At 63.5% G+C, this 57,671-nt stretch carries 45 protein-coding genes and 1 tRNA gene (1 of these 46 running past the window's edge); 24 read left to right on the top strand and 22 right to left on the bottom strand.

Annotation, left to right across the window (positions count from 1 at the left end; translation table 11 throughout):
• Positions 1 to 1,016 carry the 5' portion of an inorganic phosphate transporter gene (locus tag IAE39_RS04085; protein WP_201199638.1) on the bottom strand. The gene continues 598 nt to the left of window position 1, outside the view, so the window shows 1,016 of its 1,614 coding nt (coding positions 1-1,016); it begins with the start codon at positions 1,014 to 1,016; its stop codon lies off the left edge, out of view.
• A gap of 128 nt (positions 1,017 to 1,144) precedes the next feature.
• Between IAE39_RS04085 and IAE39_RS04080 the strand changes: the two genes are divergently transcribed.
• The 11 genes from IAE39_RS04080 to IAE39_RS04030 all read left to right on the top strand — a co-directional run bounded on the left by IAE39_RS04080 (position 1,145) and on the right by IAE39_RS04030 (position 9,760).
• Entirely contained in the window at positions 1,145 to 1,537 is a 393-nt protein-coding gene (locus tag IAE39_RS04080) for a DUF488 domain-containing protein (RefSeq protein WP_201199636.1), read from the top strand.
• 172 nt (positions 1,538 to 1,709) lie between these two features.
• The gene (locus IAE39_RS04075; RefSeq protein WP_201199634.1) at positions 1,710 to 2,141 is read left to right on the top strand and encodes a GNAT family N-acetyltransferase; all 432 of its coding nucleotides are present in this window, start codon (positions 1,710 to 1,712) and stop codon (positions 2,139 to 2,141) included.
• 108 nt (positions 2,142 to 2,249) lie between these two features.
• Positions 2,250 to 2,639: a helix-turn-helix domain-containing protein gene (locus IAE39_RS04070; protein WP_201199632.1), complete on the top strand. Its 390-nt coding sequence runs from the start codon at positions 2,250 to 2,252 to the stop codon at positions 2,637 to 2,639.
• A gap of 63 nt (positions 2,640 to 2,702) precedes the next feature.
• A complete protein-coding gene (gacA, locus tag IAE39_RS04065; RefSeq protein ID WP_003251380.1) occupies positions 2,703 to 3,341 on the top strand; it encodes a response regulator transcription factor GacA in 639 nt (212 codons plus the stop codon).
• 6 nt (positions 3,342 to 3,347) lie between these two features.
• Positions 3,348 to 5,171 (top strand): excinuclease ABC subunit UvrC, encoded by a 1,824-nt coding sequence (uvrC, locus tag IAE39_RS04060; RefSeq protein WP_201199630.1) that lies wholly within the window; start codon positions 3,348 to 3,350, stop codon positions 5,169 to 5,171.
• A 33-nt stretch (positions 5,172 to 5,204) separates the two neighbouring features.
• Positions 5,205 to 5,765, top strand: coding sequence for a CDP-diacylglycerol--glycerol-3-phosphate 3-phosphatidyltransferase (gene pgsA / locus IAE39_RS04055; protein ID WP_201199628.1), 561 nt, complete (start codon positions 5,205 to 5,207; stop codon positions 5,763 to 5,765).
• 64 nt (positions 5,766 to 5,829) lie between these two features.
• Positions 5,830 to 5,905 (top strand) — tRNA-Gly (locus IAE39_RS04050).
• A 286-nt stretch (positions 5,906 to 6,191) separates the two neighbouring features.
• On the top strand, positions 6,192 to 7,115 hold the full coding sequence (locus IAE39_RS04045; RefSeq protein ID WP_201199626.1) for a metal ABC transporter substrate-binding protein: 924 nt from the start codon (positions 6,192 to 6,194) through the stop codon (positions 7,113 to 7,115).
• Positions 7,112 to 8,029 (top strand): manganese/iron ABC transporter ATP-binding protein, encoded by a 918-nt coding sequence (locus tag IAE39_RS04040; RefSeq protein WP_328825483.1) that lies wholly within the window; start codon positions 7,112 to 7,114, stop codon positions 8,027 to 8,029. The genes IAE39_RS04045 and IAE39_RS04040 overlap by 4 nt, the downstream gene beginning before the upstream one ends.
• Entirely contained in the window at positions 8,022 to 8,882 is an 861-nt protein-coding gene (locus tag IAE39_RS04035) for a metal ABC transporter permease (protein ID WP_328825482.1), read from the top strand. The genes IAE39_RS04040 and IAE39_RS04035 overlap by 8 nt, the downstream gene beginning before the upstream one ends.
• Entirely contained in the window at positions 8,879 to 9,760 is an 882-nt protein-coding gene (locus tag IAE39_RS04030; protein WP_201199624.1) for a metal ABC transporter permease, read from the top strand. Before IAE39_RS04035 ends, IAE39_RS04030 begins: the two co-directional genes overlap by 4 nt.
• Before the next feature lie 141 nt (positions 9,761 to 9,901).
• On the opposite strand, the gene IAE39_RS04025 is transcribed toward IAE39_RS04030, so the two are convergent.
• Together IAE39_RS04025 and IAE39_RS04020 are read right to left on the bottom strand one after the other, a co-directional pair.
• Positions 9,902 to 10,417, bottom strand: a complete 516-nt coding sequence (locus IAE39_RS04025; RefSeq protein ID WP_201199622.1) for a DUF4880 domain-containing protein — start codon at positions 10,415 to 10,417, stop codon at positions 9,902 to 9,904.
• Positions 10,418 to 10,867: 450 nt separating this feature from the next.
• Positions 10,868 to 11,167: a DUF6124 family protein gene (locus tag IAE39_RS04020; protein WP_201199621.1), complete on the bottom strand. Its 300-nt coding sequence runs from the start codon at positions 11,165 to 11,167 to the stop codon at positions 10,868 to 10,870.
• Between the two features lie 131 nt (positions 11,168 to 11,298).
• On the opposite strand from IAE39_RS04020, the gene IAE39_RS04015 reads away from it, so the two are divergent.
• Positions 11,299 to 11,964 carry a LexA family transcriptional regulator gene (locus IAE39_RS04015; protein ID WP_201199619.1) on the top strand — a complete coding sequence of 222 codons (666 nt, stop codon included), beginning with the start codon at positions 11,299 to 11,301 and terminating at the stop codon, positions 11,962 to 11,964.
• Positions 11,965 to 12,051: 87 nt separating this feature from the next.
• The gene (locus IAE39_RS04010; protein ID WP_201199617.1) at positions 12,052 to 12,666 is read left to right on the top strand and encodes a LexA family protein; all 615 of its coding nucleotides are present in this window, start codon (positions 12,052 to 12,054) and stop codon (positions 12,664 to 12,666) included.
• A 193-nt stretch (positions 12,667 to 12,859) separates the two neighbouring features.
• Here the strand turns inward: IAE39_RS04010 and IAE39_RS04005 are convergent, their stop codons facing one another.
• Genes IAE39_RS04005 through IAE39_RS03990 form a run of 4 tightly spaced genes read right to left on the bottom strand, consistent with a single transcriptional unit; the run spans position 12,860 to position 18,418 of the window.
• Positions 12,860 to 14,812: an acetyl/propionyl/methylcrotonyl-CoA carboxylase subunit alpha gene (locus tag IAE39_RS04005; RefSeq protein ID WP_201199616.1), complete on the bottom strand. Its 1,953-nt coding sequence runs from the start codon at positions 14,810 to 14,812 to the stop codon at positions 12,860 to 12,862.
• A complete protein-coding gene (locus IAE39_RS04000) occupies positions 14,809 to 15,624 on the bottom strand; it encodes a gamma-carboxygeranoyl-CoA hydratase (RefSeq protein ID WP_201199614.1) in 816 nt (271 codons plus the stop codon). The genes IAE39_RS04005 and IAE39_RS04000 overlap by 4 nt, the downstream gene beginning before the upstream one ends.
• A 2-nt stretch (positions 15,625 to 15,626) precedes the next feature.
• Positions 15,627 to 17,234 (bottom strand): carboxyl transferase domain-containing protein, encoded by a 1,608-nt coding sequence (locus IAE39_RS03995; protein ID WP_201199612.1) that lies wholly within the window; start codon positions 17,232 to 17,234, stop codon positions 15,627 to 15,629.
• 20 nt (positions 17,235 to 17,254) lie between these two features.
• The gene (locus IAE39_RS03990; protein ID WP_201199610.1) at positions 17,255 to 18,418 is read right to left on the bottom strand and encodes an isovaleryl-CoA dehydrogenase; all 1,164 of its coding nucleotides are present in this window, start codon (positions 18,416 to 18,418) and stop codon (positions 17,255 to 17,257) included.
• A gap of 322 nt (positions 18,419 to 18,740) precedes the next feature.
• Between IAE39_RS03990 and IAE39_RS03985 the strand changes: the two genes are divergently transcribed.
• On the top strand, positions 18,741 to 20,423 hold the full coding sequence (locus tag IAE39_RS03985) for an AMP-binding protein (protein WP_201199608.1): 1,683 nt from the start codon (positions 18,741 to 18,743) through the stop codon (positions 20,421 to 20,423).
• A gap of 117 nt (positions 20,424 to 20,540) precedes the next feature.
• On the opposite strand, the gene IAE39_RS03980 is transcribed toward IAE39_RS03985, so the two are convergent.
• The 3 genes from IAE39_RS03980 to IAE39_RS03970 all read right to left on the bottom strand — a co-directional run bounded on the left by IAE39_RS03980 (position 20,541) and on the right by IAE39_RS03970 (position 22,256).
• A complete protein-coding gene (locus tag IAE39_RS03980; RefSeq protein ID WP_201199606.1) occupies positions 20,541 to 20,792 on the bottom strand; it encodes a hypothetical protein in 252 nt (83 codons plus the stop codon).
• Between the two features lie 208 nt (positions 20,793 to 21,000).
• On the bottom strand, positions 21,001 to 21,918 hold the full coding sequence (locus tag IAE39_RS03975; RefSeq protein WP_236548398.1) for an RHS repeat-associated core domain-containing protein: 918 nt from the start codon (positions 21,916 to 21,918) through the stop codon (positions 21,001 to 21,003).
• A 176-nt stretch (positions 21,919 to 22,094) separates the two neighbouring features.
• Positions 22,095 to 22,256 carry a hypothetical protein gene (locus tag IAE39_RS03970; RefSeq protein ID WP_003251307.1) on the bottom strand — a complete coding sequence of 54 codons (162 nt, stop codon included), beginning with the start codon at positions 22,254 to 22,256 and terminating at the stop codon, positions 22,095 to 22,097.
• A gap of 140 nt (positions 22,257 to 22,396) precedes the next feature.
• On the opposite strand from IAE39_RS03970, the gene IAE39_RS03965 reads away from it, so the two are divergent.
• The 3 genes from IAE39_RS03965 (at position 22,397) to glgB (ending at position 30,133) form a co-directional block, all read left to right on the top strand.
• The gene (locus tag IAE39_RS03965; RefSeq protein WP_201199604.1) at positions 22,397 to 24,415 is read left to right on the top strand and encodes an alpha-1,4-glucan--maltose-1-phosphate maltosyltransferase; all 2,019 of its coding nucleotides are present in this window, start codon (positions 22,397 to 22,399) and stop codon (positions 24,413 to 24,415) included.
• Positions 24,416 to 24,604: 189 nt separating this feature from the next.
• On the top strand, positions 24,605 to 27,922 hold the full coding sequence (gene treS, locus IAE39_RS03960; protein ID WP_201199603.1) for a maltose alpha-D-glucosyltransferase: 3,318 nt from the start codon (positions 24,605 to 24,607) through the stop codon (positions 27,920 to 27,922).
• Complete coding sequence (glgB, locus tag IAE39_RS03955) at positions 27,923 to 30,133, top strand: 1,4-alpha-glucan branching protein GlgB (RefSeq protein ID WP_201199602.1); 2,211 nt, start codon at positions 27,923 to 27,925, stop codon at positions 30,131 to 30,133.
• Between the two features lie 117 nt (positions 30,134 to 30,250).
• On the opposite strand, the gene IAE39_RS03950 is transcribed toward glgB, so the two are convergent.
• The 9 genes from IAE39_RS03950 to IAE39_RS03910 form a co-directional block, all read right to left on the bottom strand.
• The gene (locus IAE39_RS03950) at positions 30,251 to 31,327 is read right to left on the bottom strand and encodes an autotransporter domain-containing protein (RefSeq protein WP_201199601.1); all 1,077 of its coding nucleotides are present in this window, start codon (positions 31,325 to 31,327) and stop codon (positions 30,251 to 30,253) included.
• 303 nt (positions 31,328 to 31,630) lie between these two features.
• A complete protein-coding gene (locus IAE39_RS03945) occupies positions 31,631 to 32,455 on the bottom strand; it encodes an endonuclease/exonuclease/phosphatase family protein (protein ID WP_201199600.1) in 825 nt (274 codons plus the stop codon).
• A 193-nt stretch (positions 32,456 to 32,648) separates the two neighbouring features.
• Complete coding sequence (gene glgX / locus IAE39_RS03940; RefSeq protein WP_201199599.1) at positions 32,649 to 34,802, bottom strand: glycogen debranching protein GlgX; 2,154 nt, start codon at positions 34,800 to 34,802, stop codon at positions 32,649 to 32,651.
• A gap of 157 nt (positions 34,803 to 34,959) precedes the next feature.
• The gene (locus IAE39_RS03935) at positions 34,960 to 35,244 is read right to left on the bottom strand and encodes a DUF2934 domain-containing protein (protein WP_201199598.1); all 285 of its coding nucleotides are present in this window, start codon (positions 35,242 to 35,244) and stop codon (positions 34,960 to 34,962) included.
• 14 nt (positions 35,245 to 35,258) lie between these two features.
• Entirely contained in the window at positions 35,259 to 38,033 is a 2,775-nt protein-coding gene (locus IAE39_RS03930; RefSeq protein ID WP_201199596.1) for a malto-oligosyltrehalose synthase, read from the bottom strand.
• A complete protein-coding gene (gene malQ / locus IAE39_RS03925; protein WP_201199595.1) occupies positions 38,030 to 40,111 on the bottom strand; it encodes a 4-alpha-glucanotransferase in 2,082 nt (693 codons plus the stop codon). Before malQ ends, IAE39_RS03930 begins: the two co-directional genes overlap by 4 nt.
• On the bottom strand, positions 40,108 to 41,850 hold the full coding sequence (gene treZ / locus IAE39_RS03920) for a malto-oligosyltrehalose trehalohydrolase (RefSeq protein ID WP_201199594.1): 1,743 nt from the start codon (positions 41,848 to 41,850) through the stop codon (positions 40,108 to 40,110). Before treZ ends, malQ begins: the two co-directional genes overlap by 4 nt.
• A gap of 14 nt (positions 41,851 to 41,864) precedes the next feature.
• Positions 41,865 to 43,424 carry a glycogen synthase GlgA gene (gene glgA / locus IAE39_RS03915; RefSeq protein WP_201199593.1) on the bottom strand — a complete coding sequence of 520 codons (1,560 nt, stop codon included), beginning with the start codon at positions 43,422 to 43,424 and terminating at the stop codon, positions 41,865 to 41,867.
• Positions 43,425 to 44,058: 634 nt separating this feature from the next.
• Positions 44,059 to 44,226, bottom strand: a complete 168-nt coding sequence (locus IAE39_RS03910; protein ID WP_236548396.1) for a DUF6026 family protein — start codon at positions 44,224 to 44,226, stop codon at positions 44,059 to 44,061.
• A 180-nt stretch (positions 44,227 to 44,406) separates the two neighbouring features.
• On the opposite strand from IAE39_RS03910, the gene gnd reads away from it, so the two are divergent.
• The 5 genes from gnd (at position 44,407) to IAE39_RS03885 (ending at position 50,030) form a co-directional block, all read left to right on the top strand.
• Positions 44,407 to 45,414, top strand: coding sequence for a phosphogluconate dehydrogenase (NAD(+)-dependent, decarboxylating) (gnd, locus tag IAE39_RS03905; RefSeq protein WP_328825491.1), 1,008 nt, complete (start codon positions 44,407 to 44,409; stop codon positions 45,412 to 45,414).
• Complete coding sequence (gene zwf, locus IAE39_RS03900; protein ID WP_201199590.1) at positions 45,411 to 46,916, top strand: glucose-6-phosphate dehydrogenase; 1,506 nt, start codon at positions 45,411 to 45,413, stop codon at positions 46,914 to 46,916. Before gnd ends, zwf begins: the two co-directional genes overlap by 4 nt.
• 143 nt (positions 46,917 to 47,059) lie before the next feature.
• Positions 47,060 to 48,856 carry a glycoside hydrolase family 15 protein gene (locus IAE39_RS03895; protein WP_201199588.1) on the top strand — a complete coding sequence of 599 codons (1,797 nt, stop codon included), beginning with the start codon at positions 47,060 to 47,062 and terminating at the stop codon, positions 48,854 to 48,856.
• Positions 48,857 to 49,053: 197 nt separating this feature from the next.
• A complete protein-coding gene (locus IAE39_RS03890; protein ID WP_201199587.1) occupies positions 49,054 to 49,410 on the top strand; it encodes a VOC family protein in 357 nt (118 codons plus the stop codon).
• Positions 49,410 to 50,030 (top strand): TetR/AcrR family transcriptional regulator, encoded by a 621-nt coding sequence (locus IAE39_RS03885; protein WP_201199586.1) that lies wholly within the window; start codon positions 49,410 to 49,412, stop codon positions 50,028 to 50,030. Before IAE39_RS03890 ends, IAE39_RS03885 begins: the two co-directional genes overlap by 1 nt.
• A gap of 148 nt (positions 50,031 to 50,178) precedes the next feature.
• On the opposite strand, the gene preA is transcribed toward IAE39_RS03885, so the two are convergent.
• The 3 genes from preA to hydA form a co-directional block, all read right to left on the bottom strand.
• The gene (preA, locus tag IAE39_RS03880; RefSeq protein ID WP_201199585.1) at positions 50,179 to 51,453 is read right to left on the bottom strand and encodes an NAD-dependent dihydropyrimidine dehydrogenase subunit PreA; all 1,275 of its coding nucleotides are present in this window, start codon (positions 51,451 to 51,453) and stop codon (positions 50,179 to 50,181) included.
• Positions 51,454 to 52,821 (bottom strand): NAD(P)-dependent oxidoreductase, encoded by a 1,368-nt coding sequence (locus IAE39_RS03875; RefSeq protein WP_201199584.1) that lies wholly within the window; start codon positions 52,819 to 52,821, stop codon positions 51,454 to 51,456.
• 80 nt (positions 52,822 to 52,901) lie between these two features.
• Positions 52,902 to 54,341, bottom strand: coding sequence for a dihydropyrimidinase (hydA, locus tag IAE39_RS03870; protein ID WP_201199583.1), 1,440 nt, complete (start codon positions 54,339 to 54,341; stop codon positions 52,902 to 52,904).
• A 345-nt stretch (positions 54,342 to 54,686) separates the two neighbouring features.
• Between hydA and IAE39_RS03865 the strand changes: the two genes are divergently transcribed.
• Positions 54,687 to 56,177 (top strand): NCS1 family nucleobase:cation symporter-1, encoded by a 1,491-nt coding sequence (locus IAE39_RS03865; RefSeq protein ID WP_201199582.1) that lies wholly within the window; start codon positions 54,687 to 54,689, stop codon positions 56,175 to 56,177.
• Between the two features lie 142 nt (positions 56,178 to 56,319).
• On the top strand, positions 56,320 to 57,603 hold the full coding sequence (locus IAE39_RS03860) for a Zn-dependent hydrolase (protein WP_201199575.1): 1,284 nt from the start codon (positions 56,320 to 56,322) through the stop codon (positions 57,601 to 57,603).
• The last annotated feature ends 68 nt before the right edge of the window (positions 57,604 to 57,671 follow it).

The following is a 57,671-nucleotide window of genomic DNA, read 5'->3' as shown; positions in this document are numbered from 1 at the left end:
TTGGGGTCGGCGATGAACAGCGCCAGCACCTGGCGCGGGTCGGCCGGGGCCGCCTGCGGGTTGCTACGTACCAACGCCTGTCGGGTCACCTCGGCCACGGCGGAAAACTGCAAGGCCTGCTCGTTCGGCATGGTTTTGTTCAGCGCATACGCCATCGGCAAGGTGCCGACCAGTATCAGCATGATCAGGCCCATGCCTTTCTGACCATCATTGGAACCATGGGCAAACGACACCCCGGTGCAGGTCAGGATCAGCACGCCGCGGATCCACCACGGCGGTGGCGTATGGCCTGCCGGTGCCTGGTACAACGCTTTGTGCTTGACCAGTGCGCGCAGCGCCAGCAACAACAGTGCGGCGCAGGCAAAACCGATCAACGGCGAAAACAGCAGGGCATAGCCGACCTTGCTGGCCTGGGCCCAGTCCACGCCGCTGGTGCCGTCACGCCCGTGCATCAGCGCATTGGCCACACCCACGCCGATGATCGAGCCAATCAGGGTGTGCGAGGACGACGCTGGCAAGCCCAGCCACCAGGTGCCGAGGTTCCAGATGATGGCTGCCGACAGCAGGGCGAAGACCATGGCGAAACCGGCCGAGGAGCCGACCTGCAGGATCAGTTCGACCGGCAGCAGGGCGATGATGCCGAACGCTACCGCGCCGCTGGAAAGCAGTACCCCAAGGAAGTTGCAAAGCCCGGACCAGACCACCGCCACGGGCGCTGGCAACGCGTGGGTATAGATCACCGTGGCGACCGCGTTGGCGGTGTCGTGGAAGCCGTTGACGAATTCGAAGCCCAGGGCAATCAGCAGCGCCAGGCCCAGCAGCAGGAACGGCGTGACCGTAGTGATTACCGTGCCGCTGGCGGTTACGTCCTGCTTGAGGCTCCAGGCGGTGTAGGCGAGGCCGGTCAGTAGCAGGCCAAAGAAAAGCAGCAACGTCGCGCGCCCGGGCTTTTGCCCAAGTTGCGGGCGGGAATCACGTTGGGCCAGTTGCTGGCTGGCCAGTGACGGGGTTGCCATGGGGGCTCCGGTTGGCATTGGGCGAAGGTGCCGAAGGCCTTGAGCATAGAAACAATTGGTAACCCGACCGTGACCTCGATCAATGAATTAACTAGGCTCAAGACGGACGGTAATGGCAGGAGGCAGCCATGATTTGCTGCAAGCGCGTCTATGATGCGGCGGCGAAGGGGGATGGCCAGCGCGTGCTGGTCGACCGCCTGTGGCCGCGCAACAAGCGCAAGGAAGACCTGCACGGGCAGTGGTTGCGCGATGTGGCACCTTCGGCTGAATTGCGTAAGGCGTTTCACCAGGGTGAGGTCGATTTTGCCGGTTTTACCCAGCACTACCGAAAGGAGCTGGCTGCACATCCGGAGCATTGGTACCCGCTGCTGGACATGGCGGGGAAGGGGACGCTGACCCTGCTTTATGCGGGCAAGGATACCGAGCACAACAATGCCCGGGTGCTGGCTGACTGGCTGGAAGATGAGCTGGACAGGCGTGGGCCTGGGAGTTCGCCGGTGTGTTATGCCAAAGAGCCATAATGGCCTTATCTAGCCGTACTGGCCCATGTAGGAGCGGCCTTGTGTCGCGATCGGGCCGCAACGCGGCCCCGCGATATCAGCGCCGACTCATGTATTGATAGGGCCGCGTTGCGGCCCGATCGCGACACAAGGCCGCTCCTACAAAAAACTGCGTCAGAGAGCTCAATTTGTCATGCCCCTGCAGCTAACCCCCGCCACCGCCAGCCACTGCACCTTCGCCCGCGACCTCACCCGCCGGGCCATGCTGCCGTACTACCGCGAATTCGACCTGCTGTGGATCGAGGAGGCCTTCGACGAGGCCTGGGGCTGGCGCGAGCAGTGGCTGGTGACTGAGGGCGACACCGTGCTGGGCTTCTGTAGCCTCAGCCAGGACCGCCAGGCATTGTTCATCCGCGAGTTGCACCTGTTACCCGAGCACCGTGGGCGCGGGGTTGGCGGCTGGGTGCTGGAACAGTTGGCGCTGTGGGCCAGGGAGAGGCGCCTGCCGTTGTTGCGCCTGATGGTGTTCCGCAGCAATCCGGCCCGCTTGCTGTACCAGCGCCATGGTTTCGTCGAGATGGGCGAAGACGATTGCTTCGTGCGTATGCAGCGAGCAATCAGCTAATAGCTAAATGATGGCTTGTCGCGACCGAAGCGCATGGGCATAGTGGATCCATACGTTTACGACCCTTGGTGGTCGTGCATGGCAGATCTCAGGGAAGAGGAGCACCCCATGAATGGAATCGGTCCGCGACTGCGGGAAGAACGTGAGCGGTTGGGCATGACCCAGCGCGTGTTTGGTGATATCGGCGGGGTCGAACCCAACGCCCAGGGCAAGTACGAAAGCGGCGAACGTACGCCGCGGATCGATTACCTGGCAGCGTTGGCGGCCAGAGGCGTCGATGCGCTGTACGTGCTCAGTGGCATTCGCACGCCGGCACCGCTCGAAGGCTTGAGCACGGACGAGTCCGGTTTGCTGGTGGCTTTTCGGCAGTTGTCGTTCGACGATCAGGCGGCGCTCTGGCACCTGCTCGGGCGCCTGGTTGGCCAGGATAAAGCCCGACAAACAGTGCGGCCTCTCACAGTTGAGCGTAAGACGCTTCTTACAGAAGTAATGCGTTAGGCCCACCGTGAAAAATTTTGTTAAGGTGGCGGGATCCAATCGCCCTGCTGACGAGGTGTGTGCTTGATTAGGGTCTTAGTGGTCGATGATCACGATCTGGTACGAACCGGTATTACACGCATGCTGGCCGACATCGATGGCCTGCAGGTGGTGGGTGAGGGGGATTCGGGTGAGTCGGCGCTCAAGCTGGCCCGTGAGCTGAAACCTGACGTGGTGCTGATGGATGTGAAAATGCCCGGCATCGGCGGCCTGGAGGCTACCCGCAAACTGCTGCGCAGCCACCCGGACATCAAGGTGGTTGCAGTGACCGTGTGCGAGGAAGACCCGTTCCCCACGCGCTTGTTGCAGGCCGGCGCTGCCGGCTACCTGACCAAGGGCGCGGGCCTCGATGAAATGGTTCAGGCCATACGCCTGGCGTTTGCCGGCCAGCGCTACATCAGCCCGCAGATTGCCCAGCAGCTGGCACTGAAGCCGTTTCAGCCGCAAGGGTCGCCGTTCGACGCGTTGTCCGAGCGTGAAATCCAGATTGCCCTGATGATTGTCGGCTGCCAGAAAGTGCAGATCATCTCCGACAAGTTGTGCCTCTCGCCCAAGACCGTCAATACTTACCGTTATCGGATCTTTGAAAAACTCTCGGTCACCAGCGACGTCGAACTGACCTTGCTGGCCGTTCGCCACGGTATGGTTGACGCAAGCCTGTAAAACCTCATGTCCCAAGTGTTTGATGCCAGCGCATTCCTGGCGACCTGCAGCGGTCGCCCGGGCGTTTACCGGATGTTCGACGGCGAAGCCCGGCTGCTTTACGTGGGCAAGGCCAAGAACCTGAAGAAGCGCCTGGCCAGCTATTTCCGCAAGACCGGCCTGGCACCCAAGACTGCCGCGCTGGTGGCGCGCATCGCCCAGGTCGAAACCACCATCACCGCCAACGAGACCGAGGCGTTGCTGCTGGAGCAGAACCTGATCAAGGAATGGCGGCCGCCGTACAACATTCTGTTGCGCGACGATAAGTCCTACCCTTACGTGTTCTTGTCCGACGGTGAGTTCCCGCGCCTGGGCATCCACCGGGGGGCGAAAAAGGCCAAGGGCCGTTATTTCGGACCATATCCCAGCGCCGGGGCCATTCGCGAAAGCCTCAGCCTGCTGCAAAAGGCTTTTTCCGTGCGCCAGTGCGAGGACAGCTACTACGCCAACCGAACCCGGCCGTGCCTGCAGTACCAGATAAAACGTTGCAAAGGGCCCTGCACCGACCTGGTCACTGCCGAGGAATACGCCGAGGATGTACGCCATTCGGTCATGTTCCTGGAAGGGCGCAGCCAGCAGTTGGGCAACGAGCTGAATGCTGAAATGGAAAAGGCCGCCATGGCCCTCAATTTCGAAAAGGCTGCCGAGCTGCGCGACCAGATTGCCCTGCTGCGCCGTGTGCAGGACCAGCAGTACATCGAAGGTGGCAGCGGTGATGTCGACGTCATTGCGGCTTTCGTCAACCCGGGCGGCGCCTGCGTGCACCTGATCAGCGTGCGTGGTGGGCGGGTGCTGGGCAGCAAGAACTTCTTCCCGCAGGTAGGCATCGAGGAGGAGGTGGCCGAGGTGATGGCCGCGTTCCTCTCGCAGTACTACCTGGGCAACGCCGAGCGTGAACTGCCTGGCGAGTTGATCGTCAACGTGGTTCACGAAGACTTTGACGCCATTACCGAGGCACTGCACACCCTGCGTGGTCGCGAACTGACTATCAGCCACCGGGTACGCGGCACCCGCGCCCGCTGGCAGCAGCTGGCAGTGACCAACGCCGAGCAGGCGCTGAATGCGCGCCTGGCCAACCGCCAGCACATGGCTGCACGTTTCGAGGCGCTGGCCGAAGTGCTGGGGCTGGACGAAGTACCCCAGCGCCTGGAGTGCTACGACATCAGCCATTCCAGCGGCGAAGCCACCGTGGCCAGCTGCGTGGTGTTCGGCCCCGAAGGCCCGCTGAAGTCCGATTACCGGCGCTTCAACATCGAAGGCGTCACTGCCGGTGACGACTATGCCGCCATGCACCAGGCGCTGACCCGCCGTTACGGGCGCATCAAGGACGGTGAAGGCAAACTGCCCGACGTGCTGCTGGTGGACGGTGGCAAGGGCCAGCTGAACATGGCCCGCGACGTGATGCAGGAGCTGGGTTTCACCGACCTCACGCTGCTCGGCGTGGCCAAGGGCGTCACGCGCAAGGCCGGTTTCGAAACCCTGTACCTGAACGACGTGCACCACGAATTTACCCTCAAGGGCGATTCTGCGGCTTTGCACCTGATCCAGCAGATCCGCGACGAGGCCCACCGCTTTGCCATCACCGGCCACCGTGCCCGCCGTGGCAAGGCCCGTCGGGTGTCGAGCCTGGAAGATGTGGCCGGGGTAGGGCCGAAGCGCCGCCGTGACCTGCTGAAACATTTCGGCGGCTTGCAGGAGCTCAACCGCGCCAGTATCGATGAGATCGCCAAAGCGCCCGGCATCAGTAAAAAGCTTGCCGAATCAATTTATGCCAGCCTGCATAGCGAGTAGAATGCCGGGCTCAACTTGCGGCCAGTCGTACCGATGAATATTCCAAACCTGCTCACCGTTCTACGCGTCCTGCTCATCCCGATCTTCATCCTGCTGTTCTATGTGCCCTATCACTGGAGCTACATGGCCGCCAGCAGTGTGTTCGCCGTTGCCGCCGCCACCGACTGGCTGGACGGCTACCTGGCGCGTCGCCTGCAGCAGAGCACGCCGTTCGGCGCCTTCCTCGACCCGGTGGCCGACAAGCTGATGGTGGCGGTGGCCCTGGTGCTGCTGGTACAGACCCACGCCAACTTCTGGTTGACCCTGCCGGCGGCGGTCATCATCGGCCGCGAGATCGTGGTGTCGGCGCTGCGCGAGTGGATGGCCGAGCTGGGGGCGCGGGCGCATGTGGCGGTGTCCAACCTGGGCAAGTGGAAAACCGCGGCGCAGATGCTGGCGTTGGTGATCCTGCTGGCCAATCCGCCGGCCGTGACCTTCTGGGTCATCCTGGGTTATGCGCTGCTGCTGGTGGCGGCGGGGCTTACATTGTGGTCGATGGCGCATTACCTGCTGGCTGCCTGGCCACACCTGCGCGAAGGCTCGGAGCAAAAATAAAAGTTTTTTTGAATCAAGGGGTTGACGCGGTTTTGGAAATCGCTAGAATGGCACCCATCACGACGCGGGAATAGCTCAGTTGGTAGAGCACGACCTTGCCAAGGTCGGGGTCGCGAGTTCGAGTCTCGTTTCCCGCTCCAAACAAAGACCTACAGATTTCGCAATGGCATCTGTAAGTCGTGAAAAAAGGCCCTTCGGGGCCTTTTTTCGTTTGTGCGCACTGTCATATTCCCCCACGCGCAATGCGTGCCTGTAATGGGTTCGCGCAAGCGCTGACGCATAGCGTTTGCCATCCGCGTGGCAGCTCTCCATACTCCGCTATAACAAGCCAACCGATCACGCCCAGCCTGTTTCGGGCTTTTCAACAACATTGGCATATCCACCGTGAACCTAGCCGTTTCCTCTGACTTCAAGCGGAAGTGACGGATGTTCCATACAAGCAACTCCCATTCTGTGCTATCGCGCCTGGTTGGCGTGGTCCTGTGTGCATTCCTGTTCGCCACCCCGGCTGGCGCCACTGAGCCATTCAAGGTCGTTACCACCTTTACCATCATCGCCGACATGGCCAGGAACGTGGCAGGTGAGGCTGCCGTGGTGGAGTCGATCACCAAACCTGGCGCCGAAATCCACAATTATTCCCCGACCCCTGGCGACCTGCGCCGTGCCCAGGGCGCGCAGCTGATTTTGTGGAATGGTCTGGGCCTGGAGCTCTGGTTCGAAAAATTCTTCCAGCGCCTGGACCAGGTGCCGAGTGTGGTGGTATCCGACGGTATCGAGCCCATGGGTATTGCGGCCGGCCCCTACACCGGCAAACCCAACCCGCATGCCTGGATGTCGCCGCGAAACGCGCTGATCTATGTCGACAACATCCGCGACGCGCTGGTCAAGCATGACCCTGGCAATGCTGAGACCTACCGGCGCAATGCCGAAGCCTACAAAGCACGTATAGAACAGACCATCGCGCCGATTCGCGCACGCGTCCAGCAGATTCCGCCGGCCAAGCGCTGGCTGGTCAGCAGCGAAGGCGCATTCTCGTACCTGGCCCGGGACTTCGAGTTGAAAGAGCTGTACCTGTGGCCGATCAACGCCGACCAGCAGGGCACCCCCAAGCAGGTACGCAATGTCATCGATACCGTGAGGGCCAACGGCATACCGGCGGTATTCAGTGAAAGCACGGTTTCTGACAAACCGGCGCGCCAGGTGGCCCGTGAAACCGGCGCCCAGTATGCGGGTGTGCTCTACGTCGATTCGCTGAGTGCCAGCGACGGCCCGGTGCCGACGTACCTGGATCTGCTGCGTGTTACTACCGAAACCCTTGCAAAAGGCCTGAGCGAGGCGCACACCCCATGAACCATCCAGGCACGCCTGCCCCCGAAGTGGGTGCCATGAGAACTGCAACGCTTGAGCCTGGCATTGTCGTCCAAGGGGCGACGGTGACCTACCGCAATGGCCACACCGCGCTGCAGGATGCCAGCTTCGAACTGCCCCTGGGCACGATCACTGCGCTGGTCGGCATCAATGGCTCCGGCAAGTCCACGCTGTTCAAGGCCATCATGGGCCTGGTGCGTCTGGCGGGGGGCTCTATCAGTGTGCTGGGCATGCCGGCCGAACAGGCGCTGCGTAAAAAACACACGGCCTATGTGCCGCAAGCCGAAGAGGTCGACTGGGACTTCCCAGTGCTGGTCGAGGACGTGGTGATGATGGGCCGCTACGGGCACATGGGCCCACTACGCATCGCCCGCCGCGCCGATCATGATGCCGTGGACGCCGCGCTGGACCGGGTCGACATGCGCGCGCTGCGCAAACGGCAGATTGGCGAGTTGTCTGGCGGGCAACGCAAGCGAGTGTTCCTCGCCCGTTCGCTGGCGCAGGACAGCCGAATCATCTTGCTCGACGAGCCGTTCACCGGCGTCGATGTGAAAACCGAAGACCAGATCATCCAGCTGCTGCGCGAATTGCGCGAGGAAGGCCGGATCATGCTGGTGTCGACCCACAACCTTGGCTCGGTGCCGGAGTTCTGTGACCGTGTGGTGCTGATCAAGCGCACTGTCCTGGCCCATGGCCCCACCGATGAGGTCTATACCCGCGACAACCTTGAGCTGGCCTTCGGTGGCGTGCTGCGGCACTTCGCGCTCATTCAGGGCAGCGAGCAGCTGCAACCGCCGGTGAGCGTGTTCAGTGACGATGAGCGCCCACTGATCTTGCGCGACGGTGTGCCGGCGCGGCGTGAAAACGACAGCGACAACGAGGCCCATCGTGATTGAGCTGATGCTGGAGCCTTTCGCCTACGGCTACATGCGCAATGCCATGTGGGTTTCGGCATTGGTGGGCGGTGTCTGTGCGTTTCTGTCCTGCTACCTGATGCTCAAGGGGTGGTCGTTGATCGGTGATGCATTATCGCACTCCATCGTTCCGGGTGTGGCTGGCGCCTACATGCTGGGGTTGCCATTTTCCCTGGGCGCGTTTTTCGCGGGGGGGCTTGCATCAGCTGCCTTGCTGTTCCTGCAGCGGCGCACCCGGCTCAAGGAGGATGTGGTCATTGGCATGATCTTCACCTCGTTCTTCGGCTTGGGCCTGTTCATGGTCTCGCTGTCGCCCACCTCGGTGAATATCCAGACCATCGTGCTGGGTAACATCCTTGCGATCACACCCACTGACACCTTGCAGTTGGCCATGATCGGCCTGGTTACATTGGCCATACTGCTAGCCAAATGGCGTGACCTGATGCTGACCTTCTTCGATGAGAACCAGGCGCGTGCGGTCGGTATCCGGCCTACGCGCCTGAAGCTACTGTTCTTTGCCCTGTTGTCGGCCTCGACCGTAGCAGCGCTGCAGACGGTGGGGGCGTTTCTGGTGATTTGCATGGTTATTACCCCTGGTGCCACGGCCTACCTGCTGAGTGATCGTTTCCCTCGCCTGCTGGTGATCGCCGTCAGCATCGGTACGTTTACCAGCCTCGCAGGCACCTACCTCAGTTATTACCTCGATGGCGCGACGGGGGGCGTCATCGTCGTGTTGCAAACGTTGATATTCCTGTTGGTATTCGTCATCGCGCCCAAGCATGGAATGCTGGCGGCCAGACGCCGCGGGCGACAGGCACTGGAGGTGCGGTCATGAGTGCGCTGGCGTTGTTGCTGCAGCCCTTTGGCTTCGATTTCATGGCCAATGCCATGCTTATTGCTGTGCTCATCGCCATCCCCATGGCGCTGTTGTCCTGCTTTCTGGTGCTCAAGGGCTGGGCGCTGCTGGGCGATGCCATTGCCCACGCGGTGTTCCCGGGCGTGGTGATCGCCTACATCGTGCACATCCCCTACGCCATCGGCGCGTTTCTGGCGGGTATCTTCTGCGCTGTTGCCACGGGTTTTCTGAAGCAGAACAGCCGTATCAAGCAGGACACGGTGATGGGGATCGTGTATTCGGGCATGTTCGGCCTTGGCCTGGTGCTGTACCTGAAAATCGAGTCCAGCGTGCACCTGGACCATATCCTGTTTGGCGATATCCTGGGTGCCAATCAGCAGGACATATGGCTGTGCGCCGGCATTGCCCTGTTGACTGCTGCGGTCGTAGCGACCAAGTGGAAGGACTTGATGCTGTACACCTTCGACGCGATACAGGCCCACGCGGTCGGGCTGCGCACCGGCTGGCTGCATTATGGGCTGTTGTGCCTGATCTCCCTGGCGGTGGTGGGGGCGCTGAAGGCTTCCGGGGTGATCCTGGCCATTGCGCTACTGATCGCACCCGGTGCCATTGGGGTGCTGATCACCCGCGAGCTGCGGCATATGCTATGGGTTTCGCTGGTGGTTGCCATCGGCTGCGCGTTTCTTGGCGTGTACCTGTCATTCTTTCTCGACAGCGCCCCCGCGCCCACGATCGTATTGGTGTTCGCGGTGCTATTCATGCTTATTCTTGGCTGGCAGTCGGCCAGGCGTTCGGCCGACGTGGCGCACCCTTCGGGTGATCAAGGCAAGGCTGGAGGCCAGAGTCCGGGGCGCTGAGGATGCGCTGCCCGGAAGCATCACGGTGACATATCCCAGGTCGTGTCGCCGCATGGTCTACGTGTTATCAGCGTTTCGAGATTGGCAATACTGGCAGCGGTGTCAGCGACAGCTTTTTTCGTACAGTGCCCAAGGAGGTGATCAGGCCCACAACCCGAACACCACCAACGCCGCAACACCAAGCCCGACCGCGACCGAACAACCGCCCAGCGACAACGCCGCCCGGCCTTGCCGGTACCAGCCGTCTTGGCCAAGCTGCCGGGCCGGTGCCAGCAGGCTGCGCCAGCGCAGTTCCGTCTCGTGAAATGCCTGCAAGTTTGCCTGGTCGGCATCCAGCCAGCGGCGGAAGTCGATCCGTTCGCACGCGGTCACCTGCGGGCTCTGCAAGCGCACATACCACTGCCCGGCAACACTCGCCAGTACATCCCGGCGCGAGCGGCCGACCTGCAGCGCCTGGTCCATGTTGCGCTCGACACTGGCCAGTGGCAGGTCCAGGCGGGCAGCGATGGCGGCGAAGTCCAGCTGGTCGAGGCGGTTGAGCAGGAACACTTGCTGTACGCGCCGTGGCAGCCGCTTAAGGGCATGCAGCAGGGCATCGTCGGCATCGTGCTCGGCAACAGGGGTTGGGTGCTCAAGCGGCAGCAGCAGACGGGCCATGGACAGCTCCTTGCTCTACAAAGGGGGAGGGGTGGGGGCATCTTCCTTGATGCGTAATCAGCCTAGGTGAAACGAGAATGATTCGCAAGTGCTGATTCCGCAAAGTTTTGTAACGAGCGTTCACGCCCTGAAACACCTTTGCTATCATGCGCGCCATCACGATCTTCATTAGCCTGAAGAGCCAAAAAAAAGACCCGGCAAAAAGCCGGGTCAAAAACCGTGATTAGCCTGATGAGGAGATAATCTGAGAGCGACCTAAGCTTTCAGGTTATCCAGCAGATCTCGCGATCAGCTGAGTGCAATAATAATCGTTATCATTTGCCAGTCAAATGAATTTTCATCAATCCGGTAAAAAAGTTTTACCGGTGCGCTTCCTTGTCCCGGCAATCGGGGCCATTGCCGTTACCCGGCCATCACGTTCTCTCCCTTCTTTTTTGCCTACCAACCCGGTTACCCGGTGTGTTTGTGCTCCAGCAGTGCGCGGGCCATATCCATCATGTGCATCAGGGCGAAGGTCAGTTCGCGCTGGCTGCCGTGCTGGTGGCTGGCGGTTTCCTGTGCGGTGGCGGCGGCGCAGCGCAGCAGGGCGATGGCGTGTTCCTGGGCCTGGTCGCCGGTTACGCCTTCGTGCAGCGTCCAGATCTTGTTGTCCAGGCTGGGGCGTGGCGGGTTGGGGTTGAGGTAGTAATCGAGGGCGCGGCGGGCGGCTTCGCTGTCGAGATCTGTTTCGTCGTTTTTCGGTGGTTTCATCCTGATACCTGCTAAGAGCCAGTAGGGAAAGGGGTCAGGCCGATACTAATACCTATAGTATTTTTATGCTTTGAGATAAATAATACTGAATGTTTATTGAGCGCTAGAAGGCAGTCCGTATCGTGCCAGCGATGAATATGGATAAATGGATTGCCCTCGTCCGTGACCGGATGGAGGAGCTAGGGCTCACTCAAGAGCAGCTTGCCGAGCGCGTTGGCGTGTCTCAGGGCAGCGTCGGGCATTGGGTGAATAAGCGGCGTCAGCCGAAAATCGAGTCGATGAACCGTACGTTCGTCGAAATCGGCATGCCTCACTACAACGTCAGTTTGCAGCTGCGTATCCAGGGTCAGGTTGGCGAGGAGCACGGCGTTTATGAGATGGATGACGATGATGATGAGCTGGACCTCATGCAATGCATCGTGTGTTTCCGCTACCCGGTGCTGGGGTGGAGTGAGTTAAGTGCTGCGCAAGCAGAAGAACCTGCTGTGTTCGAGCAGACCGATTATCTGGCGCAGGGCAAGGCGTTCTGGCTGACTGTGGAAAATGATGCCATGAGTGCCGTGAGTGGTCGTAGTGTGCCGCAGGGTATGCGGATGCTGGTAGACCCTGGCGTAGAGGCTGAGCCAGGGCGTCTGGTTATCGCTCGTCAGCCGGGAAAGCCGGCGATTTTCCGGGAATTGGCCGAGGAAGGTGGGCAGCGCTACCTGAAGGCGTTGAACAGCAATTACCCGGCGCTGCTGTGTGAAGAGGGTTGCGAGTTTCTGGGGGTGGTCGTGCGGGTGCATGGGGCCTTCTAGATTGCCGGGGCTGCTGCGCAGCCCAATCGCGACGCAAGGCCGCTCCCACAAGGATGGCGCAAGTTCTGGAGCTGCGGTACCCCGCTCATGGAAGACTGGAACGCATTTCTCAAGCGTTACAAGCGCGAACATAAACTCAGCCAACTCAAGCTGGCCGAACGCCTGGGCATGACTCAAGGCGGTGTGGGGCATTGGCTGCGTGGTACGCGACGGCCGACGCTGGAGACCATCAACGAAAAGCTTGAGATGTTAGGACTGGTGTTTCTGCAGGCCCGGGTCATGGTGGTTGAGCGTTACGTCGTGGCTGAAGCGCCAGGGCGCAATGCCAGCTTTCGATTCCCGGTGCTGGCTTGGGCAGACTTGCAGGGACCATTGCCTGACACGAGCAAGTCTCTTGAACAGACGGACTACATGCCCGCGGGTAATGCGTTCTGGCTGGTGGTGGAAAACGATTCGATGAATGCCGCCAGTGGCAAGAGCGTGCCTGAGGGTATGCGTGTGCTGGTAGATGCCGGTCTGCCGGCAGAGCCAGGCAGGCTGGTTATTGCACGGCAGCCGGGGCGGCCGCCAGTGTTGCGGCAGTTGGTCGAGGAGGGGGGAGACAAGATGCTTAAGCCGCTGAATACGCGCTATCCGACTGTTCTCTGTGAAGAGGGTTGCGAGTTTCTGGGCGTGGTCGTGAGGGTGCACGGGGCCTTCTAGATAGCCGGGGCTGCTGTGCAGCCCTTTCGCGACACCAGGCCGCTCCCACAGGGAACGCGCGAGTCCGAAGCCTGCGCGGTACCTGTGGGAGCGGGCTTGCCCGCGAAGAAGCCAACGCGGTGCATGGCACCGGCTGCGCCCGTGTTCGCGGCTGAAGCCGCTCCCACAGGGCCGCAAAGCAGCCCTAACAGGCTCACTCCACCAGTTCGACCAGCACCGTCCCTTCGCTGACCATATCCCCTTCCTGGCAGAACAACGCCTTCACCGTCCCCCCATGCGGCGCGCGAATGCTGTGCTCCATCTTCATGGCCTCCAGCACCACCAGCGGCGTGCCCGTTTCAACCACCTGCCCGGGCTCCACCAGCACCCGCACGATGCTGCCGTTCATGGGCGCGCCCAGGCCGCCCTGGTGGCTGTGGCTGGCCTCAGCCTCGGCGATCGGGTCGAAGGCCTCGATGGCATGCATCTCGCCATCCCAGTGCAAGTACAGCGTGCCACCGCGGCGAATCGCCAGATGCTGACGGCGCACCCCATCCTGGTCATGTACCAACTGCTCGCCAAGCAACTGCCAGGTAGACGTAGCGCTGCGCTCCAGGGCAACCGCCTGGTCCTGACCACCACTCACCAAATGCAGGCTGGCGCGTGCGGGCAAGCCCAGGCGCAGACCGTTGCGCTCGCCCCACGGCGAACCACGGTCATCTTCCCGCTGCTGCCCGGCCTGGCCTTGCAGCCACGCCTCGGCTGCCGCTTCCCAGAAACCGGCCGGCAACGCCTGTGGCGCAGGCAGCAAAACTTCCTGATGACGTGGTATGAAACCAGTATCCAGTTCAGCGGCCGCAAACGCCGGGTGCGCCAAAATGCGCCGCAGGAAGGCAATGTTGGTCTTCAACCCGCCAATTGCGAACTCATCGAGCATGGCCAGCAAGCGCAGGCGCGCCTGCTCGCGGTCTTCGCCCCAGGCAATCAGCTTGCCCAGCATCGGGTCATAGAACGGCGACACCACATCGCCTTCGCTGACCCCGCTGTCCACCCGCCGGCCTTCGCCAGCAGCCGACTCACGGTACAGCGCCAGCTTGCCGGTAGCAGGCAGGAACTCGTTGGCCGGGTCCTCGGCATACAGGCGCACTTCAATGGCGTGGCCGATCAGCGGCACCTGCGCTTGAGTGATCGGCAGCGCTTCACCACAGGCCACGCGAATCTGCCAGGCCACCAGATCGAGCCCAGTGATAGCCTCGGTAACCGGGTGCTCCACCTGCAGGCGGGTGTTCATCTCCATGAAGAAGAACTCGCCACGCGCATCGAGCAGGAATTCCACAGTGCCAGCGCCCACATAGCCAATGGCCTGGGCCGCGCGCACCGCCGCCTCACCCATGGCCCGGCGCAGTTCTGGCGACAGGCCGGGTGCAGGGGCTTCTTCGACCACTTTCTGGTGGCGGCGCTGGATCGAGCAATCACGCTCGTTGAGGTACAGGCAGTTGCCGTGCTGGTCGGCAAATACCTGGATTTCCACATGGCGCGGCTTGAGCACATACTTTTCCACCAGCATGCGCGCATCGCCGAACGATGACTGCGCCTCACGCTGGGCCGAGGCCAGGGCGTCGGCCAGCTGGCTTTCCTCCTCGACCACTTTCATGCCCTTGCCACCACCGCCAGCGCTGGCCTTGAGCAGCACCGGGTAGCCGATGCGTTCGGCGGCGGCGCGGAAGGTGTCCAGGTCCTGGGACTCGCCGTGGTAGCCCGGTACCAGCGGCACCCCGGCGGCTTCCATCAGCGCCTTGGCTGCCGACTTGCTGCCCATGGCGTCGATGGCACTGGCCGGTGGGCCGAGAAAGATCAGCCCGGCCTGTTCGATGGCGCGGGCAAAGCCGGCGTTCTCGGACAGAAAGCCGTAGCCCGGGTGGATGGCCTGAGCGCCGCTGGCCTTGGCTGCGGCCAGTAGCTTGTCGACCAGCAGATAGCTTTCGGCAGCCTTGGTGCCGCCGAGGTCGACGCGGATATCGGCTTCGCGGCTATGCCGGGCGTCACGGTCGGTGGCGCTGTGCACGGCGACGGTGGTCAGGCCCATGGACTTCGCGGTGCGCATCACCCGGCAGGCGATTTCGCCGCGGTTGGCGACCAGCAGGGTGGTCAAAGCGGGGCGGCTCATGGGCGCGGTTCCTTCTTGTCGTCGGTTTGCCAGGCAGGGCGGCGTTTTTCCAGGAAGGCGCGCAGGCCCTCCTGGCCTTCGGCGCTGACGCGGATACGGGCGATGGTGTTTTCGCAGTAGCGGCGCAGGGCCGGGCTGAGTTCACCGTCGTCCACTTCGCGCAGCAGGTCCTTGGTGGCGCGCAGCGCTTGCGGGCTGTTTTGCAGCAGGTTGGCCACCCAGGCTTCGACCTGGGCGTCCAGTTCGCTGGCCGGGTATACCTCGGCCAGCAGGCCCAGCTCGCGGGCCCGCACGCCGCTGAAGCGCTCGGCGGTGAGGGCATAGCGGCGCGCAGCACGCTCGCCGATGGCCTTGACCACGAACGGGCTGATCACTGCCGGGGCCAGGCCGATGCGCACTTCCGACAGGCACAGCTGGGCGTCTTCGGCACCAATGGCCATGTCGCAGCAACTGATCAAGCCTAGCGCACCGCCAAAGGCCGCACCTTGCACCACGGCCAGGGTGGGCGCCTTGAGGCGGTGCAGGGCGTACATCAGCTCGCCCAGTTCATGGGCGTCATCCAGGTTGGTGTTTAAGTCCAGCTGCGCCGATTGCTGCATCCAGGCCAGGTCGGCGCCGGCGCTGAAGTGCCGGCCACGGCCACGCAGCAGCACAAAACGCAGGCCTGAATCTTCGGCGAGCTGGTCGATGGCGACAATCAGCTCGCGGATCATCAGTGCGTTGAAGGCGTTGTTCTTGTCCTCGCGGCTGAGCCACAGGGTGGCGAAGCCGCGGGGGTCGCGGATCACTTCGAGGGTGCTGAAATCGCTCATGGTCACATCCGGAAAATGCCGAAGCGGCTCTGTTCGATCGGGGCGTTCAGGGCAGCAGACAACGCCAGGCCGAGCACGTCGCGGGTCTGCGCCGGGTCGATGACACCGTCGTCCCACAGGCGGGCGCTGGAGTAGTAGGGGTGGCCCTGGTGCTCGTACTGGTCGAGGATCGGCTGCTTGAGCCTGGCTTCGTCTTCAGCGCTGAAGGCCTGGCCGCTGCGCTCGCTCTGCTCGCGCTTGACCTGGGCCAGCACGCCAGCTGCTTGTTCAGCCCCCATCACGCCAATGCGTGCGTTGGGCCACATCCACAGGAAGCGCGGGTCGTAGGCGCGGCCGCACATGCCGTAGTTGCCGGCACCAAAGCTGCCGCCGATGATCACCGTGAACTTCGGCACCTGGGCACAGGCCACGGCGGTTACCAGCTTGGCGCCGTGCTTGGCGATGCCGCCTTCTTCGTACTTTTTACCGACCATGAAGCCGGTGATGTTCTGCAGGAACAGCAGCGGGATACCGCGCTGGCAGGCCAGTTCGATGAAGTGCGCGCCTTTTTGCGCAGCTTCGGCAAACAGGATGCCGTTGTTGGCCAAAATCGCCACCGGGTAGCCGTGCAGGTGGGCGAAGCCGCACACCAGGGTGGTGCCGAACAGCGCCTTGAATTCGTCGAACACCGAGCCATCGACCAAGCGGGCAATCACTTCGCGAACATCGAAAGGCTGTTTGGCATCCGCCGGCACCACGCCGTACAACTCGTCGGCGGCATACAGCGGCGCCACCGGGGCCAGGCGCTGCAGCTTGCCCTGCTTGTGCCAGTTGAGGTTGGCCACGCTGCGTCGGGCGATGGCCAGGGCGTGTTCGTCGTTGTCGGCATAGTGGTCGGCCACGCCGCTGGTACGGCAATGCACGTCGGCCCCACCGAGGTCCTCGGCGCTGACCACTTCACCGGTAGCGGCTTTTACCAAGGGCGGGCCGGCGAGGAAGATGGTCGCCTGCTGGCGCACCATGATCGCTTCGTCGGCCATCGCGGGTACGTAGGCGCCGCCAGCCGTGCACGAGCCCATCACCACGGCGATCTGCGGGATGCCCTGGGCGCTCATGTTGGCCTGGTTGAAGAAGATCCGCCCGAAGTGCTCGCGGTCGGGGAACACTTCGTCCTGGCGCGGCAGGTTGGCGCCGCCCGAGTCCACCAGGTAGATGCACGGCAAGCGGTTCTGCAGGGCGATGGTCTGCGCCCGCAGGTGCTTCTTCACCGTCAGCGGGTAGTACGAACCGCCTTTTACCGTGGCGTCGTTGGCCACGATCATGCATTCCACGCCTTCTACGCGGCCGATGCCGGCGATCACGCCCGCAGCCGGCACGTCTTCGCCGTATACCTCATGGGCGGCCAGCTGGCCGATCTCGAGGAATGGCGAGCCGGGGTCCAGCAGGCGGTCGATGCGCTCGCGCGGCAGCAGCTTGCCACGCGAGGTGTGCCGCTCCTGGGCCTTAGGGCCGCCGCCCTGGGCGACCTGGGCAAGCAGGCCGCGCAGGGCCTGGACCTGTTCGAGCATGGCCGCGCTGTTGCCGGCGAACTCCGCCGAACGCGGGTTGATCTGGGTGTGCAAGGTAGCCATGTGCGCCCGTCCCCTTATGCTCAGCGGGTTTCGTTGAACAGTTCGCGGCCAATCAGCATCCGGCGTATTTCGCTGGTGCCGGCACCGATTTCGTACAGCTTGGCGTCACGCAGCAGGCGGCCAGCCGGGAATTCATTGATATAGCCGTTGCCACCGAGAATCTGGATTGCCTCCAGCGCCATTTGCGTGGCGCGTTCGGCGGTGTACAGGATCACCCCGGCAGCGTCCTTGCGGGTGGTCTCGGCACGGTCGCAGGCCTGGGCCACGGCATACAGGTAGGCGCGGCTGGCGTTCAACTGGGTGTACATGTCGGCGATCTTGCCCTGGATCAGCTGGAACTCGCCGATGCTCTGGCCGAACTGCTTGCGGTCATGGATATACGGCACTACCAGGTCCATGCAGCTTTGCATGATGCCGGTCGGGCCGCCGGACAGCACCACGCGTTCGTAGTCCAGGCCGCTCATCAGTACGCGCACGCCGCCGTTGAGCTGGCCGAGAATGTTCTGTTCCGGCACCTCGACGTCATCGAAGAACAGCTCGCAAGTGTTGGAGCCGCGCATGCCCAGCTTGTCGAACTTGTTGCTGCGGCTGAAGCCTTTCCAGTCACGCTCGACAATGAACGCGGTAATGCCGTGGGCGCCCTTGTCCAGGTCGGTCTTGGCGTAGATCACGTAGGTATTGGCGTCGGGACCGTTGGTGATCCAGGTCTTGCTGCCGTTGAGCACGTAGCGGTCGCCGCGCTTTTCGGCGCGCAGTTTCATCGACACCACGTCGGAGCCGGCGTTGGGCTCGCTCATGGCCAGGGCGCCGATGTGCTCGCCGCTGATCAGCTTGGGCAGGTACTTGAGCTTCTGCTCATGGGTACCGTTGCGGTTGATCTGGTTGACGCACAGGTTGGAGTGCGCACCGTACGACAGCGCCACCGAGGCCGAGCCACGGCTGATTTCCTCCATTGACACCACATGGGCCAGGTAGCCCAGGCCGGCGCCGCCGTATTCCTCCGGCACCGTGATGCCCAGCAGGCCCATGTCGCCGAACTTGCGCCACATGTCGGCGGGGAACAGGTTGTCGTGGTCGATTTGCGCAGCGCGCGGGGCCAGTTCGGCGGCAACGAAGGTGCGCACCTGGTCGCGGAGCATGTCGATGGTTTCGCCCAGGGCGAAGTTGAGGGTGGGGTAATGCATGCTGGGGCACCTTGTTGTTCTTGAAATATGGGTAACACCGTAGCTCAGGGGCTGTTCGCCGGCCCTGTGGGAGCGGGTTCACCCGCGAATGCGTCAACAGGGTCACCGTCATTGCCTGACTGATCGCATTCGCGGGTGAACCCGCTCCCACAGCGTCGGAATCGTGCCGGAGATCCCGGTATCGTTCATCACCTTTACGTTAACGTAAGCCTGCCGCCGATCACTGTCAATCGACTTGTCACCTTTACGTAAACGTAAATCTGCGCCAGAGTATCCCCGCTTGCTTCAGTCGTGCCCAGAACAACCACAAGAAGGGACACCCATGAGTCAACCGAGCTATACCCGCGGTCGTCAGGACCAACCCCTGTTGACCCAGACCATCGGCCAGGCCTTCGACGCCACCGTGGCCCGCTGCGCCGATGGCGAGGCCCTGGTATCGCGCCACCAGGGCCTGCGCTACAGCTGGCGGCAACTGGCCGAACAGGTTGAAGTGCATGCCCGTGCGCTGATGGCGCTGGGTGTGAATACTGGCGACCGGGTCGGCATCTGGTCACCCAACTGCGCCCAGTGGTGCATCCTGCAGTTGGCCAGCGCCAAGGTCGGCGCGATCCTGGTCAACATCAACCCGGCCTACCGCGTGGGCGAACTGGAGTACGTACTGCGCCAGTCCGGTTGCCGCTGGCTGGTGTGTGCAGATGCGTTCAAGACGTCCGATTACCACGCCATGGTTCAGGAGCTGGTACCGGAGTTGGCCGGTGCCACTGCGGGTGAACTGGCCAGTCAAAGCCTGCCGGACCTTCGCGGCGTAATCAGCCTGTCTTCCAACCCGCCCGCCGGCTTCCTGCCCTGGCAAGCGCTGGCCGGGCGGGCAGGGCAGACTACGATCGAAGCCTACGTCGCCCGTCAGGGCAGTTTGCAGTTCGACCAGCCGGTAAACATCCAGTACACCTCCGGCACTACCGGCGCGCCCAAAGGCGCCACGCTCAGCCACTACAACATCCTCAACAACGGCTTCATGGTCGGCGAAAGCCTGGGCCTTACTGAGCGCGACCGCATGGTGATCCCGGTGCCGTTGTACCACTGCTTCGGCATGGTCATGGCCAACCTCGGCTGCATCACCCACGGCAGCACCATGGTCTACCCCAACGACGCCTTCGACGCCGAGCTCACCCTGCGGGCTGTGGCCGAAGAGCGCGCCAGCATCCTTTACGGCGTGCCGACCATGTTCATCGCCATGCTCGACCACCCGTCGCGGGCAAACATGGACCTGTCGACCCTGCGCAGCGGCATCATGGCCGGCGCCACCTGCCCGATCGAGGTGATGCGCCGGGTCATCGACCAGATGCACATGGCTGAAGTGCAAATTGCCTACGGCATGACCGAAACCAGCCCGGTATCGCTGCAAACCGGCCCGGACGACGACCTGGAGCTGCGCGTGACCACCGTCGGCCGTACCCAGCCGCAGCTGGAGAACAAGCTGGTGGACGCCGACGGCTGCATCGTCGCCCGTGGCGAGATTGGTGAGTTGTGCACCCGTGGCTACAGCGTGATGCTCGGCTACTGGGACAACCCCCAGGCAACGGCGGATGCCATCGACCCGGCCGGCTGGATGCATTCGGGCGACCTGGCGGTGATGGACGAGCACGGCCACGTGCGCATTGTCGGGCGCAACAAAGACATGATCATTCGCGGCGGCGAGAACATTTACCCGCGTGAACTGGAAGAATTCTTCTACACCCACCCGGCAGTGGCCGATGCGCAGGTGATCGGTATTCCTTGCAGCCGTTATGGAGAGGAGATCGTCGCCTGGATCAAGCTGCACCCGGGGCACGCTGCCACGGTCGAAGAACTGCAGGGCTGGTGCAAGGCACGCATTGCCCACTTCAAGGTGCCACGGCATATCCGCTTTGTTGACGAGTACCCGATGACGGTAACCGGCAAGGTGCAGAAGTTTCGCATGCGCGAGATCAGTGTGGCGGAGATTTCGGCTGTATCTGCAGGTTGATGGGCTGAGGCATCCGGCCCTTTCGCGGGTAAACCCGCTCCTACAGGGATCGCGCTGCATTCAAGCCCTGCGCGGTCCCCCGTAGGAGCGGGTTTACCCGCGAAGAGGCCAGCAAAATCACCGAGATTTCACAGCCGTCCATAACGCTTCAGCCAACTCGCTGATTGTCATGTTTGAGTTTTGCCTGAAACTGACATCAAAGTCATCACGCAAATCCTCAGTCGCCTCTTCGAGAATGTCTTCATCCAGTTCGTCAAGCCGCGTGTATGCGTCGATGCCCAGCTTTCTGAACAGGGCATCTTGAAGGCTCTGCAAAACGTACCCCTCATACGCGTCGCGTTCATCGTCCGACATCACGTCTTGTTCCATGGCGCGTCTCCTGCATTGGTTGGGAGGCTCATCATCGAAACAACGTGGGCCCCGCGCTACTGGCAAAAATATCAGGTCCCGAGGTCCGCATGCGCGAGATCTGCGTGGCGGAGATTGCGGCTATATCCGTACCTTGGGAACTTCCTTGTTCAAAAAGTTTAACTGGCCACTTCACGGGCGGTGAAATGTGGGTGCTGCCATTCCGTCGCTAGCTTCTTATTCTGCGGGAATCAGCACCTGGCGCTTGTGTGTCGTATGGGCTGGTGCCCGTATCTGGGTAGTATGTGACAGGCCCAGCATCCAGATATCTCTCGGGTGTGAGCATCATATGAATGATAGGTTTTGTCTCATGCGCTCCTTTTTTTAAGTTTAACCGGTCGGTAAATGCAATCACGGGTTTGTCGATGATATTGGAAAACCGCTGGGCGAATGAAATGTTCGGAAAATCGGGGCCATTGGTTGCGGTGCTCGCGCCGCCATAACAATTTGCGAGCAGAACAGGGCCATCTAGCAGCTCAACGCCACGTTGATAAAGAGCCTCTGCAAGCTTCTCGGGTGTGTAGCCCCCAAGCTTGTTGCCGTCACCGTGCCCCCACATCCATGTCATGTCGTTCTGCGAGCTGCCCTCACTTTGGCCGGAGAATACAATAACGCTCTTGAAAGGACTTCCTTTTGTCTTTTTTCCGAAAGTTCTAAATGTGGATGTTGCATTGAGTTTATGCGGAAGAAACTCTCCGATGCCTCGCCCAGTTGGATCTGCTAAATTTACTGGGTCTCCCGATACAAACGCGTAGGCATTGATGCCGCCGTAACCGAAAGGGCTGAACCGATCAGGGGTATTGAATCTCATGATGATGGGGCTGTAAACCCGATACCCATTGCCGAGCAAATAACTCGCTGTTATTTCTTCACATCGCTCTCCTTTGAAAGCGACGGGCAGCGAATTTTCATTCAATAGATATCCGTAAGGGGTATAAGCCATCTGCTGGGTGCGTGAAAGAGTCGAATAGCTTACAGCTGAGTGTTGGTGATCAACGGCGCTGAACTTTATGCTGGTGCCTTCTGGAGTACTGTACTTCACGGCCATGCTGCGTTGCTGGAGCCGCATCAGGCTGACAGTACCCATAGGGCTTGCCATCGTTACGCAGGATGACCCTTTATAAAAATAGTGTTTCACAGTATCCCCCAAGTCAGAAACGGCGTATGTGTGGCCCAGGCAGCGCCCTCAGCGCTGCCCTGCAACGGTATGCCCTTGGGGGGCAGGAAACTACTGGCAAAAATATCAGGTGCCGTGGTCTACCCTTAAGCCTTCACCGGTGGCTCCTGGCTCGGCGGGTCGCCTACCGTCGGCGGTACGGTCGGCTTGATCGGCAGCTCGTCCGGGTCTTCCTCGGGCACGGGCGGCGGCAAGCTTGGGTCGTCGATGTTCGGATCGGGGGTTTCCGGTGGAATGGGAATGTTCATGGGCCTGACCTCGCGTGGGTGAATGAAGAGGTGCTGCAGGCTTCGACTTTGCGCAGCTGCCATTCGCTCAATTTTTTTGAACCCCACGCCTGTACCCGGCTCTGAACCCTTACCGCCACCAGCCTGAGGGAGCAAGGTCGATGTCACGAAACGAGCCCTTTGAAAGCGTGCCCATGGCGAACGATCACCCGGACCAGGCCATCAGCCTGTCCCAGGCGCTGTTGGCGCCGCGCATCGTGATCGAAGACACCCAACCCGTGCTCGACGCCGGCACCTTTGCCGCCAAGGCCGTTAGTGGCCAGCCGGTGGCCGTCAGCAGCAAGGTCTACAGCGATGGCCACGACCGCCTTGCAGTGGTGCTCAACTGGCGCCAGGCGCACAGCCGGCGCTGGCATTGCGTGCCGATGCAGTCGCCGGGCAATGACCTGTGGCTGGCCGAGTTCACTCCCACCGAGTTGGGCCCGCACCTGTTCAGCATCGAGGCCTGGATCGACCCGTTCGCCACCTACTGCCACGACCTGGAGAAGAAGTACCACGCCGGTGTCGAGGTGCGGCTGGAACTGGAAGAGGGCCGCTTGATGCTGGGCCAGGGCATTGCCTTGTGCAGCGGCGCCCTGCGCGAGGAACTTGAGGCTGTGCTGCAGCGCCTGCCTGCGCTCAGTACCGATGACCAGGTGGCGCTGTTCCTCGACCCCGTCACCGCCCGCCTGATGGGCGAAGCCGAACACCGCAGCTACCTGGCCCGCAGCCGGGAATTTCCGGTCGATGTCGACCGCCCGGCGGCGCAGTTCGCCAGCTGGTACGAATTGTTCCCGCGCTCGATCACCGACGACCCCCAGCGCCACGGCACCTTCAACGACGTGCACGCACGGCTGCCGATGATCCGTGACATGGGCTTCGATGTGCTGTATTTCCCGCCCATCCACCCCATCGGCATGCAGCACCGCAAGGGTCGCAACAATGCACTGACTGCCGAGCCCGGAGACCCGGGCAGCCCTTATGCCATCGGCAGCGCCGAGGGTGGCCACGAGGCGATTCACCCGCAGCTGGGCAGCCGCGACGATTTCCGCCGACTGGTGGCTGCGGCTGCCGGGCACGGCCTGGAAATCGCCCTCGACTTTGCCATCCAGTGCTCTCAGGACCACCCTTGGCTCAAGGAGCACCCAGGCTGGTTCAGCTGGCGCCCCGACGGCACCATCCGTTACGCCGAGAACCCGCCAAAAAAATACCAGGACATCGTCAACGTCGACTTCTACGCCCCCGATGCCGTGCCCAGCCTGTGGCTGGCCCTGCGCGACGTGGTGGTCGGCTGGGTGGAGGAGGGCGTGAAAACCTTCCGCGTCGACAACCCGCACACCAAGCCGCTGCCGTTCTGGCAATGGCTGATCGCCAATGTGCGCAGCCAGCACCCTGACGTCATCTTTCTCGCCGAGGCGTTCACCAAGCCTGCGATGATGGCGCGCCTGGGCAAGGTCGGCTACGCGCAAAGCTATACCTACTTCACCTGGCGCAACCACAAGCAGGAGCTGCGGGAGTACTTCGAACAGCTCAACCAGCCGCCCTGGAGCCAGTGCTACCGCCCCAACTTCTTTGTCAACACGCCCGATATAAACCCGTTTTTCCTGCACACCTCCGGGCGCGCGGGTTTCCTGATTCGCGCTGCGTTGGCGACCATGGGTTCGGGCTTGTGGGGCATGTATTCGGGCTTCGAACTGTGCGAAAGCGCGGCATTGCCGGGCAAGGAAGAATACCTGGACTCGGAGAAATACCAGCTGCGCCCGCGCGACTTCAGCCAGCCCGGCAACATCATTGCCGAGATCGCCCAGCTCAACCGCATCCGCCGGCAGAACCACGCCTTGCAAACGCATCTGGGCGTGGCGTTTTTCAATTGCTGGAACGACAACATCCTGTATTTCGCCAAGCGCACGCCCGAGCGCGACAACTACATTCTGGTTGCAATCAGCCTCGACCCGCACAACGCCCAAGAGGCGCATTTCGAGTTGCCGCTGTGGGAGCTGGGGCTGGACGACAACGCCGAAACCTACGGCGAGGACCTGATGAACGGCCACCGCTGGTCGTGGTACGGCAAGACCCAGTTCATGCGCATCGAGCCCTGGCACCAGCCGTTCGGTATCTGGCGTATCGAAAAGGCCCGTTAGTACGGCGTACATCATTCCCTGTGGGAGCGGGTTTACCCGCGAAACAGACACTGCGGTCTATGGCACCGGCTTTGCCGGTGTTCGCGGGTGAACCCGCTCCCACAGGGAATGCGCCAGTTTCGGCAATTTGGGCAAGCCAGCTGCATTTGCAAGTGGCCTAGGCAAACCCGGAAATGAAAGGAGTCACCCATGGCCAAGCGTTCCCGCCCGGCAGCCTTCATCGACGACCCGCTGTGGTACAAGGACGCCGTCATCTACCAGCTGCACATCAAGTCGTTCTTCGATTCGAACAACGACGGCATCGGTGATTTCGCCGGCCTGATCAGCAAGCTCGACTACATTGCCGAGCTGGGCGTCAATACCTTGTGGCTGCTGCCGTTCTACCCTTCGCCACGCCGCGACGATGGCTACGACATCGCCGAATACAAGGCCGTGCACCCCGACTACGGCAGCATGGCCGATGCCCGCCGCTTCATCGCCGAGGCGCACAAGCGCGGCCTGCGGGTCATCACCGAGCTGGTCATCAACCACACCAGCGACCAGCACCCGTGGTTCCAGCGCGCCCGCCACGCCAAACGCGGCAGCAAGGCCCGCGACTTCTACGTGTGGTCGGATGACGACCAGAAGTACGACGGCACACGCATCATTTTCCTCGACACCGAAAAGTCCAACTGGACCTGGGACCCGGTCGCCGGCCAGTACTTCTGGCACCGCTTCTACTCGCACCAGCCAGACCTCAACTTCGACAACCCGCAGGTGCTCAAGGCGGTGATCGGGGTGATGCGCTTCTGGCTCGACCTGGGTGTCGACGGCCTGCGCCTGGACGCCATCCCGTACCTGATCGAGCGCGACGGTACCAACAACGAGAACCTCGCCGAAACCCACGACGTGCTCAAGGCGATCCGCGCCGAAATCGACGCCAACTATCCCGACCGCATGCTGCTCGCCGAAGCCAACCAGTGGCCGGAAGACACCCGCCCGTACTTCGGTGAAGGCGACGGCGACGAATGCCACATGGCCTTCCACTTCCCGCTGATGCCGCGCATGTACATGGCACTGGCCATGGAAGACCGCTTCCCGATCACCGACATCCTGCGCCAGACCCCGGAAATCCCCGCCAATTGCCAGTGGGCGATCTTCCTGCGCAACCACGATGAGCTGACCCTGGAAATGGTCACCGACCGCGAGCGCGACTACCTGTGGAACTACTACGCCGAAGACCGCCGCGCGCGCATCAACCTGGGGATTCGCCGGCGCCTGGCGCCGCTGCTGCAGCGTGACCGCCGGCGTATCGAACTGCTCACCAGCCTGCTGCTGTCGATGCCCGGCACACCCACCCTGTACTACGGCGACGAGCTGGGTATGGGCGACAACATCTACCTCGGCGACCGCGATGGCGTGCGCACCCCCATGCAGTGGTCGCCGGACCGCAACGGCGGTTTTTCCCGCGCCGACCCGCAGCGCCTGGTGCTGCCACCGGTCATGGACCCGCTGTACGGCTACCAGACGGTCAACGTCGAAGCACAAAGCCACGACCCGCACTCATTGCTGAACTGGACCCGGCGCATGCTGGCGGTGCGCAAGCAGCAGAAGGCCTTTGGCCGCGGCACCCTGCGCACCCTCACACCCAGCAACCGGCGCATCCTCGCCTACATACGCGAATACACCGATGCCGACGGCAACACCGAGGTCATCCTGTGCGTGGCCAATGTCTCCCGCGCCGCCCAGGCTGCCGAACTGGAATTGTCACAATTCGCCGACAAAGTACCGGTGGAGATGCTCGGCGGCAGTGCCTTTCCGCCCATCGGCCAGCTGCCGTTCCTGCTGACCTTGCCACCCTATGCTTTCTACTGGTTCCTGCTGGCCAGCCGCGACCGCATGCCCAGCTGGCACATCCAGGCCACCGAGGGGTTACCCGAATTGACTACATTGGTACTGCGCAAGCGCATGGAAGAACTGCTGGAAGCACCTGCCAGCGAAACGTTGCAAGGCACCATCCTGCCGCAGTACCTGCCCAAGCGCCGCTGGTTTGCCGGCAAGGAAGGGCCGATCGACGCCGTGCGGCTGTGCTACGGCGTGCGTTTCGGTACCGCTACCACGCCGGTATTGATGGGCGAAATCGAAGTGCTCAGCGACGGCGCGGCCAGCCGTTACCAGTTGCCGTTCGGCCTGCTGCCCGAAGAGCAGATCAATACAGCGTTGCCACAGCAACTGGCCCTGTCGCGGGTGCGCCGTGCCCATCAGGTTGGCCTGATAACCGACGCTTTCGTGCTGGAACCCTTCATCCGCGCCGTGCTGCGCGCCTGCCAGGATGGCCTGCGCCTGCCGTGTGGCAATGGCGAGGGTGAGCTGCACTTCGAAAGCACGCAGGCACTGGCCAGCCTGGCGCTGAATGAAGAAAGCGAAGTGCGCTACCTCAGCGCCGAGCAGTCCAACAGCTCAGTGGTGATTGGCGACCGCGTGGTGCTTAAGCTGATCCGCCGGGTCAACCCGGGTATTCACCCGGAACTGGAAATGAGCGCCTACCTGACCGCCGCCGGCTTTGCCAATATCTCGCCACTGCTGGCCTGGGTCAGCCGGGTGGACGAGCAGGCGGCACCGCATTTGCTGATGATCGCCCAGGGTTACCTGAGCAACCAGGGTGATGCCTGGGCCTGGACCCAAAACACCCTGGAGCGGGCCATTCGGGACCAGATGGAGCCGTCCAGCCTGGAGGGCGATGCACACACCGATGCCCTGGCCGAACTCACCGGCTTTGCCGCCTTGCTCGGCCAGCGCCTGGGTGAGATGCACCTGTTGCTGGCTGCGCCCACCGATGACCAGGCCTTCCAGCCGCGCCCAAGCGACGCCCAGGACAGCCAGCGCTGGAGCGCACAGATCAGCGCCGAGCTGACCCATGCCCTCGACCTGCTGGCCCAGCACCGCGACAGCCTCGACCGCAACAGCCAGGCGCTGGTCGACGACCTGCAACAACAGCGTGACGGCCTGGCCCAGCACATCAGCCAACTGACCGAGCAGGCCCAGGGCGGCTTGTTGATGCGCGTGCATGGCGACCTGCACCTGGGCCAGGTGCTGGTGGTGCAGGGCGATGCCTACTTGATCGATTTCGAAGGCGAACCGTCCCGGCCGCTGCAAGAACGCCGGGCAAAACACAGCCCCTACAAGGATGTCAGCGGCGTGCTGCGATCCTTCGACTATGCTGCTGCGATGATCTTGCGCAGCGCGTCTGCGGTGGACCTTTCCGACCCGGCGCGGCAAGCCCGGCAACGGGTCGCCCGGCAGTACCTGCACCAGTCGCGGCATGCCTTTGTCGAAGCTTATGGCCTGGCCACCGCCGCCATGCCCCACGCCTGGCAGCAGGCCGAAGGCGAGCGTGCGGCACTGGAGCTGTTCTGCCTGGAAAAGGCCGCCTACGAAATTACATACGAAGCCGAAAACCGTCCGAGTTGGCTGGCCGTGCCTTTGCATGGCCTGCATGGACTGATCAGTACCTGGGGAGAGTCATAGATGAATGCAACCACGCGTGAAAACGGCGGCCTTCGGCAACGGGACCTGGACGCCCTGGCCCGCGCCGAGCACGCCGATCCATTTGCGGTACTGGGCCCCCATGGCGATGGCGCGGGCGGCCAGGTCGTCCGCGCCTTCCTGCCCAATGCCCTGAATGTGCGCCTTCTGGCGCGGCACGACGGGCGCGTCCTGGCCGAAATGGAGCAGGGCAGCCTGCCGGGTTTGTTCAGTGCGCACCTTGATGAGGCACAGCCCTACCAGTTGCAGATCGGCTGGGCCGGTGGCGAGCAGATCACCGAAGACCCTTACAGCTTTGGCCCGCAACTGGGCGACATGGACCTTTACCTGTTCGCCGAAGGCAACCACCGTGACCTGTCCGGGCGCTTTGGTGCGCAGCCGATGCAGGCCGATGGTGTTGACGGCGTATGTTTCTCGGTGTGGGCACCGAACGCCAAACGGGTTTCGGTGGTGGGCGACTTCAACAACTGGGATGGCCGCCGCCACCCGATGCGCCTGCGCCATAGCGCCGGGGTATGGGAGCTGTTCATTCCGCGGCTGGGCGTGGGTGAAACCTACAAATACGAAGTGCTCGGCAAGGACGGCATTCTGCCGCTGAAGGCCGACCCGCTGGCCCGCGCCACCGAACTGCCACCGAGCACCGCGTCCAAGGTTGCCGGTGAGCTCAGCCATGCCTGGCAAGACCACGACTGGATGGCGCAACGTGCGCAGCGCCATGCCTACAGCGCGCCACTGTCGATCTACGAACTGCACCCCGGTTCCTGGCGTTGCGAGCTGGACGAAGCGGGTGAAGTCGGTCGCTACTACAACTGGCGCGAGCTGGCCGAACGCCTGGTGCCCTATGTGCAGGAACTGGGCTTTACCCATATCGAACTGCTGCCGATCATGGAACACCCGTTCGGTGGCTCCTGGGGCTACCAGCCGCTGTCGATGTTCGCCCCCACCTCGCGCTACGGCAGTGCCGAGGACTTCGCCGCTTTCATCGATGCCTGCCACCAGGGCGGCATTGGCGTACTGCTGGACTGGGTACCGGCGCATTTCCCCACGGACGAACATGGCCTGGCGCGCTTCGACGGCACGGCCCTGTACGAATACGACAACCCCCTGGAAGGCTACCACCAGGACTGGAACACGCTGATCTACAACCTCGGCCGCAATGAGGTGCGTGGTTTCATGATGGCCTCGGCGCTGCACTGGCTGAAGCACTTCCACATCGACGGCCTGCGTGTCGATGCGGTGGCCTCGATGCTGTACCGCGACTATTCGCGCAAGGCCGGTGAATGGGTGCCCAACCGCCACGGCGGGCGCGAAAACCTCGAAGCCATCGACTTCATCCGCCACCTCAATGGCGTGGCTGCCGTCGAGGCCCCCGGGGCGCTGATCATCGCCGAGGAGTCCACCGCCTGGCCCGGCGTCAGCCAGCCGACCCAGCAAGGCGGGCTGGGCTTTGCCTACAAGTGGAACATGGGCTGGATGCACGACACCCTGCACTACATTCAGAACGACCCGGTGCACCGCACCTTCCACCACAACGAGATGAGCTTCGGGCTGATCTATGCCTATTCCGAGCATTTCATCCTGCCCATCTCCCACGACGAAGTGGTGCACGGCAAGCACTCGCTGATCGACAAGATGCCCGGTGACCGCTGGCAGAAGTTCGCCAACCTGCGTGCCTACCTCACCTTCATGTGGGCGCACCCGGGCAAGAAGCTGCTGTTCATGGGCTGTGAGTTCGGCCAGTGGCGCGAGTGGAACCACGACAGCGAACTGGACTGGTACCTGCTGCAGTACCCCGAGCACCAGGGCGTGCAGCGCCTTGTCGGCGACCTCAACCGCCTGTACCGCGAGGTGCCGGCGCTGCACGAGCAGGACTGCCAGCCGCAGGGTTTCCAGTGGCTGATCGGTGACGATGCGCAAAACAGCGTGTACGCCTGGCTACGCTGGAGCAGCAGTGGCGAGCCGGTGCTGGTGGTGGCCAACTTCACCCCGGTACCGCGCGAGGGCTACCGCATTGGGGTGCCGTTTGGTGAGCGCTGGCAGGAGCTGTTGAACAGTGATGCGCAGCTGTATGCCGGGTCGAATGTCGGCAACCTTGGGGCGGTGGCCAGTGACGAGGTGGCTAGCCATGGTCAGCCATTGTCGCTGGCCCTGAACCTGCCGCCGCTGGGGGTATTGGTGATGAAGCCCGCCTGATCTGGTGCCTGTACCGGCCTCTTCGCGGGTGAACCCGCTCCCACAGAGGGCGCACAAGTTTCAGTCCTTGTACGTACCCTGTGGGAGCGGGTTTACCCGCGAAAGGGCCAAACTTGCCTACCACCGCATCCGCACCCCCAGGCTACCAATCAGCCCATTCAAATCATTGTCATCCACATCACTGCTGTAATCGGCACTCACAAACAAGGCCACCGAAGGTGTCACCCGCGCCACCAGCCCCAGGCCCAGTTCCACCGTGGTCGAATACCGCGAGCTGGAAATCTTGTCGACCTGGTCCAGCTTCACCTCATCGGCATTGCTGAAGTCATACCACACGTTGGTCCGCACATACGGTTCGATCGGCATGCCACGCACCTCATAACGCCCGGACAACTTCGCCCCGACCCGTCCACTCCAGCTCGGCTGGCTGTCAAACGCCTGCAAGGTCTCTTCCTGTACCCGGCTGCCAGGGAAGAACTGCTGGTTGATCAACTGCGCCTGTGGCTCGATCACCCAACTGCCACCCAGCTTGATGGGAATGCCACCTTCGAGGGAGAAGGTCATGGCGTGGCCGCTGTCGTCCAGCCGCTGGCCGCTCTCGCCGCGGCCATTGACGTCGATGCGCGAGCCCATGGCCACGGCATCCAGGTGCCAACCCTGTTCATGGGTCATGCTCCAGTACACCCCCAGGCTTTCACCGCTCAGGTTCACCGCATTGCGCTGCTTGTCGCCCAGCAGTGGGCGCATGCCGTTGAAGCTGCTTTGCAGGTTGTTGTGCCCGACGAAAATCCCCGCACGGTGCACATTGCCTGCAGCGGTTTCACGCACGAACAGGTCCGGGCCGATCATCAACTGCTGGCTGGGTGCTTCAAGCTGGTCTGGCGGCTGTGCACCGTTGTGTGCGCCGGCAGGAAAGAACTGCGCCCACTGGCTGGCGGTCAGGTCAGGGGCCGCTTGCCCGTGGCGCTCGCTCATCCTTTGCGAAAATGCATCCAGGGTGGCGATGTTCAAAGCACTGGCGCTGACCGGGTCCAGCGATAGCTGTGGCACTGCCGTCTGCTGCAGAAAGCCCGGCGAAGCAGGGTCGCCCTGCAGTTCGAACGCGAAAGTTTCCACCGGGGTTGCCAGAAGCAGCGACGTGGAAACCGCGTAGAAAAGACGTTCGAAGCGCAACGGGCCCGAGGTGTTTTTCATGGCGGATCTCCTTTGTTCTTGTGGGGTACAGCCCAATGGACCTGGCCTGTTGTCACGAGCTGTACGGCAAAAACAGAGGGCGACGCAAACCAGCACGCCGGCTTTCGCAAACGCGCACAAAGGCGCGAGCTAGAGGCCCGGCACGAGATCATTACGACTAGGTAATGTTCAGCTAAGGAGAGGTAGCCGCTTGCGTCAAGAAAACGTGAAGGAACTGTTCAAGCTCCGTGGCGGGGCTCAAACCGTTGATTTTCCGAGCAAACGAGTAGGGTATAGCGGGGTTCGCTATTTGCCGTGTTGCGGCTATGAAGAATGATTGCTAGAGCCGCACTCCTGGAGCCGCACTTCAACCGCCAACGGCAGGTGATCTGACAGGTGCGACCAAGGTTTGTGCCCCAGAATCCGCGGCCCATGGCTTTCGGCATTGCGCAGGTAGATGCGGTCCAGGCGCAGCAGCGGCAAGCGGGCAGGGTAGGTGCGGGCGAGGTGGCCATGGTGGCGCTCGAAGGCCTCGTGCAGGTCACTCTGCAAACCGAGGGTACGGTTGCCGTGAGCCTTCCAGTCGTTGAAGTCACCGGCAATGATCACCGGAGCATCGGCGGGCAGGGAATCGAGCAGTTTGCGCAGCAGTTGCAGTTGTTGCTGGCGGTGGCTTTCCAGCAGTGACAGGTGCACACACACCGCGTGCACCGGACCTTGCCCGGGTACATCGAGAATGCAGTGCAGCAGGCCGCGGCGCTCGGGCCCGGTGATCGACACATCAAGGTTGCGATGTTCGATGATCGGGTACTTGGACAGCAGCGCGTTGCCGTGGTGGCCGTCGGGGTAGACCGCGTTGCGCCCGTAGGCGAAGTCGCTCCACATGCTGTCGGCGAGAAATTCGTACTGTGAGGTCTGCGGCCAGCCGGGGTAGCGTGCGGCGTGGCGGTCGTGGCTGCCGAGCACCTCCTGGAGGAAGACGATGTCGGCCTGGGTGCTGCGCACCGCCTCGCGCAGCTCCGGCAGGATGAAGCGCCGGTTGAAGGCGGTGAAGCCCTTGTGGGTATTCACCGTCAGTACCCGCAGCCGCTTCACGGCCGGGGCCTGGTTGACGCTGGCGAAACCTCTACTGCCGGCTTCGGGGTTCACAAATCCTCCGGGTAATTTTGCTGACTGCAAAGACGAAACCCTGTGGGAGCGGGTTTACCCGCGAATAGGCCCTATCAGGCATTCGCGTTGTCTGTTCTGACGCATTCGCGGGTAAACCCGCTCCCACAGATCCCGCTCCCACAGATACAGCATTTGGCTTTCAATCTCTACGACCTGCCCCGGTCATCTCGGTTCACTCTTCGTCGTGCTGCAACACCATCAGCAACATCGAGCGCCCCTTCACTTCGAAGGTGCTGTCGAACTGCAGGTGCTGCCCCTTGCGCAGCTCTGGCCGGTCGGTATCGACCAGGCAACTCCAGTAATCGCCTTCCGGCACGCTCGGCAACTTGAACGGCACCACATCATGGTGGGCATTGACGATCAGCAGCACGGTAGCTTCGGCCCCGGGCCGGGCGATGCCACTGACCTGGGCGCGGCCATCGATCAGCATGCCCAGGCAGCGCCCGTGCGGGTCTTCCCATTGCTCCACGCTCATCTCGCTGCCATCCGGCGCCAGCCAGGTCACGTCCTTGACCCCGATCGCTTCATTGTAGTCACCCACCAGAAAGCGCGAACGGCGCAGCACCGGGTAGGCCAGGCGCAGGCGGGTCAGGCGCTTGACGAACGCCAGCAGCTCTTCGCCTTCCTGGTCCAGGTCCCAGTTCACCCAGCCAATCTCGCTGTCTTGGCAGTAGGCGTTGTTGTTGCCGTGCTGGGTACGGCTGAACTCGTCGCCGGCAACGATCATCGGCGTGCCCTGGGCCAGCAGCAGGGTGGCGAAGTAGTTGCGCATCTGGCGCATGCGCAGGGCGTTTACCCCCGGGTCGTCGCTCGGCCCTTCGACGCCGCAGTTCCACGACAGGTTGTTGTCGGTGCCGTCCTGGTTGTTCTCGTCGTTGTCTTCGTTGTGCTTGTGGTTGTACGACACCAGGTCGCGCAGGGTAAAGCCGTCGTGGGCGGTGATGAAGTTGACCGACGAATAGGGCCGCCGGCCGCGGTTGTTGAACATGTCACCCGAGGCGGTCATGCGTGCGGCAAAGTCGGCCAGTTGGCCTTCGTCGCCTTTCCAGAAGGCGCGGGCAGTGTCGCGGAAGCGGTCGTTCCACTCTGCCCAGCCCGGGGCGAAGTTGCCCACCTGGTAGCCGCCGGGGCCGCAGTCCCACGGCTCGGCAATCAGTTTAACCTGGCTCAGCATCGGGTCCTGGCGGCAGGCGACCAGGAAGCCGTGGCGCTCGCTGTAGCCGTCGTGGTAGCGGCCAAGGATGGTCGCCAGGTCGAAGCGGAAGCCGTCCACGTGCATTTCGCCGGCCCAGTAGCGCAGCGAATCGGTGACCAGTTGCAGCACGCAAGGGTGGCTGAGGTCCAGGGTGTTGCCGGTGCCGGAATCGTTGATGTAGTAGCGCTTGTCGTCCGGCATCAGGCGGTAGTACGAGGCGTTGTCGATGCCGCGCATCGACAGGGTCGGGCCGCGCTCGTTGCCTTCGGCGGTGTGGTTGTAGACCACGTCGAGTATCACCTCCAGCCCGGCATCGTGCAGGTGCGCAACCATCTCCTTGAACTCGGCGATCTTGCCGCTGGCCAGGTAGCGCGGGTGTGGGGCGAAGAAGGCGATGCTGTTGTAGCCCCAGTAGTTGTTCAGGCCCTTGTCCAGCAGGTGCTGGTCGTTGACGAAGGCGTGGATCGGCAGCAGTTCGATGCTGGAAACACCCAGGTCCTTGATGTGCTTGAGCAGCTCGTCATTGGCCAGGCCGGCGAAGGTGCCGCGCAGGTTTTCCGGCACCGCCGGGTGGCGCATGCTGATGCCGCGGGTATGCGCTTCGTAGATGATCGTGCGCTCCCAGGGGATCAGCACGCGCTGGTCGCGGCCCCAGGTGAAGGCCGGGTCGATCACCTTGCACTTGGGCACGAACGGCGCGCTGTCACGCTCATCGAACGACAGGTCGCCATCGGGGTGGCCGATGGTGTAGCCGAACAGCGCTTCGGACCACTGCAGGCTGCCGACCAGTTGCTTGGCATACGGGTCGATCAGCAGTTTGTTGGGGTTGAAGCGGTGGCCGTTCTCTGGCTCGTAGGGGCCGTATACGCGGTAGCCATAGACCAGCCCGGGGTGGGCGTCGGGCAGGTAGCCGTGGTAGATCTCGTCGGTGTATTCGGGCAGCTCGATGCGCTCGATTTCCTGCTCGCCGGTGGAGTCGAACAGGCACAGCTCGACCTTGGTGGCGTTGGCCGAGAACAGGGCGAAGTTCACCCCAAGGCCATCCCAGGTGGCGCCGAGTGGAAAGGGCAGGCCTTCGCGGATGCGCGATGGGGCAACTGAGCGGGTTTTCTTTGGGGTGCGGGGGCTCATGGCAATCCTCTGGTGGCCGTGGTGGAAAGGGAGGGAGTGATGCAGTCCTGCACTGGCCTCTTCGCGGGTAAACCCGCTCCCACAAAAAACCGGTAATCCAGACCCTGGCGGTAATCGATGTAGGAGCGGGTTTACCCGCGAATAGGCCCGAACAGGCTTATCCAGCTGTAGGCTTTTTCACCGCCCGAGGCTTTTTAGCTGCCGCTGGTTTAACCCCCGGCAGCGCAGCCACCTTGGGCTCAGCCGGCGCCTTAGGCTGCGCCGCTACCTTGTCCTTGGCCGGCGCCCGCTTGCGCGGCGCTGCCTTGGGCGCCAGGGCCTCGGCCTCGGCCAGCTTGCGGGCCATGTCCCAGTGGCGGTCTTCCTGGCCGGCCGGCTTACCTTCGGACTCCCAGATCTGGTAGGCAAATTCGCGAATACGCTTTTCATCGACACTCATCATGACGCTCCTGATGCTCAAGATTGTTGTATCAACAGGTTGACCGGAAACTCCGCCAGCACGGCGCTCATCATCAGCTCCCTTGAAGGGCTGACCGCCGCACAGGGGAAAAGTCCCGTCGAGTTGGCAGGTGACAAGGCAAACGGCAATATCAGCCGGGTGTCGTCCCAGTTCTGTGCCGGGATCAACGGTGTGGTGGCGCCACCGAGCAGGCTACTGGCCAGGCGTGGCACGACGATGACGGCCCGCTCGCCGTCCCCCAGCCGGGCAAAGGCGAGCACCTTGTCGGCGTGGCGACCCTGCACCGTCAGCGGCAGGTAGGCGCCACGGCGGAACAGCTCGGCGTGGGCCTGGCGGCAGTCCAGTACCCGGGCGACCAGGGCCTGCTTGAGACGGCCGTCGCGCCAGTGCGCCAGCAGCTCGGCTACCGGCGTGGCGTCATCCAGCGTGCGACGCCGCAAAGCGTAGTCCACGGCGCGCCGGTTGTCCGGGTCGACCAGGCTGAAGTCCCAGTACTCGTTGCCCTGGTACAGGTCGGGCACCCCGGGTGTGGTCATGCGCAACAGAGCCTGGACCAGGCTGTTGAGGGCGCCGGGGCACGCCAGCAGCTGCGCGGCATCCGCCACCGATTTGCGCAATTGCTGGTTCTCGCTGTCCAGCAGCAGGCCATCGAGGTAGCGGGCGCAGGCGTTTTCGTAGGCCTCGTTCGGCGCGCTCCAGCTGCTGCGCAGCTTGGCCTCGCGCAGGGCCTTCTGCTGCCACTGGCGAACCCGTTCGGCGTAGTGCCGCAGGCCGCTGTCGTCGTGCACGTCAAGCGCCAGCGGCCAGCTACCGAGCAGGGTCTGCAACAGCATCAGCTCGTCAGCGGGGCTGGGTGCCAGGCCGTCGTCCAGTTGCGCACGCAGGGGCGTCGCCAGCTCGCGCCAATGTTCTACCCGGCTGGCCAGCCATGGGCCACGCTCGCTCAGCACCGCCAGGCGCGCACGGGTGTCTTCGCCGCGCTTGTGGTCATGGGTGGCGGTGGCCAGCAGGTTGTCGGGGAAATCGCGCAGGCGCCGCTGGGCCTCGTTGTGAAAATCCGCGAGCGGCGCGCTGAAACGCTCGGCCTCGAAGCCCACATCATTGCGCGACAGCAGCCGTGCGCTGCGGTAGAAGGCGGTGTCTTCCACGGCCTTGGCGGCGCTGGGTGCAGTCAGTTGCTGAAAGCGCACACAGGCGTGGCGCAGTTGCTTGCGCGCCCGGCCTGGCGGCAGGCGGCGCCAGGCGTGCCCGCCCAGCCATTGCTCAAGCTGGTCGAGCAGCGGCCAGTCGGCTTCGCCAAGGTCCTGGCGGGCATCGGTCAGTGCCTGCTGGAAGAAGCTTTCGTCTTGCGCCGGGCGCCCGCAGGCATTGAAGTAGGTGCGGTAGACCGGGTAGTGCGCCACCAGTGCCTGCAAGGCGCGGCGGATGGCACCCAGGGTCAGGTCACGGGTCATCAGGTCGTTGCGCGCCACCTGCAACAGCGCCTGGGCCACCGACTCGCAGTCGCCGGCCAGGCTGGCGTTCAGTACCAGGTGGCGCGCCAGGCGCACTTCTTCGGCAAAGTCCGGGCGCTCGCTGACACCGGCCCACAGCTCGGTCAGCGGCGCCTCACCAGCCGGGTCGTGCTGCAGCAGCGACAACTGGTTCATGAACTCGTAACCGGTGGTGCCGTCGGTAAGCCAGTCGCGGTGCAGGTGTTCATTGCTGCCGAGGATCTTCTCGACGTAAATGGGGAAGTGTTCCAGGGCGGCGTGCAGCGGCCGCCGGGCCAGCAGGCCATCGATCCGTCGGCGCAGTTTGCGGCAGTAGCCACGCGGGTCGGCCAGGCCGTCGATGTGGTCGATGCGCAGGCCATCCACCAGGCCGCGTTCGATCAGTTCGAACAGCTTGGCGTGGGTGGCCTCGAACACCACCGAACGCTCGACCCGCAGGCCGCCCAGCTCGTTGATGTCGAAGAAGCGCCGCCAGTTGATGTCATCGGCGGCCGTACGCCAACTGGCCAGGCGGTAGGTCTGGCGTTCCAGCAGCAGGTGCAGGCGCTTGAAGCCGTTCTCGGCGCGGCTGTCGAACGCCACCAAAGCCGACTCAAGGTCGGCACCTTCGCGCACCAGCCGGGCCAGTTCGGCTTGCAAGGGCAGGGCATCGGCCAGCGGCGTGGCCGAGTCGCCCAATGCGGTGAAATGTTCAGCCAGGGCCTTGAGTGCAGGCTCCGGGCTGAGTGCCAGGATCCAGCCATAGTCGACCGGGCAGATCGGGAAGCGGTGCTCGTAATGGGCCACTTGCAGCAGCCCCTGATGCGGGTCGAACTCAAGTGGAATATCGCCGTTTTTCAGTGCCAAGCCATAGTCGCTGCCCAGAAACGGCAACAGCAATTGCCCGGCCAGCAGCGGGTCGCTGGAGTGCCACTGGATGTCGAAGAACTCGGCATACGGGCTGCGCCGGCCCCAGGCCAGCACGCTTTGCCACCAGGGGTTGTCGGCGCCACCTACGGCCATGTGGTTGGACACCGTGTCGAGGATCAGCCCCATGCCATGCTGGCGCAAGGCGGCGACCAGCCGTTGCAGCGCGGCCTCGCCGCCGAGCTCCGGGTTGACCTGGGTCGGGTCGACCACGTCATAGCCGTGACGCGAGCCGGCGCGGGCCTTGAGGATAGGCGAGGCGTAGAGGTGGCTGATGCCCAGCTGGGCAAAATACGGTACCAGCGGTACCGCCTGATCAAGGGTGAAGTCGCTGTGAAATTGCAGGCGCAGGGTCGCGGTCAGTGGCTTCATCGGTCACGCTCCCAAGCCTGCTCGCGGGCCTGGGCCAGCAGCTCCAGGCGCCGCGCGGCGTCCTCGTCGTCGAGCAGTTCACGCACGGGCCGGGCAAAGCGCCGCCGCCAGTTGGGGTGGCCGCTGGTGGTGCCTGGCAGGTTGGGCTGCTCGTCGCTACCCAGCAGGTCTTCCAGTGGCACCAGCACCAGCGGCGCACGGGTATGGCCAACGTAGCGGATGGCCGCATCGATCAGCGCATCGTTGTCCTGCAGCTGGCCGTAGTTGGCTTCCAGGACGCGGCGCAGGCCGTCGTGTTCCTTCTGCCGTTCGTGGCGCCAGTGCAGTTCGGTGGCAGCGTCGATCAGTTGCAAGCGGTGGCTCCAGTCAATATCGCGGTTGGCCAGCCAGCCGGCCAGGGGGGCCAGGTCGTGGGTGCCCGTAGTCGCCAGGGCGTTGTCCGGCCAGTCGAGAATCGGCTTGAACTGGCCCGGCTGGGTCTGCTCGAACGGCAGCACGCGCATGCCCAGCACGGCTTTTTCGGCCAAGGTTTCGCGCAGGCCTTCGGGCACGGTGCCCAGGTCTTCGCCAAGAATGATTGCCTGGTGGCGCACCGACTCCAGCGCCAGCAGGCGCAACAGGTCGTCCAGCGGGTAGTTGAGGTAGGCGCCTTCACTGGCCTTGGCCCCCTGCGGGATCAGCCACAGCCGGCGCAGGCCCATGACGTGGTCGATGCGCAGGCCGCCGGCGTGGGCGAGGTTGGCCCGCAGCATTTCGATGAAGGCGCGGTAGCCGTTGCGTTTGAGGCCTTCCGGCGAGAAGGCGCAGATGCCCCAGTCTTGCCCCGCGCGGTTGAGAATGTCGGGTGGCGCGCCGACGTTCAGGCCGGCCAGCAGCTCATCCTGGCGGCTCCAGGCCTGGCTGCCGGCACCGTCGGCGCCCACCGCCAGGTCGGCGATCAGGCCCACCGTCATGCCGTTGCCGCGGGCCGCCTCATGGGCGCGCTGCAGGCCACGTTCGGTCAGCCATTGGCAGAACGCATGGAATTCGACCTTCGCCGGGTAGGCGCTGGCAAAGGCTTCCACTTCCGGGTGATAGGGGTCGTGCCAAGCCTTGGGCCAGTTGCGCCAGTCGGCGCCCAGGCCATGCTCCATCGCTTGTGCCTGCAGCACTTCGAAGCGGCAGTGGTGCTCCAGCGCCTGGCCACCCGCTTCGCGGAAACTGTCGAAGTCCCTGCGTAGCGGGTGGTTGCCTTGGCTGAAACCCTGGTACAGCGCTTCGAGCAAGCGCAGGCGGGCGCTGGCGGCGCGAGGCCAGTCGACCAGCGGGCGCTGCTCCAGTTCTTCAAGCTGTTGTTCCAGGCCGCAGGCTTCAATGGCCATGCGCACCTCCCGTTCGCCCAGCAGGGCAGCGGGGCTGGCGTACAGGGTGTTGAGCAGCAGGCGGCTGGAGGGCGAGTAAGGGCTGTAATGCTCCTGGTCGATGGCCGAGAGGGCGTGGATCGGGCTGATGGCCAAGGCATCGGCGCCGCGCTCGGCGGCCGAGCGGGCCAGCTGTTCCAATGCAAGGCAGTCACCGTAGCCGCCGTCGCCGGGGCGGCGCAGGCTGTACAGTTGCACTGCCAGGCCCCAACAGCGCGGTGGCGGTTGCTGGGCGCTGGCTTCAAGGCAGTCTTCCAGGCTGTGGCAGCGTGGCGGCGCCACGGCCACGGTAAAGCGGCGGCTGTCGATCTGCACCTGATGGTAGCCAACGGGCAGGTTACCGGGCAGGCGTGCCTGCTCGTCGAGGCTGAGGGTAAGCGAAGCGTGGTCTTCCAGGGTGCAGTGGGCGACGCTGGCGGCGCTGAAGTAACGCGCCAGGGGCAAAGGTTGCCCCTGGTCGCTGGTCAGCAGTGGCGGCAGGTGCTCGCTGTCTTCGGCAGCCTCCACGGCCTGCAGGCTACCGGCAATGGCGGCATCATCGGTCGCCGGGTGGCCAAGGCCTTCGAGGATGTTGCGCAGCACCTCGTCGCTGACGCGCTGGGGCCGGTTGTTGGCGTCGATCCAGTCGCGGCTCAGCCCGACGCGGCTCGCCAGGCGGTGCAGGGCGGTTTCGCTCATGGGCGCTCCTGGGCAGGGGGAAGCAGGCTGACCACGCAGCTGTAGGCGGCCAGGTGGGTATCGGGGTGGCGGGTGTCACTGCTGTCGAACAGCCGCGCGGTGGGCGCGGGCAGCTCGACCGGTTGCGGGCTGTCGGCCAGGTTCAGGTCGATGCGCAAGGTGTTGCCATCGCCCAGCCGCCAGCGTGCAGTCAGCGCCTTGTCGCCATGCACTTCGGCGCCCAGCGCACGGCTGCCGGGCAGGTGCGGGATCACATGGCGACGGCGCAGGTCGAGCAGTTGCTGGTACAGGCCGTGCCAGCCGGCGATCACTTCCTTGTTTTGCGGGCGCGACGACTCGAAGGTCTGTTCAGCGTTGGGGTCGGGAATGTGCTCACGTTGTTCGGGGTCGGCGAACGCGGTGAAATGGGCGAACTCGCCACGTCGTCCTTCGCGCACGGCATCGGCCAGTTGGTCGTGGAAGTCGGTGAAGAACAGGAACGGCCGGCAGCTGCCATCGTCATCGCCCATGAACAGCAGCGGGATCATCGGCGCCAGCAGCAACAGGCCGGTGGCCGCCCGCAGGGCCGGTGGCGGGCACAGGCGGGTCAGGCGCTCGCCCAGGGCGCGGTTGCCGATCTGGTCATGGTTCTGCAAGAACAGCACAAAGGCGCTGGGCGCCAGGTGCCCGCTGGGTTCGCCTCGTGGCGTGCCATGGCGGTTGGCCTGGCCCTGGAACACAAAGCCCTCGGCCAGGCAGCGTGCCAACTGGTCGATCGGGCGTTGCTGGTAATCGGCGTAGTAGCCTTCGGTTTCGCCGGTCAGCAGCACATGCAGCGCGTTGTGGCCGTCATCATTCCACTGCGCGTCAAAGCCCTGCTCCAGCAGGTCGGCCTGGTTGTGTTCGTTCTCCAGTACCAGCCACACCTGCCGCCCAGGTTCAACTGCGGCGCGCACCCGCTGGGCCAGTTCGACCAGAAAGTCCGGCTGGTCGATGGCGTGCACGGCATCCAGGCGCAGGCCGTCGCAGCGGTAGTCGCACAGCCACATCAGCGCGTTCTGGATAAAGTACTCGCGCACCTGCGGGCGGCGGAAGTCGATGGCCGCGCCCCAGGGCGTCTGCCGGTCTTCACGGAAGAACGGGCTGGCGTACCGGTGCAGGTAATTGCCATCGGGGCCGAAGTGGTTGTAGACCACGTCCACCAACACCATCAGGCCCTCGCCGTGGGCCTGGTCGACCAGCGCACACAGCTGCTCGGGGCTGCCGTAGGTGTTCTGTGGGGCATAGGGCAGCACGCCGTCATAGCCCCAGTTGCGCTCGCCAGGGAACTGCCCAAGCGGCATCAACTCGACCGCGCTGATGCCCAGCTCGGCCAGGCGCGGCAATTGCCTGGCCACGCCGTCGTAGCCATCGAGCAGGCCAACATGCAGTTCCTGTATGACGGCCTCGTGCCAGGGCCGCCCTTGCCACGGGTGCTGCCAGGCATAGCTGGCGACATCCACCACCTGGCTCGGCCCCTGCACGCCGTCAGGCTGGTAGCGCGACGCCGGGTCGGCCACCTGCAATTCATCGTCGATACGGTAGTGATAGCGGTCCCCCGCCTGGCACGGGGCCACGCCGGTGTACCAGCCATCTTCATCGGGCAGCAGCGCAATAGCCGGCTGCTGCTCGAGTTCCACGCTCACGCTGCGCGCATCGGGTGCCCAGAGGGCGAAGCGCGCCGACGTGGCGTCCAGCAAGTGTGCGCCATGCCTGTGCATCTTCTGGCCCCCGCTCAGTAATGGCTCAGTTGTGCCTGCTTGACCAGGTTTTCGTACAGGCGGGCATAGGGTTCCACCGCCTGGCACCAGTTGAACGGCTGGGTCATCGACAGGCAGCGCATGGCGTTCAGCAGGTCCTTCTTGCCGTATACATAGAAGGCGCGGCTGAGTGCTTCGCGGTAGCTGTCAACGGTCGACTCGTTGAACAGGAAGCCGGTAACGCCACACTCGATGGTGTCGGCCAGGCCGCCGGTATTGCGCGCCACCGGCAGCGAGCCGAAGCGTTGCGCGTACATCTGGCTGAGGCCGCACGGCTCGTAGCGCGAAGGCATCAGCAGGAAGTCGCTGCCGGCAAACATGCGCCGGGCGTCGGTTTCGTTAAAGCCGATGCGCACGCCGATACGGCCCGGGTGGCGCAGCGCCAGTTCACGCATGGCCTGTTCTTCTTCCGGCTCGCCACGGCCGATAATCGCAATCTGCCCGCCTTGCTCGACAATGTAGTCGGCCACGCCCAGGGTCAGGTCCAGGCCTTTCTGGTAAACCAGGCGCGAAACTACAGCGAACAGCGGGCCTTCGGAATCGTCCAGGCCAAACAGCTCGCGCACCTCCTGGGTGTTGCGCGCCTTGCCCTCCCAGTCGTTGATGCTGAAGTTGTGCTGCAGGTGCTTGTCGGTGGCCGAGTCCCAGCTTTCATCGATGCCATTGGGGATGCCGCCGAGCAGGCCCTGCTGGGCCTTGCTGGCCAAAAAGCCATCCAGGCCGCAGCCGAATTCCGGGGTGGTGATTTCCCGGGCATAGGTGGCGCTGACCGTGGTGATGTGGCTGGAGTAAGCCAGGCCGGCCTTGAGGAACGACAGCTTGCCGTAGAACTCCATGCCTTCCTGTTGCATGGCGTGGTCCGGAATCGCCAACTCCGGGCTGCAGCCACGGCTGTACACGCCCTGGTAGGCCAGGTTGTGGATGGTGAACAGGGTGGGGGTGTTCAGCCCGCGCCAGTGCATGTAGGCCGGGGCCAGGCCCGCGGGCCAGTCATGCGCATGCACAACTTCCGGCTTCCAGTGGATCATGCCTTCGCCAGCGGCAATTTCGGCGGCGGCCAGGCCCAGGCGGGCAAAGCGGATGTGGTTGTCGGGCCAGTCACGGCCATTGTTGGCACCATAGGGAGTGCCGTCACGCTGGTACAGTTCGGGGCAGATCAGCACATAGATCACCAGGCCGTCGGCCATGTCCATACGGCCGATCTTGCACGGTGGCAGGGCCGCGTGACCGCTCAGTTCGCCGACGATATGGATCGGGTTGTCGCTGTCCATCACCTGCGGGTAACCCGGAATCAGCACCCGTACATCGTGCAGGTGCGCCAGGGCGCGGGGCAGGGCGGCAGACACGTCACCCAGGCCACCGGTCTTGACCAGGTCGGCGATTTCCGAGGTGACGAACAGGATTTTGCGCTTGTTGGGGTTGTGCTGGCGCTGGGCGCCGGGTGCCTTGCCTGTCGTGGCGAAATCCGGGGTAAGCGGCTCGCGGTTGTCCGGGTTGAATGAATCTGCGTGAGGCTCGACAGCGGCACTGATCATACTTCTCTCCGTCCCTATGCTTGGCCGGGTGCTGGCACCCGTGGCGATATTTCGTGTTGGTTCTCTCTGATTCTGTATACGGCGTAGTGCGTTCCTTGCCCCTGAGTCGTGCGCGCAGGCACAGCGCGATCGGCATTCCGGCCGAAGGCGATTGGACTGGTTGGGGTGGTGGGCCGAAGCTGGGAAGACCCTTTGCGTTTGGCCTACTTAATTCCTGACCTGCCCGCTTTCCTGAAAGTTCGACTTATTTTCGTCACTCTTCCAATGAGCAAATGGCGGGCCGAAAACCGAGTGTAGGAGAGAAAGCGATAAAAAGGTGACCCGCTGGTCACTATTGTTATGGCGCGGAATAGACGCAAACGTTGGCGTCTGTGACCGGATGTAAAAAGGCTTGGCAAGGGTGTTTTGCGTGTGCGCCAAAATGTGGCTGGAGAGGGTATGTGCACCCTATTGGTGCGCTGGGGAGGTGTTTGCTTCTTCGCGGGCTCGCCCGCTCCCACAGGTAAGATATAGGCCTCAGGTACGACACGGACGTCGTAGGAGCGGGTTTACCCGCGAATAGGCCGGACCTGAAAAAGCAGAACCAGAAACTGAGCAAGGCGGGAGCCTTACAACTCCCACCGGAAGGGAAAAATCAGACGCCGACAGCTTTCTCGCCATCACGCTGTTGCGCCAGCAACAGGTTCAACTGCGCAACCTGCTGGCGCAGCTGGTCACGTTCGTCCTTCAGTTTACGCAGCTCATCACGGCGCACGGACACATAGAGGGTCTGGGTTGGGGTTGCAGGCATCAAGGTACCCATGAGCACACCTCGCGGTTTTGGCTGGTGACAAGTCAAAGCGTAGACGCTTCACGCGGGGCGCATTCTGGATTCTTTTGCAGGCCTTGGGAACTTTTTTGTTTATCGTGGTCTTGCCGTTGGTCGCTGAACCCTCGGCCGGCATGCTGGACTAATCTGAACAGCTGGACTGTGTTGTCATCCATTTCGAAAGGGGAGCATCGGCTCATGCAACTGGGAATCGTCGGGCTGGGCCGCATGGGCGGCAATATTGCAAGGCGCCTGATGCGCGCCGGCCATCGCACCGTGGTACACGACCGCAACCGCGAGGCCATTACCGCGCTGGAAGGCGAAGGCGCCCAGGGCGCGCACGACCTCGGTGCATTGATTCAAAAGCTCAAGGCACCGCGCGCGGTGTGGGTGATGCTGCCGGCCGGTGACGCCACCGAGCAGACCATCACCCAGTTGGCCGAATTGCTGGAGCCGGGCGATGCGATCATCGACGGCGGCAACACCTTCTACAAGGACGACATGCGCCGCGCCGCCGAGCTGGCCGGGCGCGGCCTGCATTACCTGGACGTCGGCACCTCTGGCGGCGTGTGGGGCCTGGACCGGGGCTACTGCATGATGATCGGCGGTGAGAAGGAGGTGTTCGAACGCCTGGAGCCGCTGTTCAAGGCGCTGGCCCCGGGCGTGGGCGACATTCCGCGTACCCACGGTCTTAGCGGCGAGCACCAGCGCGCCGAACATGGCTATATTCATGCCGGCCCACCCGGTGCCGGGCACTACGTGAAAATGGTCCACAACGGCATCGAGTACGGCCTGATGCAGGCCTACGCCGAAGGCTTCGACCTGCTGCGCAGCAAGGGCGGCAACGAGCTGCCGGAAGACCAGCGCTTCGACCTCAACGTGGCTGAAATTGCCGAAGTGTGGCGGCGTGGCAGCGTGGTCACCTCGTGGCTGCTCGACCTTACCGCCGACGCGCTGGTGGCCGACCCGCAGCTGACGCAGTTCAGCGGTTCGGTGTCCGACAGTGGCGAAGGCCGCTGGACCATCGACGCCGCCGTCGAGCAGGCGGTGCCGGTGCCGGTACTGTCCAGCGCACTGTTCGCGCGCTTCCGCTCACGGCAGCAGCAAGGCACCTACGGTGACAAGATTCTCTCGGCCATGCGCCTGGGCTTCGGTGGCCATGTCGAGAAAAAAGCCGAATGACTAAACAGACCATTCCCGCTGCACCGCCTTGTACCCTGTTCCTGTTTGGCGCCAATGGCGACCTGGTCAAGCGCCTGCTGATGCCGGCGCTGTACAACCTCAGCCGTGACGGTTTGCTCGACCGCAACTTGCGCATCGTCGGCGTCGATCACAACCCGGCCAGCGCCGAGGATTTTGCCGAGCGCCTGCACGCGTTCATGGCCGAACGCGACAAGGGCGGCGAGGGCGCTGCCAAGTGCCTGGACGAAAAACTCTGGGCGCGTCTGGCCAAGCGCCTGGATTACCAGACCGGCGATTTCCTTGACCCGGCTACCTATGGGGCCATTGCCAAGCGCATCGACAAGACCAGCCATGGCAATGCCATCTTCTACCTGGCCACCTCGCCGCGCTTCTTCCCCGAAGTGGCCCAGCGCCTGGGCGAAGCCGGCTTGCTGGACGAGTCCGCTGGTGGTTTTCGCCGGGTGGTGGTCGAGAAGCCGTTCGGCACCGACCTGGCCAGCGCCGAGGCGCTCAACGCCTGCCTGCTGAAGGTGATGGGCGAACGGCAGATCTACCGCATCGACCATTACCTGGGCAAGGAAACGGTGCAGAACATTCTGGTCAGCCGCTTCTCCAACGGGTTGTTCGAATCGTTCTGGAACAACCACTACATCGATCACGTGCAGATCACCGCTGCGGAAACCGTCGGCGTCGAGACCCGTGGCGGGTTCTACGACGGTACCGGCGCCCTGCGCGACATGGTGCCCAACCACTTGTTCCAGTTGCTGGCGATGGTGGCCATGGAGCCACCGGCGGCATTTGGTGCCGATGCCGTGCGGGGCGAGAAGGCCAAGGTGGTCGGCGCCATCCGCCCCTGGTCGGCGAAGATGGCGCTGAAGAACTCCGTGCGTGGCCAGTACAGCGCCGGCAAGCAGGGGCGCAAGCAGCTGCCGGGCTACCGCCAGGAGGCCAACGTCGCGCCAGACAGCCAGACCGAGACCTACGTGGCGCTGAAAGTAATGATCGACAACTGGCGCTGGGCCGGCGTGCCGTTCTACCTGCGTACCGGCAAGCGCATGAGCGTGCGCGACACCGAGATCGCCATTTGCTTCAAGCCCGCGCCGTATGCCCAGTTCCGCGAGTCGGAGCTGGAGCGGCCCAAGCCCAACTACCTGAAAATCCAGATCCAGCCCAACGAAGGCATGTGGTTCGACCTGCAGGCCAAACGGCCTGGGCCAGAGCTGGTGATGGAGAATGTCGAGCTGGGCTTTGCCTACAAGGACTTCTTCAAGATGACCCCGGCGACCGGCTACGAGACGCTGATCTACGACTGCCTGACCGGTGACCAGACCCTGTTCCAGCGGGCCGACAACATCGAGAACGGCTGGCGTGCGGTGCAGCCGTTCCTCGATGCCTGGGCCCAGGGGGGCGAGGTGCATGAGTACCCGGCCGGTGAAGACGGGCCCGAGGCTGGCAACGAACTGCTGACCCGGGACAAGCGTGAGTGGCACCGGTTGGGGTGAGAGGTTTGTAAGCCTGGGCCGGCCTCTTCGCGGGTAAACCCGCTCCCACAGGGATTCCACCACCTTCAATGGTTGTGGAGAAACTGTGGGAGCGGGTTTACCCGCGAAGAGGCCAGCACAGGCCACCACACAAAGGAGACCCAATGCCCGCCCACATAGAAGACTACGCCCTGCTGGGCAACTGCCGCAGCGCCGCCCTGGTCAGCCGCGACGGCTCCCTCGACTGGCTGTGCCTGCCACGCTTCGACGCCCCTGCAGTCTTCGCCGCCCTGCTGGGCAACGAAGAAAACGGCCGCTGGCGCCTGGCCCCTTGCGACCCGGTCGAGCACAGCAGCCGCCAGTACCTGGACGATACTTTGGTACTGGAAACCACCTGGGTCACCGCCACCGGCCGCGCCCGGGTGCTCGACTTCATGCCACTGGGCGAAGTCAATTCAGTGGTACGTATCGTCGAGGGCATCTCGGGCGAAACCAACTTTGAAATGGACCTGGTCATGCGCTTCGACTACGGCCGCAGCGTGCCCTGGGTCGAGCGCCTGGAGCCAATGACCCTCAGCGCCGTCGCCGGCCCCGACCGGCTGATCCTGTGCAGTACCGTGCCGCCACACGCCCGCGACCACCACACGGTTGCCCGTTTTCGCGTCGCGGCTGGCCAGCGCCAGGTGTTCAGCCTGCGCCACCAGCCCTCGCACCTGCCAGTGCAGCCCGATTGTGACATCGACGATGCCTTGGCAAACACGCGTGAGCAATGGCAGGCCTTCGCCGACCGCTGCCCGCAGGTAGGCCCCTACAGCGCGTTGGTGCGCCGCTCGCTGCTTACGCTCAAGGCCATGACTTACGCCCCCACCGGCGGCATTGTCGCCGCGGTCACCACGTCGCTGCCCGAGCGTGTCGGGGGCGAGCGCAACTGGGACTACCGCTTCTGCTGGCTGCGCGACGCCACCATGACCTTGCTGGCGTTCATGAACCTGGGCTACTTCGACGAGGCCCAGGCCTGGCGCGAATGGCTGCTGCGCTCGGTGGCCGGCAACCCCGAACAGATGCAGATCATGTACGGCCTGGCCGGCGAGCGCGACCTGCAGGAATACACCCTGCCATGGCTGGCCGGTTACGAGCATTCGCAGCCGGTGCGTGTGGGCAATGCCGCGTCGGCGCAGACGCAGCTGGACATCTACGGCGAGCTGGCCGACGCCATGAGCCAGGCGATCAAGGGCGGCTTGCCGCGGCACCCGCGCAGCGCCGCCATTTCCCGCTTGATCCTGCCCTACGTCGAGCGCATCTGGCGCGAGCCGGACGAAGGTATCTGGGAAGTGCGCGGCGGCCGCCAGCAATTCGTGCATTCCAAGGTCATGGCCTGGGTGGCGTTCGACCGTGCCGCCGGGCTGGCCGACACCACTGAAGAAGGCCGCGAACAGGGGCAACACTATCGCCAGGTGGCTGACGAGATCCGCCGCGAAGTGTGCGAACACGGCCTGGACAGCAGCGGCCAGTTCTTCGTCCAGGCTTATGGCTCGCGCGAGATGGATGCCAGCCTGTTGCAGATCGCCTTGACCGGCTTCCTGCCAGCAGAGGACCCGCGCTTTTTGCGCACGCTGGAGCAGATCGAACAACGCCTGCTGAAAAACGGCCTGCTGCTGCGCTACGACAGCGACAGTTGCAGCGACGGCCTGACCCCGGGCGAGGGCACCTTCCTGGTCTGTTCGTTCTGGCTGGCCGACGTTTATGTGTTGCTGGGGCGCCAGGAAGAAGCGCAAGCCTTGTACGAACGCCTGACCGGCCTGTGCAACGACCTCGGCCTGCTGGCCGAACAGTACGACCCGGCTGGCCAGCGCATGCTCGGCAACTACCCGCAGGCGTTCAGCCACATCGGCATCATCAACACCGCCCTGAACCTGCACCGCGCCCAGTGCCCGGTGCGCGACCGGGCCAGCTGTGGATAAGACAAACGCGGCCCCTGTAGGAGCGGCCTTGTGTCGCGATCGGGCCGCGGAGCGGCCCCAGCGAGTTCAGCGGTGAAGCTTAAAATTTGGGGCCGCTCTGCGGCCCGATCGCGACACAAGGCCGCTCCTACAGGGATTGCACCCGCTTCGAGCAAGCGGAGTAGACTAGGCCAAACACCATTCGGCACGGAGCGCACATGGGTATTCGCGGTACCGATCGGCAGATCGACAACATCGAGTTCAATGTCAGCGACATCGCACGCAGCAAGGCCTTCTATGGCAGCGTGTTCGGTTGGGCTTTCACTGACTATGGGCCAACTTACACCGAGTTCAGCGATGGCCGCCTGACGGGCGGGTTTACCACGGGTGAGCCGGTGCGCCCGGGCGGGCCATTGGTGATCCTGTACGCCGACGACCTCGACGCCACGCAGCAGCGGGTCGAGGCGGCCGGGGCGAAGATCAGCCGGGCAACCTTTGCCTTTCCTGGCGGGCGGCGCTTCCATTTCATCGACCCGGACGGTTATGAACTGGCGGTGTGGACGGCTCAAGCCTGATGGCCAACCACAAGATCGAAATCCGCCGGCGCAATATCGACAAGATCCTGCAGGCGGCAGAAAAGGTGTTCGCCGAAAAAGGCTACGGCGCCACCTCGATGGGCGATATCGCCGAGCAGGCCGAGTTGCCGCGTTCCAACCTGCATTACTACTTCAGCACCAAGGACGACTTGTTCCGCGCGGTGCTGCAGGACCTGCTGGAGGTGTGGAAGCAGGACGCACTGTGCTTCGAGAACTTCGACGACCCGCGGGTGGTGCTGACCAGTTACATCCGGGCAAAGATGGGCCACTCGCGTTCACGGCCGCTGGGCTCGAAGATCTGGGCCGAAGAGATGCTGCACGGCGCGCCGGTGCTGGGGGTGAACCTGGATGAAAGCCTGGTGCCCTGGGCAAAAATGAAGGAAGCCAAGATTCGCCGTTGGGTGGAGGAAGGGCGCATTCTGCCGGTGGAGCCATCGGCATTGCTGTACATGATCTGGGCCTCGACCCAGCACTATGCCGACTTTGGTTACCAGGTGCAGTTGCTCAATGGCGGCGAGGTACTGTCGGACATGGCGTTCGAAAGTGCGGTGCAGACGGTGACCAGTGTGATCTTGCGGGGGATTGGGCTGGAGCCTTGAGGCCGGCGGTCGCCAGGTGGATTGGGCCGCTGCGCGGCCCTTCGCGGGTAAACCCGCTCCCACAGGGACCGCGCCGCTTGTGTGGAAAACGATAAACCTGTGGGAGCGGGTTTACCCGCGAAGGGCTGCGCAGCAGCCCCAATCAGTTTCAGCTGGCCTCACGATAGGGGTTGCGCGGATCCTGCGTCCAGTTCAGATAAGGCTTGCCGGTGTCCTGCGCCTGCATGTCGATGCAGTTCTCCACCGGGCAGGTGATCTGGCACAGGTTGCAGCCCACGCATTCTTCCTCGATCACGCTGTACACATGCGTGCCATCCGCCTTCAACGTGCTGGCAATGGCCTGGTGCGAGGTGTCCTCACAGGCAATGTGGCAGCGCCCGCAACCAATGCACGCCGCCTGGTCGATGTGCGCCACCGATTTGTAGTTGATATCCAGGTACTTCCAGTCAGTGGTATGGCCCACCGCCTGCCCGCGGAACGCCTCGATGTTGCGGTGCTTGTGCTGGTCCATCCAGCGCGCCAGGCCGTCTTTCATATCCTCGACGATACGGAAGCCATGCAGCATCGCCGCGGTGCACACCTGCACCGTGCCACTGCCCAGCGCCATGAACTCCGCCGCATCGCGCCAGTTGCCGATGCCGCCAATGCCGCAAATCGGCAGGCCGCGGGTTTCCGGGTCGCGGGCGATTTCCGCCACCATGTTCAGGGCAATCGGTTTCACCGCCGAGCCGCAGTAACCGCCATGGGTACTCTGGTCGCCAACGATGGGGTGGGCCACCATGCGGTCCAGGTCGACGCTGGTGATCGAGTTGATGGTGTTGATCAACGACACCGCATCAGCCCCGCCCCGGTGCGCAGCACGCGCCGACTGGCGAATGTCGGTGATGTTCGGCGTCAGCTTGACGATCACCGGCAGCGCGCAATACGTCTTGCACCAGCGGGTGACCATTTCCACGTACTCCGGCACCTGGCCGACCGCCGCCCCCATGCCGCGCTCCGGCATGCCGTGCGGGCAGCCGAAATTCAGTTCGATGCCATCGGCCCCGGTGGCCTCCACCAGCGGCAGAATGAACTTCCAGGACGCTTCTTCACACGGCACCATCAGCGATACGATCAGCGCGCGGTCAGGCCAGTCCTTCTTCACCTGGGTGATTTCGCGCAGGTTGATTTCCAGCGAGCGGTCGGTGATCAGCTCGATGTTGTTGATGCCCTGTACCTGGCGATTGGCGCCATAGTGCGCCGAGTAGCGCGACGACACGTTGACCGCTGCCGGGTCTTCGCCCAGGGTTTTCCAGACCACGCCGCCCCAGCCGGCCTCGAAGGCACGGACCACGTTGTAGGCTTTGTCGGTAGGCGGTGCGGAGGCCAGCCAGAACGGGTTGGGGGCCTTGATACCGGCGAATACGATAGACAAGTCGGCCATTTACGCTGCCTCCACGTTGAGCATGAGTTGGGCATGGATGGCTTCGGCGGCCAGCTTGCCGTGTTGCACGGCCTGGACGGTAAGGTCCTGGCCCAGCGCGGTGCAGTCGCCGCCGGCGTACACGCCGGGCAGGCTGGTCTGCAGGTTTGCGTCAACGCGGATGCGTTCACCCTCGCGGGCCAGTTGCGCGGCCACCGGGTCGGTGAGGCTGGCGTCATCGAAGCGTTGGCCGATGGCCTTGAAAATGGCGTCGGCAGCCAGCTCGAAGGTTTCGCCAGTGTCGCGCAGGCGGCCGTCGGCCAGCTCGGTGCGGGCAAAGCGCATGCCGCGTACCTTGCCGCTGTCGTCCAGCAGCACGGCATCGGGGCGCGCCCAGGTGTGCAGGCGTACCTGGTTGGCCTTGGCGATGTCCTGCTCGTGGCCGGTGGCGCCCATGTCGGCGTGGCCACGGCGGTACACCAGGTTGACGTCGCGGGCGCCCAGGCGGCTCATCTGCACGGCCATGTCGATGGCGGTGTTGCCGGCGCCAATCACCAGGCAGCGGTCGGCCAGCGGCAGCTGGCTGAGGTCATCGGCCTGGCGCAATTCACGAATGTAATCGGTAGCGGCAAGCAGGCCGGGGGCTTCTTCATCCGCCAGGCCCAGCTGGCGCACGGCATTCAGGCCAAGGCCGAGGAACACCGCGTCGTACTGGTCACGCAACTCGCCCAGGCTGAGGTTGCTACCCAGGCGCTGACCATGGCGAACCTCGATGCCGCCGATGTCGAGCAGGAACGCCACCTCATGCTGGGCATAATCGTCGACCAGTTTGTAGCGGGCGATGCCGTACTCGTTGAGGCCGCCAGCTTTGTCGCAGGCCTCGAATACCACCACGTCGTGCCCATGCATGGCCAGGCGGTGGGCGCAGGACAACCCGGCAGGGCCGGCGCCGACCACGGCAATGCGTTTGCCGGTGGCGGGTGAGCGCTTGAACGGGTGTTCACTGAAGTGCGCGTTGTCCAGGGCGTAGCGCTGTAACTGGCCGATCAGTACCGGTGCGCATTCCTGCGCGTTGTTGCGCACGCAGGCTTGCTGGCAAAGGATTTCGGTAGGGCAGACGCGGGCGCAGCTGCCGCCCAGGATGTTGGCCGAGAGAATGCGTTCGGCGGCGCCTTGCAGGTTTTCGTCGCTGATGCGGTGGATGAATGACGGGATGTCGATTTCGCTGGGGCACGCGTTGACGCAGGGGGCGTCGTAGCAATACAGGCAGCGTGCGCTTTCGACAGCGGCCTGGCGGGCGGTGAGGGGTGGGGCCAGGTCGCTGAAGCGCTCGGCCAGCTGGTCGGCGCCGGCCCGGGGGCGCGGCAAATGGTTCAGGGCGTTGGTCACGGTTGTAGCCTCTCTATTTTTTATGGTGCAGGCGACAGGTGTTGTGGTGGGATCGGGGGCCGCACAGCGGCCCCATGGCTTTAACGCGATACAGGCGTCGGCCGCTGCTGGTCGGCCCGACGCCCCAGCACCTCATACACCGACGGATACGCCGGCCGCTCCACATAGCGCCCCGCGCCCGCCTCGGCGCGCAGGTCGCCATCGGCCCAAAGCACCTTGCCCTGGCTGATGGTGTGGCTAGGCACGCCGCGCACGGTGCGGCCTTCAAAGATGTTGAAGTCCACCCGCTGGTGGTGGGTCTGGGCCGAAATAGTGCGGGTGCCCTGTGGGTCCCACAGCACCAGGTCGGCATCGGCGCCGACACGGATGGCGCCCTTGCGCGGGAACAGGTTGAAGATCTTCGCCGTGTTGGTCGACGTCAGCGCGACGAACTCGTGCATCGACAGGCGCCCGCTGTTGACCCCGGCATCCCACAGCACCGCCATGCGGTCCTCGATGCCGGCGGTGCCGTTGGGGATGCGGCTGAAGTCATCGCGCCCCATGGCTTTCTGCTCGGCGCAGAAGCAGCAGTGGTCAGTGGCAGTGGTGTGCAGGTTGCCCGACTGCAGGCCGCGCCACAGCGCCTCCTGGTGCTCGCGCGGGCGGAACGGCGGGCTCATCACGTAGCCGGCCGCAGTGGCCCAGTCCGGGTCACGGTAGACGCTGTCGTCCAGCAGCAGGTGGCCAGGCAGGACTTCGCCGTACACCGGCTGGCCCTTGGCCCGCGCATAGGTGATTTCATCCAGTGCTTCACGGCTGGAAATGTGCACCACATACAGCGGCGTACCGATGGTTTCGGCAATACGGATAGCACGGCTGGCCGCTTCGCCTTCCACTTGCGAAGGGCGCGACAGGGGGTGTGCCTCTGGCCCGGTCAGGCCCTGGGCCAGCAGTTTCTTCTGCAGGTGGTACACCAGTTCGCCGTTCTCGGCATGCACGGTGGGCACCGCGCCCAGTTGCAGGCAGCGCTCGAAGCTGGCCACCAGGGTGTCGTCGGCGGCCATGATCGCGTTCTTGTAGGCCATGAAGTGCTTGAAGCTGTTCACCCCATGCCTGGTCACCAGCTCGCCCATCTCTTCGGCAACCTGCTCGCTCCACCAGGTGATGGCAACGTGAAAGCCGTAGTCGCTGGCGCTTTTCTGTGCCCAGCCACGCCAGGTGTGAAACGCCTCCAGCAACGACTGCTGCGGGTTGGGGATGACGAAGTCGATGATCGACGTGGTGCCGCCAGCCAAGCCTGCCGCCGTGCCGCTGAAGAAGTCTTCGCTGGCCACGGTGCCCATGAATGGCAACTGCATATGGGTGTGCGGGTCGATGCCGCCGGGCATCAGGTACTGGCCGCTGCCGTCGAGGATCTCGCAGTCGGTAGGCGGTTCCAGGTTTGGCCCAATGGCGCGGATCAGGCCATCGGCACACAGCACATCGGCGGGGTAACTCTCTTCGTGGGTAACCACGGTGGCGCCACGGATCAACAGGGACATGCCGTTTTCCTCGCAGGCTGACCGGTCTCATGGCCGGTTCTTGGAGTTGTCTGGTGCCAGGGCGGGCAGGGTGGTTAATCCTGTCAGGCCTGACAAGATTCGAGGCTAGATGCTGATCTGGAATTCAGCAAGAAAATTTCCTATTAATTTTGTGGCTTTTTAATCTGTTGATTTGAAAGGATTTATTTTTATAGACCCGTTGACTACGGGGCTTTCAGGATTTTTGACTAACTTGACAAGATAGAAATTTGGTCAAGATTTCTAAGCACCGTAACGCGTGTGTACTCCGGCCATCGAATTAGCCCGATGAGCAAACAACTACAAAAAAAGTCTGGAGAAAGGCCCATGCAACAGAGCAGATCGGAAGTGGTCGAGCAGGCTGGCCTGTTCGAGCTGGCCGAGGGCAGCGATGTCCTTGACAGCCCGCGCTACAACCACGACATCGCACCGACCAAGGTGCACCAGCGTACCTGGAACAAATGGCACATCACTGCCCTGTGGGTGGGCATGTCCATCTGTGTACCTACCTACACCCTCGGCGGCGTGCTCACCGCCTACTTCGGCCTCAGCGTCGGCGAGGCGCTGCTGGCGATCCTGCTGGCCAACGTGATCGTACTCATCCCGCTTACCCTCAACGCCTTCCCCGGCACCAAGTACGGCATCCCGTTCCCGGTGCTGCTGCGTTCGTCGTTCGGCATCCTCGGCTCCAATGTACCGTGCCTGATCCGCGCGGTGGTCGCCTGTGGCTGGTTTGGTATTCAGACCCTGTTCGGCGGCTTGGCCATTCACCTGTTCCTGGGGTCGGTGTTCGATGGCTGGAAGGCCCTGGGCGGTACCGGCGAGGTGATCGGTTTCATGGTCTTCTGGTGCCTGAACCTGTGGGTGGTGTTGCGCGGTGCCGAGTCGATCAAGTGGCTGGAAACGCTGTCCGCCCCGCTGCTGGTAGCGGTGGGCGTGGGCCTGTTGTTCTGGGCCTTGCCGCACATGTCGATGACCGAGCTGCTGGCGCAGCCGCCCAAGCGCCCGGAAGGCGCCAGCGTGGTCAGCTACTTCTGCGCGGGGCTCACGGCCATGGTCGGTTTCTGGGCCACCCTGTCGTTGAACATTCCCGACTTCAGCCGCTACGCGCGCAGCCAGAAGGACCAGATTCTCGGGCAGATCTTCGGCCTGCCACTGACCATGTTCCTGTTCGCCGCGCTGGGGGTGGTATTGACGGCCGCCTCGGCGTCGCTGGTGGGCGAGACCGTGTCCGACCCAGTCAGCCTGATCGGCAAGATCCACAGCCCGTTCTGGGTGGCGCTGGCCATGGCGCTGATCGTGATCGCCACGCTGTCGACCAATACCGCGGCGAACATCGTGTCGCCGACCAACGACTTCCAGAACATCGCCCCACGCCTGATCGGGCGCAGCCGTGCGGTATGGCTGACCGGTTTCATCGGCCTGGCGCTGATGGGCCATGAGTTGCTGAAGAAGCTGGGCTGGATCGTTTCCGACCTGAGCCTGGAAAGCGTGTATTCCAACTGGCTGCTGGGCTATTCCAGCCTGCTTGGGCCGATTGCCGGAATCATGGTGGTGGACTACTTCCTGATCCGCCGGCAACAGCTGGACCTGGCCGGGCTGTACCGCGACGACGTGTACCCGGCGTGGAACTGGCCCGGGTTTGCCGCTTTCGCCTTGCCGGTGGGGTTGACCGTGATGGCGATCGGCAACAGCAGTTTCAGCTGGTTCTACGACTACGGCTGGTTCACCGGCTCGCTGCTGGGCGGAGCGTTGTACTACGTGTTCGCCGGGTTTGCGGCACGCAGCCCGGCGCGGCTGGCCAAGCCCTTGCCTTAAGACCGCGCTGGCCCCTTCGCGGCGGTTCGACGCCTCGATAAACCCGCTCCTACAAAGATCGCGGGCTGCGCTGACCCTTGTAGGAGCGGGTTTACCCGCGAATAGGCCTGCACAGACAACAAAAAGCCTGAAGGAAAAACTCATGACCCCAGCCAAAGAAATCCTGAAGACCACCGCCCATCACATCAACACCACCCGCCTGTGGCAATCGCTGATGGACCTGGCCCGCCTCGGCGCCACGGCCAAGGGCGGTGTCTGCCGCCTGGCCCTGACCGACCTCGACCGCCAGGCCCGCGACCTGTTCGTGCAGTGGTGCGAGGCCGCCGGCTGCTCGGTCAGCATCGACGCCGTCGGCAACATCTTCGCCCGCCGCCCCGGGCGCAACCCCAAGCTGCCACCGGTGATGACCGGCAGCCATATCGACACCCAGCCCACCGGCGGCAAGTTCGATGGCTGTTTCGGCGTAATGGCCGGCCTGGAAGTGATCCGCACCCTCAACGATTTGGGCCTGGAAACCGAAGCACCGCTGGAAGTGGTGGTGTGGACCAACGAAGAAGGCTCGCGCTTTGCCCCGTGCATGATGGGTTCGGGGGTGTTCGCCGGCAAATTCACCCTGGCAGAGACCCTGGCCAAACGCGATGCCCAGGGTGTCAGTGTTGGCGAGGCGCTGAACGCCATCGGCTACGCCGGCCCGCGAGCGGTGTTGGGCCACCCGGTGGGGGCGTATTTCGAAGCCCATATCGAGCAAGGGCCGATCCTGGAAGACCAGGCCAAGACCATCGGCGTGGTCCTCGGCGCCCTCGGCCAGAAATGGTTCGACCTGACCCTGCGCGGCGTCGAAGCCCATGCCGGCCCCACCCCCATGCACCTGCGCAAGGATGCCCTGGTGGGTGCCGCCGCCGTGGTCGAGGCGGTCAACCGCACCGCCCTTGGCCACCAGCCGCATGCCTGCGGCACGGTGGGTTGCCTGCAGGCGTACCCGGGCTCGCGCAACGTGATCCCGGGCGAAGTGCGCATGACTCTGGATTTCCGCCACCTTGAAGGCGAACAGCTGAATGCCATGATTGCCGAGGTGCGCACGGTGATCGAAGCGACCTGCGCCAAACATGGCCTGAGCCACGAGCTGGTGCCCACTGCCGACTTCCCGGCGCTGTACTTCGACAAAAGCTGTGTCGATGCCGTGCGCGAGTCGGCCAGGGCGCTGGGTTTGCCGCACATGGACATTGTCAGCGGGGCCGGGCATGACGCGATCTTCCTGGCCGAATTGGGGCCGGCGGGGATGATTTTCGTGCCGTGCGAGAATGGCATCAGCCACAACGAGATCGAGAACGCCACGCCTGACGACCTGGCGGCAGGGTGTGCGGTGTTGCTGCGGGCGATGCTGGCCGCGTCGGAGGCAATCGCCAGCGGGCGCCTGGCGGCCTGATCAGGAGGAACCGCTTTTTGTAGGAGCGGCCTTGTGTCGCGATCGGGCTGCGCAGCAGCCCCTCGATT

This window comes from Pseudomonas sp. S37 (genome assembly GCF_016658545.1).
Classification (GTDB): Bacteria; Pseudomonadota; Gammaproteobacteria; order Pseudomonadales; family Pseudomonadaceae; genus Aquipseudomonas.
Note: the sequence above shows the minus strand (reverse complement) of the source record. Positions and strands in the feature narration are given on the sequence as shown.

Excerpts from the sequence above, each read along its gene's own strand:
- IAE39_RS04080 (WP_201199636.1), top strand. The coding sequence starts at position 1,145 with ATGATTTGCTGCAAGCGCGTCTATGATGCGGCGGCGAAGGGGGATGGC.
- IAE39_RS04075 (WP_201199634.1), top strand. The coding sequence starts at position 1,710 with ATGCCCCTGCAGCTAACCCCCGCCACCGCCAGCCACTGCACCTTCGCC.
- IAE39_RS04070 (WP_201199632.1), top strand. The coding sequence starts at position 2,250 with ATGAATGGAATCGGTCCGCGACTGCGGGAAGAACGTGAGCGGTTGGGC.
- uvrC (WP_201199630.1), top strand. The coding sequence starts at position 3,348 with ATGTCCCAAGTGTTTGATGCCAGCGCATTCCTGGCGACCTGCAGCGGT.
- pgsA (WP_201199628.1), top strand. The coding sequence starts at position 5,205 with ATGAATATTCCAAACCTGCTCACCGTTCTACGCGTCCTGCTCATCCCG.
- IAE39_RS04045 (WP_201199626.1), top strand. The coding sequence starts at position 6,192 with ATGTTCCATACAAGCAACTCCCATTCTGTGCTATCGCGCCTGGTTGGC.
- IAE39_RS04040 (WP_328825483.1), top strand. The coding sequence starts at position 7,112 with ATGAACCATCCAGGCACGCCTGCCCCCGAAGTGGGTGCCATGAGAACT.
- IAE39_RS04030 (WP_201199624.1), top strand. The coding sequence starts at position 8,879 with ATGAGTGCGCTGGCGTTGTTGCTGCAGCCCTTTGGCTTCGATTTCATG.
- IAE39_RS04025 (WP_201199622.1), bottom strand. The coding sequence starts at position 10,417 with ATGGCCCGTCTGCTGCTGCCGCTTGAGCACCCAACCCCTGTTGCCGAG.
- IAE39_RS04020 (WP_201199621.1), bottom strand. The coding sequence starts at position 11,167 with ATGAAACCACCGAAAAACGACGAAACAGATCTCGACAGCGAAGCCGCC.
- IAE39_RS04015 (WP_201199619.1), top strand. The coding sequence starts at position 11,299 with ATGAATATGGATAAATGGATTGCCCTCGTCCGTGACCGGATGGAGGAG.
- IAE39_RS04010 (WP_201199617.1), top strand. The coding sequence starts at position 12,052 with ATGGAAGACTGGAACGCATTTCTCAAGCGTTACAAGCGCGAACATAAA.
- IAE39_RS04005 (WP_201199616.1), bottom strand. The coding sequence starts at position 14,812 with ATGAGCCGCCCCGCTTTGACCACCCTGCTGGTCGCCAACCGCGGCGAA.
- IAE39_RS04000 (WP_201199614.1), bottom strand. The coding sequence starts at position 15,624 with ATGAGCGATTTCAGCACCCTCGAAGTGATCCGCGACCCCCGCGGCTTC.
- IAE39_RS03995 (WP_201199612.1), bottom strand. The coding sequence starts at position 17,234 with ATGGCTACCTTGCACACCCAGATCAACCCGCGTTCGGCGGAGTTCGCC.
- IAE39_RS03990 (WP_201199610.1), bottom strand. The coding sequence starts at position 18,418 with ATGCATTACCCCACCCTCAACTTCGCCCTGGGCGAAACCATCGACATG.
- IAE39_RS03985 (WP_201199608.1), top strand. The coding sequence starts at position 18,741 with ATGAGTCAACCGAGCTATACCCGCGGTCGTCAGGACCAACCCCTGTTG.
- IAE39_RS03980 (WP_201199606.1), bottom strand. The coding sequence starts at position 20,792 with ATGGAACAAGACGTGATGTCGGACGATGAACGCGACGCGTATGAGGGG.
- IAE39_RS03975 (WP_236548398.1), bottom strand. The coding sequence starts at position 21,918 with ATGGGTACTGTCAGCCTGATGCGGCTCCAGCAACGCAGCATGGCCGTG.
- IAE39_RS03970 (WP_003251307.1), bottom strand. The coding sequence starts at position 22,256 with ATGAACATTCCCATTCCACCGGAAACCCCCGATCCGAACATCGACGAC.
- IAE39_RS03965 (WP_201199604.1), top strand. The coding sequence starts at position 22,397 with ATGTCACGAAACGAGCCCTTTGAAAGCGTGCCCATGGCGAACGATCAC.
- treS (WP_201199603.1), top strand. The coding sequence starts at position 24,605 with ATGGCCAAGCGTTCCCGCCCGGCAGCCTTCATCGACGACCCGCTGTGG.
- glgB (WP_201199602.1), top strand. The coding sequence starts at position 27,923 with ATGAATGCAACCACGCGTGAAAACGGCGGCCTTCGGCAACGGGACCTG.
- IAE39_RS03950 (WP_201199601.1), bottom strand. The coding sequence starts at position 31,327 with ATGAAAAACACCTCGGGCCCGTTGCGCTTCGAACGTCTTTTCTACGCG.
- glgX (WP_201199599.1), bottom strand. The coding sequence starts at position 34,802 with ATGAGCCCCCGCACCCCAAAGAAAACCCGCTCAGTTGCCCCATCGCGC.
- IAE39_RS03935 (WP_201199598.1), bottom strand. The coding sequence starts at position 35,244 with ATGATGAGTGTCGATGAAAAGCGTATTCGCGAATTTGCCTACCAGATC.
- IAE39_RS03930 (WP_201199596.1), bottom strand. The coding sequence starts at position 38,033 with ATGAAGCCACTGACCGCGACCCTGCGCCTGCAATTTCACAGCGACTTC.
- malQ (WP_201199595.1), bottom strand. The coding sequence starts at position 40,111 with ATGAGCGAAACCGCCCTGCACCGCCTGGCGAGCCGCGTCGGGCTGAGC.
- treZ (WP_201199594.1), bottom strand. The coding sequence starts at position 41,850 with ATGCACAGGCATGGCGCACACTTGCTGGACGCCACGTCGGCGCGCTTC.
- glgA (WP_201199593.1), bottom strand. The coding sequence starts at position 43,424 with ATGATCAGTGCCGCTGTCGAGCCTCACGCAGATTCATTCAACCCGGAC.
- IAE39_RS03910 (WP_236548396.1), bottom strand. The coding sequence starts at position 44,226 with ATGGGTACCTTGATGCCTGCAACCCCAACCCAGACCCTCTATGTGTCC.
- zwf (WP_201199590.1), top strand. The coding sequence starts at position 45,411 with ATGACTAAACAGACCATTCCCGCTGCACCGCCTTGTACCCTGTTCCTG.
- IAE39_RS03895 (WP_201199588.1), top strand. The coding sequence starts at position 47,060 with ATGCCCGCCCACATAGAAGACTACGCCCTGCTGGGCAACTGCCGCAGC.
- IAE39_RS03890 (WP_201199587.1), top strand. The coding sequence starts at position 49,054 with ATGGGTATTCGCGGTACCGATCGGCAGATCGACAACATCGAGTTCAAT.
- IAE39_RS03885 (WP_201199586.1), top strand. The coding sequence starts at position 49,410 with ATGGCCAACCACAAGATCGAAATCCGCCGGCGCAATATCGACAAGATC.
- preA (WP_201199585.1), bottom strand. The coding sequence starts at position 51,453 with ATGGCCGACTTGTCTATCGTATTCGCCGGTATCAAGGCCCCCAACCCG.
- hydA (WP_201199583.1), bottom strand. The coding sequence starts at position 54,341 with ATGTCCCTGTTGATCCGTGGCGCCACCGTGGTTACCCACGAAGAGAGT.
- IAE39_RS03865 (WP_201199582.1), top strand. The coding sequence starts at position 54,687 with ATGCAACAGAGCAGATCGGAAGTGGTCGAGCAGGCTGGCCTGTTCGAG.
- IAE39_RS03860 (WP_201199575.1), top strand. The coding sequence starts at position 56,320 with ATGACCCCAGCCAAAGAAATCCTGAAGACCACCGCCCATCACATCAAC.